General features: G+C 42.9%; 52 protein-coding genes and 2 tRNA genes (2 of these 54 only partly in view). 28 read left to right on the forward strand and 26 right to left on the reverse strand.

Annotation, left to right across the window (positions count from 1 at the left end; genetic code table 11):
- Both AAA942_RS04260 and AAA942_RS04265 read right to left on the reverse strand, forming a co-directional pair.
- Positions 1 to 2,069, reverse strand: the 5' portion of a protein-coding gene (locus AAA942_RS04260) for an alpha-amylase family glycosyl hydrolase (RefSeq protein WP_338218994.1). Its footprint begins 730 nt before the window's first position; the window shows 2,069 of its 2,799 coding nt (coding positions 1-2,069); its start codon is at positions 2,067 to 2,069; its stop codon lies off the left edge, out of view.
- A 95-nt stretch (positions 2,070 to 2,164) separates the two neighbouring features.
- Complete coding sequence (locus tag AAA942_RS04265) at positions 2,165 to 3,202, reverse strand: SusE domain-containing protein (protein WP_338218995.1); 1,038 nt, start codon at positions 3,200 to 3,202, stop codon at positions 2,165 to 2,167.
- Between the two features lie 334 nt (positions 3,203 to 3,536).
- Between AAA942_RS04265 and AAA942_RS04270 the strand changes: the two genes are divergently transcribed.
- From AAA942_RS04270 to AAA942_RS04285, 4 genes are all read left to right on the forward strand, one after another.
- A complete protein-coding gene (locus AAA942_RS04270) occupies positions 3,537 to 4,565 on the forward strand; it encodes a LacI family DNA-binding transcriptional regulator (protein WP_338218996.1) in 1,029 nt (342 codons plus the stop codon).
- Between the two features lie 183 nt (positions 4,566 to 4,748).
- Complete coding sequence (locus AAA942_RS04275; protein ID WP_338218997.1) at positions 4,749 to 7,187, forward strand: glycoside hydrolase family 31 protein; 2,439 nt, start codon at positions 4,749 to 4,751, stop codon at positions 7,185 to 7,187.
- 23 nt (positions 7,188 to 7,210) lie between these two features.
- On the forward strand, positions 7,211 to 8,536 hold the full coding sequence (locus AAA942_RS04280) for an MFS transporter (protein WP_338218998.1): 1,326 nt from the start codon (positions 7,211 to 7,213) through the stop codon (positions 8,534 to 8,536).
- Positions 8,537 to 8,602: 66 nt separating this feature from the next.
- Positions 8,603 to 9,475, forward strand: a complete 873-nt coding sequence (locus AAA942_RS04285; protein ID WP_338218999.1) for an ABC transporter substrate-binding protein — start codon at positions 8,603 to 8,605, stop codon at positions 9,473 to 9,475.
- Here the strand turns inward: AAA942_RS04285 and AAA942_RS04290 are convergent.
- The 5 genes from AAA942_RS04290 to dnaG all read right to left on the reverse strand — a co-directional run bounded on the left by AAA942_RS04290 (position 9,431) and on the right by dnaG (position 16,228).
- A complete protein-coding gene (locus AAA942_RS04290; protein ID WP_338219000.1) occupies positions 9,431 to 11,395 on the reverse strand; it encodes a tetratricopeptide repeat-containing sensor histidine kinase in 1,965 nt (654 codons plus the stop codon). The two genes, AAA942_RS04285 and AAA942_RS04290, sit on opposite strands and share 45 nt — an antisense overlap.
- Positions 11,396 to 11,484: 89 nt before the next feature.
- Entirely contained in the window at positions 11,485 to 12,264 is a 780-nt protein-coding gene (gene surE / locus AAA942_RS04295) for a 5'/3'-nucleotidase SurE (RefSeq protein WP_338219001.1), read from the reverse strand.
- Between the two features lie 4 nt (positions 12,265 to 12,268).
- Positions 12,269 to 12,904, reverse strand: coding sequence for a hypothetical protein (locus tag AAA942_RS04300; RefSeq protein ID WP_338219002.1), 636 nt, complete (start codon positions 12,902 to 12,904; stop codon positions 12,269 to 12,271).
- Positions 12,905 to 12,994: 90 nt separating this feature from the next.
- Positions 12,995 to 14,206 (reverse strand): bifunctional 3,4-dihydroxy-2-butanone-4-phosphate synthase/GTP cyclohydrolase II, encoded by a 1,212-nt coding sequence (locus AAA942_RS04305; protein ID WP_338219003.1) that lies wholly within the window; start codon positions 14,204 to 14,206, stop codon positions 12,995 to 12,997.
- Between the two features lie 81 nt (positions 14,207 to 14,287).
- Positions 14,288 to 16,228 carry a DNA primase gene (dnaG, locus tag AAA942_RS04310; protein WP_338219004.1) on the reverse strand — a complete coding sequence of 647 codons (1,941 nt, stop codon included), beginning with the start codon at positions 16,226 to 16,228 and terminating at the stop codon, positions 14,288 to 14,290.
- Between the two features lie 159 nt (positions 16,229 to 16,387).
- Here dnaG and AAA942_RS04315 point away from each other — a divergent pair, with 159 nt between their 5' ends.
- The 6 genes from AAA942_RS04315 to AAA942_RS04340 all read left to right on the forward strand — a co-directional run bounded on the left by AAA942_RS04315 (position 16,388) and on the right by AAA942_RS04340 (position 23,841).
- Positions 16,388 to 17,482, forward strand: a complete 1,095-nt coding sequence (locus tag AAA942_RS04315) for an Mrp/NBP35 family ATP-binding protein (RefSeq protein WP_338219005.1) — start codon at positions 16,388 to 16,390, stop codon at positions 17,480 to 17,482.
- Between the two features lie 6 nt (positions 17,483 to 17,488).
- A complete protein-coding gene (locus AAA942_RS04320; RefSeq protein WP_338219006.1) occupies positions 17,489 to 17,737 on the forward strand; it encodes a NifU family protein in 249 nt (82 codons plus the stop codon).
- A gap of 13 nt (positions 17,738 to 17,750) precedes the next feature.
- Entirely contained in the window at positions 17,751 to 20,825 is a 3,075-nt protein-coding gene (locus tag AAA942_RS04325; protein ID WP_338219007.1) for a M43 family zinc metalloprotease, read from the forward strand.
- Positions 20,826 to 20,956: 131 nt separating this feature from the next.
- On the forward strand, positions 20,957 to 21,700 hold the full coding sequence (locus AAA942_RS04330; RefSeq protein ID WP_338219008.1) for a PASTA domain-containing protein: 744 nt from the start codon (positions 20,957 to 20,959) through the stop codon (positions 21,698 to 21,700).
- Positions 21,701 to 21,704: 4 nt separating this feature from the next.
- Positions 21,705 to 23,543: a T9SS type A sorting domain-containing protein gene (locus tag AAA942_RS04335; protein WP_338219009.1), complete on the forward strand. Its 1,839-nt coding sequence runs from the start codon at positions 21,705 to 21,707 to the stop codon at positions 23,541 to 23,543.
- 1 nt (position 23,544) lies between these two features.
- On the forward strand, positions 23,545 to 23,841 hold the full coding sequence (locus AAA942_RS04340; protein WP_338219010.1) for a rhodanese-like domain-containing protein: 297 nt from the start codon (positions 23,545 to 23,547) through the stop codon (positions 23,839 to 23,841).
- 44 nt (positions 23,842 to 23,885) lie between these two features.
- Here AAA942_RS04340 and AAA942_RS04345 read toward each other — a convergent pair whose 3' ends face one another.
- Complete coding sequence (locus tag AAA942_RS04345) at positions 23,886 to 24,995, reverse strand: site-2 protease family protein (RefSeq protein WP_338219011.1); 1,110 nt, start codon at positions 24,993 to 24,995, stop codon at positions 23,886 to 23,888.
- Positions 24,988 to 25,617, reverse strand: coding sequence for an HAD family hydrolase (locus tag AAA942_RS04350; RefSeq protein WP_338219012.1), 630 nt, complete (start codon positions 25,615 to 25,617; stop codon positions 24,988 to 24,990). Before AAA942_RS04350 ends, AAA942_RS04345 begins: the two co-directional genes overlap by 8 nt.
- Before the next feature lie 97 nt (positions 25,618 to 25,714).
- Between AAA942_RS04350 and AAA942_RS04355 the strand changes: the two genes are divergently transcribed.
- Both AAA942_RS04355 and AAA942_RS04360 read left to right on the forward strand, forming a co-directional pair.
- Positions 25,715 to 25,788 (forward strand) — tRNA-Ile (locus AAA942_RS04355).
- A gap of 42 nt (positions 25,789 to 25,830) precedes the next feature.
- A complete protein-coding gene (locus AAA942_RS04360; protein WP_338219013.1) occupies positions 25,831 to 26,007 on the forward strand; it encodes a GIY-YIG nuclease family protein in 177 nt (58 codons plus the stop codon).
- Between the two features lie 210 nt (positions 26,008 to 26,217).
- Here AAA942_RS04360 and AAA942_RS04365 read toward each other — a convergent pair whose 3' ends face one another.
- From AAA942_RS04365 to AAA942_RS04380, 4 genes are all read right to left on the reverse strand, one after another.
- Positions 26,218 to 27,813, reverse strand: a complete 1,596-nt coding sequence (locus tag AAA942_RS04365) for a SulP family inorganic anion transporter (protein WP_338219014.1) — start codon at positions 27,811 to 27,813, stop codon at positions 26,218 to 26,220.
- Between the two features lie 34 nt (positions 27,814 to 27,847).
- Entirely contained in the window at positions 27,848 to 29,785 is a 1,938-nt protein-coding gene (locus AAA942_RS04370; RefSeq protein ID WP_338219015.1) for a proton-conducting transporter transmembrane domain-containing protein, read from the reverse strand.
- The gene (locus AAA942_RS04375) at positions 29,785 to 32,283 is read right to left on the reverse strand and encodes a YbcC family protein (RefSeq protein WP_338219016.1); all 2,499 of its coding nucleotides are present in this window, start codon (positions 32,281 to 32,283) and stop codon (positions 29,785 to 29,787) included. Before AAA942_RS04375 ends, AAA942_RS04370 begins: the two co-directional genes overlap by 1 nt.
- Before the next feature lie 92 nt (positions 32,284 to 32,375).
- Entirely contained in the window at positions 32,376 to 32,744 is a 369-nt protein-coding gene (locus AAA942_RS04380) for a hypothetical protein (protein WP_338219017.1), read from the reverse strand.
- A gap of 33 nt (positions 32,745 to 32,777) precedes the next feature.
- Here AAA942_RS04380 and AAA942_RS04385 point away from each other — a divergent pair, with 33 nt between their 5' ends.
- On the forward strand, positions 32,778 to 33,086 hold the full coding sequence (locus tag AAA942_RS04385) for a hypothetical protein (RefSeq protein WP_338219018.1): 309 nt from the start codon (positions 32,778 to 32,780) through the stop codon (positions 33,084 to 33,086).
- A 63-nt stretch (positions 33,087 to 33,149) separates the two neighbouring features.
- Here the strand turns inward: AAA942_RS04385 and AAA942_RS04390 are convergent, their stop codons facing one another.
- A complete protein-coding gene (locus AAA942_RS04390) occupies positions 33,150 to 34,091 on the reverse strand; it encodes a DUF4097 family beta strand repeat-containing protein (RefSeq protein WP_338219019.1) in 942 nt (313 codons plus the stop codon).
- A gap of 109 nt (positions 34,092 to 34,200) precedes the next feature.
- Between AAA942_RS04390 and AAA942_RS04395 the strand changes: the two genes are divergently transcribed.
- The gene (locus AAA942_RS04395; protein ID WP_338219020.1) at positions 34,201 to 34,518 is read left to right on the forward strand and encodes an antibiotic biosynthesis monooxygenase family protein; all 318 of its coding nucleotides are present in this window, start codon (positions 34,201 to 34,203) and stop codon (positions 34,516 to 34,518) included.
- Positions 34,519 to 34,524: 6 nt separating this feature from the next.
- Here AAA942_RS04395 and AAA942_RS04400 read toward each other — a convergent pair whose 3' ends face one another.
- Genes AAA942_RS04400 through AAA942_RS04410 form a run of 3 tightly spaced genes read right to left on the reverse strand, consistent with a single transcriptional unit; the run spans position 34,525 to position 37,152 of the window.
- Complete coding sequence (locus AAA942_RS04400) at positions 34,525 to 35,040, reverse strand: acyl-CoA thioesterase (protein ID WP_338219021.1); 516 nt, start codon at positions 35,038 to 35,040, stop codon at positions 34,525 to 34,527.
- 2 nt (positions 35,041 to 35,042) lie between these two features.
- Complete coding sequence (pncA, locus tag AAA942_RS04405) at positions 35,043 to 35,669, reverse strand: bifunctional nicotinamidase/pyrazinamidase (protein ID WP_338219022.1); 627 nt, start codon at positions 35,667 to 35,669, stop codon at positions 35,043 to 35,045.
- Positions 35,656 to 37,152, reverse strand: coding sequence for a nicotinate phosphoribosyltransferase (locus tag AAA942_RS04410; protein WP_338219023.1), 1,497 nt, complete (start codon positions 37,150 to 37,152; stop codon positions 35,656 to 35,658). Before AAA942_RS04410 ends, pncA begins: the two co-directional genes overlap by 14 nt.
- A gap of 164 nt (positions 37,153 to 37,316) precedes the next feature.
- Between AAA942_RS04410 and AAA942_RS04415 the strand changes: the two genes are divergently transcribed.
- The 6 genes from AAA942_RS04415 (at position 37,317) to AAA942_RS04440 (ending at position 42,752) form a co-directional block, all read left to right on the forward strand.
- Complete coding sequence (locus AAA942_RS04415) at positions 37,317 to 37,925, forward strand: RNA polymerase sigma factor (protein ID WP_338219024.1); 609 nt, start codon at positions 37,317 to 37,319, stop codon at positions 37,923 to 37,925.
- Complete coding sequence (locus tag AAA942_RS04420; RefSeq protein ID WP_338219025.1) at positions 37,918 to 38,688, forward strand: hypothetical protein; 771 nt, start codon at positions 37,918 to 37,920, stop codon at positions 38,686 to 38,688. The genes AAA942_RS04415 and AAA942_RS04420 overlap by 8 nt, the downstream gene beginning before the upstream one ends.
- Positions 38,689 to 38,807: 119 nt before the next feature.
- Positions 38,808 to 39,548 carry a hypothetical protein gene (locus tag AAA942_RS04425; protein WP_338219026.1) on the forward strand — a complete coding sequence of 247 codons (741 nt, stop codon included), beginning with the start codon at positions 38,808 to 38,810 and terminating at the stop codon, positions 39,546 to 39,548.
- 241 nt (positions 39,549 to 39,789) lie between these two features.
- Complete coding sequence (locus tag AAA942_RS04430) at positions 39,790 to 40,602, forward strand: DUF2490 domain-containing protein (RefSeq protein ID WP_338219027.1); 813 nt, start codon at positions 39,790 to 39,792, stop codon at positions 40,600 to 40,602.
- A 12-nt stretch (positions 40,603 to 40,614) separates the two neighbouring features.
- Positions 40,615 to 41,682, forward strand: coding sequence for a hypothetical protein (locus AAA942_RS04435; protein ID WP_338219028.1), 1,068 nt, complete (start codon positions 40,615 to 40,617; stop codon positions 41,680 to 41,682).
- Between the two features lie 23 nt (positions 41,683 to 41,705).
- On the forward strand, positions 41,706 to 42,752 hold the full coding sequence (locus AAA942_RS04440; RefSeq protein WP_338219029.1) for an ABC transporter transmembrane domain-containing protein: 1,047 nt from the start codon (positions 41,706 to 41,708) through the stop codon (positions 42,750 to 42,752).
- Here AAA942_RS04440 and AAA942_RS04445 read toward each other — a convergent pair.
- From AAA942_RS04445 to AAA942_RS04455, 3 genes are all read right to left on the reverse strand, one after another.
- Positions 42,709 to 45,453, reverse strand: coding sequence for a CHAT domain-containing protein (locus AAA942_RS04445; RefSeq protein ID WP_338219030.1), 2,745 nt, complete (start codon positions 45,451 to 45,453; stop codon positions 42,709 to 42,711). The two genes, AAA942_RS04440 and AAA942_RS04445, sit on opposite strands and share 44 nt — an antisense overlap.
- A gap of 27 nt (positions 45,454 to 45,480) precedes the next feature.
- Positions 45,481 to 46,380 carry a hypothetical protein gene (locus tag AAA942_RS04450; protein WP_338219031.1) on the reverse strand — a complete coding sequence of 300 codons (900 nt, stop codon included), beginning with the start codon at positions 46,378 to 46,380 and terminating at the stop codon, positions 45,481 to 45,483.
- A 61-nt stretch (positions 46,381 to 46,441) separates the two neighbouring features.
- Positions 46,442 to 47,245, reverse strand: a complete 804-nt coding sequence (locus AAA942_RS04455; protein WP_338220022.1) for a DMT family transporter — start codon at positions 47,243 to 47,245, stop codon at positions 46,442 to 46,444.
- 153 nt (positions 47,246 to 47,398) lie between these two features.
- Here AAA942_RS04455 and AAA942_RS04460 point away from each other — a divergent pair, with 153 nt between their 5' ends.
- Positions 47,399 to 47,848 (forward strand): peroxiredoxin, encoded by a 450-nt coding sequence (locus AAA942_RS04460; protein ID WP_338219032.1) that lies wholly within the window; start codon positions 47,399 to 47,401, stop codon positions 47,846 to 47,848.
- 5 nt (positions 47,849 to 47,853) lie between these two features.
- Here AAA942_RS04460 and AAA942_RS04465 read toward each other — a convergent pair whose 3' ends face one another.
- A complete protein-coding gene (locus AAA942_RS04465; RefSeq protein WP_338219033.1) occupies positions 47,854 to 48,504 on the reverse strand; it encodes an ABC transporter ATP-binding protein in 651 nt (216 codons plus the stop codon).
- 139 nt (positions 48,505 to 48,643) lie between these two features.
- Between AAA942_RS04465 and sucC the strand changes: the two genes are divergently transcribed.
- The gene (gene sucC / locus AAA942_RS04470; RefSeq protein ID WP_338219034.1) at positions 48,644 to 49,861 is read left to right on the forward strand and encodes an ADP-forming succinate--CoA ligase subunit beta; all 1,218 of its coding nucleotides are present in this window, start codon (positions 48,644 to 48,646) and stop codon (positions 49,859 to 49,861) included.
- A gap of 9 nt (positions 49,862 to 49,870) precedes the next feature.
- A tRNA-Arg gene (locus tag AAA942_RS04475) sits at positions 49,871 to 49,944 on the forward strand.
- Positions 49,945 to 50,065: 121 nt separating this feature from the next.
- On the opposite strand, the gene AAA942_RS04480 is transcribed toward AAA942_RS04475, so the two are convergent.
- From AAA942_RS04480 to AAA942_RS04495, 4 genes are all read right to left on the reverse strand, one after another.
- Positions 50,066 to 50,371 (reverse strand): type II toxin-antitoxin system RelE/ParE family toxin, encoded by a 306-nt coding sequence (locus tag AAA942_RS04480; RefSeq protein ID WP_338219035.1) that lies wholly within the window; start codon positions 50,369 to 50,371, stop codon positions 50,066 to 50,068.
- Positions 50,368 to 50,595 carry a hypothetical protein gene (locus tag AAA942_RS04485; RefSeq protein WP_338219036.1) on the reverse strand — a complete coding sequence of 76 codons (228 nt, stop codon included), beginning with the start codon at positions 50,593 to 50,595 and terminating at the stop codon, positions 50,368 to 50,370. Before AAA942_RS04485 ends, AAA942_RS04480 begins: the two co-directional genes overlap by 4 nt.
- 362 nt (positions 50,596 to 50,957) lie before the next feature.
- Positions 50,958 to 53,123, reverse strand: a complete 2,166-nt coding sequence (locus AAA942_RS04490; protein ID WP_338219037.1) for a penicillin acylase family protein — start codon at positions 53,121 to 53,123, stop codon at positions 50,958 to 50,960.
- A 62-nt stretch (positions 53,124 to 53,185) separates the two neighbouring features.
- Positions 53,186 to 54,094, reverse strand: a complete 909-nt coding sequence (locus AAA942_RS04495; protein WP_338219038.1) for an aldo/keto reductase — start codon at positions 54,092 to 54,094, stop codon at positions 53,186 to 53,188.
- A gap of 123 nt (positions 54,095 to 54,217) precedes the next feature.
- On the opposite strand from AAA942_RS04495, the gene pfkA reads away from it, so the two are divergent.
- Both pfkA and AAA942_RS04505 read left to right on the forward strand, forming a co-directional pair.
- Positions 54,218 to 55,192 (forward strand): 6-phosphofructokinase, encoded by a 975-nt coding sequence (pfkA, locus tag AAA942_RS04500; RefSeq protein WP_338219039.1) that lies wholly within the window; start codon positions 54,218 to 54,220, stop codon positions 55,190 to 55,192.
- Between the two features lies 1 nt (position 55,193).
- Positions 55,194 to 55,529: a hypothetical protein gene (locus AAA942_RS04505; protein ID WP_338219040.1), complete on the forward strand. Its 336-nt coding sequence runs from the start codon at positions 55,194 to 55,196 to the stop codon at positions 55,527 to 55,529.
- On the opposite strand, the gene miaA is transcribed toward AAA942_RS04505, so the two are convergent.
- Positions 55,487 to 56,452, reverse strand: coding sequence for a tRNA (adenosine(37)-N6)-dimethylallyltransferase MiaA (miaA, locus tag AAA942_RS04510; protein ID WP_338219041.1), 966 nt, complete (start codon positions 56,450 to 56,452; stop codon positions 55,487 to 55,489). The two genes, AAA942_RS04505 and miaA, sit on opposite strands and share 43 nt — an antisense overlap.
- A 17-nt stretch (positions 56,453 to 56,469) precedes the next feature.
- On the opposite strand from miaA, the gene AAA942_RS04515 reads away from it, so the two are divergent.
- The 3 genes in view from AAA942_RS04515 to AAA942_RS04525 are tightly spaced (at most 5 nt apart) and all read left to right on the forward strand, a layout consistent with a single transcriptional unit that may run on beyond the window.
- Positions 56,470 to 57,213, forward strand: coding sequence for a response regulator (locus tag AAA942_RS04515; RefSeq protein WP_338219042.1), 744 nt, complete (start codon positions 56,470 to 56,472; stop codon positions 57,211 to 57,213).
- Positions 57,210 to 57,587, forward strand: coding sequence for a response regulator (locus tag AAA942_RS04520; protein ID WP_338219043.1), 378 nt, complete (start codon positions 57,210 to 57,212; stop codon positions 57,585 to 57,587). Before AAA942_RS04515 ends, AAA942_RS04520 begins: the two co-directional genes overlap by 4 nt.
- Before the next feature lie 5 nt (positions 57,588 to 57,592).
- Positions 57,593 to 57,671: the 5' portion of a hypothetical protein gene (locus AAA942_RS04525; RefSeq protein ID WP_338219044.1), read on the forward strand. 200 nt of this gene lie beyond the right edge of the window; only the first 79 of its 279 coding nucleotides appear in the window; it begins with the start codon at positions 57,593 to 57,595; its stop codon lies off the right edge, out of view.

A 57,671-nucleotide genomic window follows, 5' to 3' on the forward strand; every position in this document is an offset into this window, starting at 1 on the left:
ATCGCAAAATAGAAAGCGGTCATGATCTGATTTCGGTTTACGGCATTCTCCAATACCCTGAGGTTGATCGGACTGGTGCCTCCAAAATTGAGGGTTTCCCACATGACTCGTTCTTCATCATGGGATTCCTGATACGCGATGAGATTGCTTCTGTTCCACCCTCTTCGCTTGTAGTAGGCCCATTCCATGTTGTCATTGGAGCCTTTGGCCAGATTCCGGGAGGTTCCATTCATATTTCCCCAAAACATCATTCCGTAGTTGGCCAATTCGGTTTCTTCGGAATTGTCAGCTAGGTGCTCCAGAATCACGTAAGCCTCCGGATGATTGGCTTTGATGCGGTCGTAAATATTTTTCCAAATAGCCACCCGGCTTGGGTCATACTGCGACCAGATACCCACATTACTTCCACTGTTGACTTGGGTGAAACCTTTAGACAAGTCAAATCGGAATCCATCGAATTTGTATTCGGTCAACCAATAATTATTCACTGAATCTACAAAAGCCTTGGTGTAAATACTTTCGTGGTTAAAATCATAGCCCACATTGAAGGGGTGTGTTGCTTCTCTGTTAAACCATGGATTATCAGGTGTAGGTGCGCCGTAATCGCCATCATTATAGAGTCTTACCATGGGGTTTTGACCAAAAGCATGGTTCAACACCATATCCAAAATCACAACAATACCTCTGCCATGCGCCTCATCAATGAGTCGCTTAAGGTCATTTTTGGTTCCGTAGTATTTGTCAGGAGCGAAAAAGAAAGATGGATTGTATCCCCAGGAAAGGTTTCCTTCAAACTCTCCAATTGGCATCAGTTCGATGGCATTGATTCCCAAATCCTCCAGGTAATCCAGTCGGTCAATTACGGCATTGTAGGTTCTCTTTTCATCAAAATCTCTGACCAGAAGTTCATATACCACCAACTCTTCAGGAGCGGGACGCTCGTAGTTAAGGTTTTTCCAAGCATACTTGTCCTGGGCCGTTTGAAGATAAGTAGCCTGAAACTCGGTTTTGCCTGCCGGATAAGGCATTAATCCCGGATATCTACCTTGATCAATGATTTCCTGATCGTTGAATGGATCTGATGTTTTATCAGCGTATGGATCTCCTATTCGGATACTTCCGTCTACCAGATATTGGAAAATGTATTCTTTTTTAGGTACTAAATTCTCCAGTTTCAGCCAAAAAATCTCTCCATCAGGAGTGACTTTCATTTGATACTCGTTAAGAATTTGCCAGTCATTGAAATCACCGATCACATGGACGATGTTCTTTCCTGGGGCCTGAAGGGCTAAAATGACTTCTGTATCTGAAAGATAATTGATCCCTAGACGAGCTCCAGAAGGTAAAGGAGCGGTCTCCGAAGGGGCAAAAACTACAATATTGACAGATTCCGTATCGGATTGATCTCCTTTTACTGCTTTGGCTGTCAACTGATAATTTCCAGGAGAAGTAGCTGAAAAGGTATAGGCTATCTCATCTGCGTTTTTGGCTTCAGCTACCTTGACTCCATCCAATTCAAAACTCAAATCAGCAGGTTCTGTGGATGCAGCTTTGAAATCGAAAGTTTCTCCCGCATTGAGGGAGACATTAGATGAATTGGGCGAAGTAAATGCTACGGAAAATCCCTGGGCTAAATCGACGAAAATATCCGCATTTGCACTGTTTTTTCCTTCTTTGCTCCCGTCGGCATTTCGGAACACCATTCCCAGTCGGTAAATCGTCAATCCATTGGGATTATCAAAAAATTCATTCGGAGTAAGTTCAAACGTGTAGAGATTAGGCTGCCCTTCGACCTTCTCCATTTTTGCATCCGGATTGGCTGTACCCCATTGAAATGGGACAATTGACCAAGTGGTGGAAGTAGGCCCTGCGGTCACTGCCCCAATATGGATATAGACATCGCAGTTACAGTCTATTAGTCCCGAAGTACCCTTGGTGGCATCATAGATGATTTTAACAGAGGATCCGGCATTGGGAACAGTAGGTTCTGTAGTCACCTGAGCCAAAAGGTTTCCGGTGAAAGCCAGAAGAAAAGCAAGGTTAAAAATAAAGGAATAGAAAGGTTTCATGGGAAGCGATTGGAATAAATAACCGGCTTTCAGATTTCAGAATCCAAAAGCCGGTTATAAGTTATGAGTAACTGAGGTGAATACCCAAACTCAAATTAGTTTTTGGTCAAGGTGTAGGAAGCAACGCCTTCTGGACCAAAGTATAGGGTAATGGTGTAATTACCTGCCTCAGAAATTTGAATATTATCACCACCGGCATTCAATTCACCATTTGATCCTCCATAGTTGAAATCCCAGTTGTTATTTGCTCTGAATTTGAAAGCTCCCACTTTCAGATCAGCAGTGATTTTCAGCTGATTGGTGGCCTTGTCAAATACATTCATCGGAGTGTCGGTATCCCAACCGCCTGCGGTGGCATCACCTACGATTCCCCATCTTCTTACTGGACCAATGGTGTAGGTTTTTGCAGTCAAATCCACGTTGAGCTCGTATGTTCCATCAGCGCTGACTTTGAGATTTTGACCATCCCGCTCCAAAGTACCATCGGCTCCATCATCTCCGTAGTTGATTTCCCAGCTGTTGGTTTCATTGACTTTAAATTCTCTGCTACCTCCGATGATATGAACGAATCCCTTGAATTTGTTATCAAAATTCTCTGAATATAAGACGGTCATTTCATTGGCAGGATCCCATCCCTGATAGTCTCCAGGAACATACATTACTGGGAAAGTCGTAGTCGCATCATAAGGAGTCACCGATAATGTGGTAGTCTCCCCGAAAATCGGACTCAATGGAAGGTTGATGGAAGAACGGACTCTGAATTCCACATTGGCAGCTACTTCTGCAGGCAAACCTTTAGCAAGGATGGCCTCATTGAGCTCCGCAACATTTACATCAATTAAATTGGTTTTGGATTCTCCCAAGTTGACCGGAGCGGCAAAATTTGCTCCTGGAAGATCCATCTGCAGTGTATTGGTGATTTCTCCGGAAGTACCAAAGTCTGCTGCAGAGACAGTGAAGGAAATCACTGCTTCCTCTGCGCCTTCTTTTTCAAGAACAAGTGAAGACCCTCCTGCAGGATCGGTCAACTGAGCACCTGTCTGAGGAATGACAGGTGGCATTTCGTAATTGTCACATGCCCAAAGCATGGGAATTGCTGCAACTACCCAACTTAATCGTCTAGCTACTTTCATAATTCTGAGTTTGATTGTTTTACTTTGAATAATACCATTTTGTATTTCCAAAAGTCAAATTTGAGATGAACGGTAATGCTAAATCAAACCTTATTTTTGGAATCTTAAGTAGAAATTAAAATAGGACTTGAGATGATGCAATAGGGAAAAATGAGTCTACTAAACTTTTTTTTATGCAGACGTTTGCGGTATCGTTTGCATTCATCAACTTTTTTAAAATGAATTATCCTTTTTTTTCTATTTTGAGAGAAATAGCTTTAAATCGATTGCGAAAAGCGACCTTAGTACCAGAATTCAGTCAGTAAACCCAAAACTCCAAAAAGTACAATTTTTCATGAAATTAGAACAAGCTACCATCAAAGACATAGCTAGGGAGCTCAATGTGTCCTCGTCAACTGTTTCTAGAGCTTTGAAAGATTATCCCGGTATCAGCGATGAGACCAAAAGGAAAGTCAAGGAGTTGGCAGAAAAAATGAATTATAGACCAAATGCAATCGCACTTTCGCTAAGAAAGAGCAGGTCGTTTACTATAGGAGTGATCATTCCTGAAGTGGTACATTTCTTTTTCTCTACTGTCATCAGCGGGATTGAGGAAGTAGCCTATTCAAGAGGTTACAAGGTTATCCTTACTCAAACTAATGAGATGATCGCCCGAGAAAAATCCAGTGTTCAGACGATGATGGACAATCAGATCGACGGCATTTTGGTCAGCTTTTCGAAAGAAACTACAGACTTTGACCACTTCAAAAACCTCCTGGACAAAGGATTTCCCATAGTATTTTTCGATCGCATTCCCAACCTTGACCAAACCGTAAATGTAGTAGTAGATGACTACAGCGGAGCCTATGATGCCACCAAGCACCTGATTCAGCAAGGATATAGAAAAATTGTTCATTTGGCAGGCCCTTCCAACCTTAAGATATCCCAAGAAAGACACCGGGGCTATAAGGATGCCCTGACGGACCATGGATTGGAATATAATCCTGATTGGGTGGTAGAATGCACCCATGGCACCGATGACGAGGGACAGAAGATCACAGCAGAAATCCTGAGCACATTCAAAGAAAAACCAGATGCTTTCTTCGCCAATAACGACATGGCCGCTGTCGGTGCCATGCTTGCCTGCAAAGCCGCAGGCATGAGAGTCCCGGAGGACGTTGGAATAGTCGGTTTCAGTAATTGGCAGTTTTGCTCCATGATAGACCCTACGCTCTCTTCCGTGGCTCAACCTGGATTCAAAATGGGAGCAACCGCCACTGAGATTCTCTTGGATTTGATAGAAAAGAAAAAATCAGCAGAGCAATTTCAGGATTCGGTCATGCTAGATACCGAACTTTTGATCAGAAAATCCTCAGTTCGGTAGATTAATTAAATTTTTTTTCGGGATTTTAAGGAAAAAGTTGCAAACGTTTGAATAGGCCAAATCTTTTCAATTTGGCCTTTTCCTTTGTTTAAATGGGGATTTACTGGCTAGTACTCTGATTTTTATCCTAGTTTTTCCTTTCTATTTTAGCAAGGTTTCTTTAGGTATTTTAGGCTTTTACCCATGTCCAGCACCTTGCATTCAATCAGTACATCAAGAAAATCAGTACGCAGTCAATCTTTCGGCTCTGTATTGGATTGGAATTTTGAAAATCCTCTTCTTGAGGGGAGAAATGATCGGGCTCAATTTAGACTGACATTTTTCCAACCAGGGATTGTCCGTATTCAAATCAGTCGATTTGAAGAGTTCCAATCCAACCCCTATTCGGTAATTTCCCAACCCGTAGAGACTGAACTTAGCCTCATTGAGCATGGAAATCACCTCGAAATTCACTCTTCTCTTCTCCAAGTCAAGGTAAGGCTAGATTCTTTTCAGCTAAGTTTTTTCACCTCTGAGGGTAGATTATTGAATTCGGATGATCCCTTATCTGTGTCTTGGATTGGGTCTGAAGTGACCAATTACAAACAGGTACAAAAAGGGGAAAAATTCATCGGCCTAGGAGAAAAAACCGGAAACCTCGATCGATCGGGAAAAGCCTACACCCACTGGAATACCGACTACTTTGCTTATGGAGTCGGAGATGATCCTCTCTACATGAGTATTCCTTTTTATATGGGAGTTCATGAAAATGGAGCCTATGGGATCTTTTTGGATAATACACACAAAACGGTGTTCAACTTTGGCGCTTCTACCAACCGATTCACCTATTTCAGTGCTGAGGATGGAGATTTGGACTATTATTTTATCTATCAACCAGATATCAAAGGCATCATTCAATCCTACACCGAACTGACCGGAAGGATGCAGATGCCTCCCAAGTGGGCTTTGGGATTTCAACAGTGCCGCTATTCCTACTATCCGGATTCGGAAGTATACGCAGTAGCACAGGGATTCCGGGATAAAAAAATGCCCGCAGATGTGATCTATCTGGATATTCACCACATGGAGGCTTACAAGGTATTCACCTTTGATGGAGAAAAATTCAAAGATCCGAAGGCTATGATCTCCACCCTAAAAGCCAAGGGATTCAAAGTGGTGGTGATCATGGACCCGGGAATTAAGACCGAAAAAGGATACCTCCCCTATGAGGAAGGTCAGAAGAAGGATCTTTTTGTCAAGTATCCTGACGGAAAAACCTATGAAGCTCAAGTTTGGCCGGGATGGTGCGCCTTTCCGGATTTCACTCTAGAAAAAACCAGAAAGTGGTGGGCTGAAAAGATGGCCTTTTACACCGAAGCCGGAGTAGATGGCTTCTGGACAGACATGAATGAACCCGCATCTTGGGGTCAATTCACTCCTAATTTGATCGAATTTGGCTTTGAAGGAAGAACTACCTCCCACCGTGAGGCCAGAAATGTGTACGGAATGCAGATGGCTAGAAGTGCCCAAGAGGGAAGCTTTTTTCAAAATCCCAAGAAAAGACCATTTGTCCTTACCCGTTCAGGTTTTGCAGGGATTCAGCGGTACGCAGCAGCATGGACAGGAGACAACGTGGCCTCCGAGGAGCATATGATGGCGGGTATACGTCTGGTAAATAGCTTGGGAATGAGCGGTGTATCTTTTGCGGGATATGATGTGGGTGGATTTGCAGGAGAATCTACACAATCCCTGTTTGCCCGCTGGATGAGTATCGGAGCATTTGCTCCCTTCTATAGAGCACACTCGATGATCAACAGCAACGATGCCGAGCCTTGGGCATTTGGAGAGGAAACTGAGGAAATCAGTCGAAACTACATGAGACTGAGATACAGACTTTTGCCTACCATCTATAGTAAGTTTTACTTGAGCTCAAAGACTGGTCTTCCCTTGTCCGAAAGTTTGGCGGTTCAGTTTGCCCAGGATGAAAAAGTATTCCAGTCAGCATTTCAAAATCAATATTTATTCTGCGACTCCTTCCTGGTAGCTCCGGTAGAAAGCTACAAGGAAATCACCAAAGTCCATCTTCCTAAAGGAGATTGGTACTATTTGTTTTCAGATCAGAAGCATCAAGGTCGGCAGACCATCTATCAGGATTGTCCGCTAAATTACCTTCCCGTTTATGTACGAGGCGGAAGCATCTTTGCTATGCAATCCCAAATAGAACATACTGAAGAATCTCATGACGGGACTTTGGAACTTCATGTCTACCAAGGAAATGAGGAAACCACCTATGTGCATTACGAAGATGAGGGAGAAGGATATGCTTATCAGGAAGGGACCTATTTTTCCAGAGAAATTTCCTTGGACCCTGGCAAAGGCAAACTGATATTTTCATCAGCTGAAGGTGCATACAAGAGTGATTTTGAGCGCATCCGAATCTACTTCCATGGGTTCAAAGTCTCTCAAGTAGAAATTGCAGGTCAGCGCCATTCTCTTCAAATAACAGATTATGCCTTTTTGTCAAGGCTGACTGAATTTGATCCGCTTCCGGAGCACAATCATCCTTATTTCGAGATCGATCAGCTTCCCTTTTTGGAAATAGATCATTTTTCTGAGGCCTTCGAAATCACCGGACTTTCCTAACATCAACCCTCACACCTACCCAAATGACCGATCACAAAAAACGCCTGAGTTTTTGGCAAATCTGGAACATGAGTTTTGGATTTCTGGGGATTCAGTTTGGCTTTGCCCTGCAAGGAGGCTTCATGTCCCGAATCTTCCAAACACTCGGTGCAGACAAGGACACCATTCCCTTTCTTTGGATAGCGGCGCCTTTGACCGGACTTTTGGTCCAGCCAATTGTAGGCTATTTGAGTGATCGGACTTGGCACCCGAAATTTGGAAGAAGAAAGCCTTTCTTCTTTATCGGAGCGGTATTGAGCACCATAGCATTGTTCTTTGCCCCCTACTCTTCAGCCCTTTGGATGGCAGCAGGAGCCTTGTGGATTTTGGATGCTTCCATTAATATTTCGATGGAGCCCTTCAGAGCCTTAGTGGCTGATAAGCTGCCAGACTCACAGCGTTCGTATGGCTTTGTAGTGCAAACTCTGATCATCGGGATCGGAACTTGGGTGGCTTCCAATTTACCTTGGCTGATGACCCAATTGGGCGTACCCAATACTGCCGCGGCAGGAGTAGTTCCAGATTCGGTCAAGTATGCGTTTGGAATCGGGGCTTTAGTTTTGTTTACCTCCATTCTCTACACCATTCTGACTACAGAAGAGTACCCACCTGAAGATTTAGAAGAGTTTGAAAAAGAAAAAGCAGCCAACCAAGGGTTCCTTCATGGATTCAAGGAGATCTTCAGCAATATCTCCAGCATGCCCAAGGTAATGAAGCAGCTGGGATTGGTACAATTTTTCTCATGGTTCGCCTTTTTTACCATGTGGAGCTTTGCCACTCCTGCGATTACCGAGCATGTCTTTGGAGCTACTGATACCAGTTCGGCGGCCTATAATGATGCCGCTGACAGTGTGGGAAATTACTTGGGCACCTATGGTTTGGTTTCCATGTTTTATGCCCTAATCCTCGCATTTGTTGCATCCAAAATAAAAATCAACCGAAGGCTCCTTCATTTGGTCAGTCTGATTGCAGGGGGGTGTGGATTTATTCTCATTTACTTCATCCAAGAACCATGGATGCTTCACATCTGCTTCTCTCTAGTTGGAATCGCTTGGGCTAGCATTTTGTCCATGCCCTATGCCATGCTTTCCAGCTCGGTAAATCCCAAAAAAATGGGGGTTTACATGGGGATTTTCAATATGTTCATCGTAATCCCGCAAATCGTGGCAGCATTAGGAGGAGTAAACTTCCTGTATAAACTGATTTTCGGAGAAGCAGTAATCAACACCATGCTCTTGGCGGGGACATTGCTAATTCTGGCTGGTCTGAGCAACCTTTTCATCACTGACCCGAAAGCAACACATGATTAAAGAATTTTAGCGAAATGTATTTTCCAAAAGCCAGTTTTTCGAGACTGGCTTTTTACATTTATCCCCATGAAGACATTCCGGATAGTTGGAGTACCCGAGCATTTTAATTTTCTATTTCGGCTTTTGGCCCAAAGGCAACCCCTAAAATCTGAAGGCATTCAAATAGAGTGGATAGAAGAATCCAAAGGATCCGGCCAAATGAGCAAGTATCTGAGGGAGGGAGAAGTCGAAATGGCGGTTTTGCTCACCGAGAGTTTCTTTAAAGAAGTCCAAGAGGGCAACCCCATTCTGATGGCTGGATTTCATGTGTTGAGTCCTTTGGTTTGGGGTATCCATATCAAACCAAACTCTGAAACTGAATCTATTTCCAGAATTAAAAATCCCCATTTTTTGGTAAGCCGTATGGGCTCAGGATCACACTTGATGGCCAAAGTATTGGCAGAAAATCTTCAATGGAATTTAGAAAACCTGACCTTTGAGCAAATCGGTAATTTGGAAGGAGCTAAGGAAGCATTTTCTAAGGGAAATGAGGGGATTTTTCTTTGGGAAAGATACACCACTTCTCCTGAGGTCAATAAGAAGACGATGAAGAGAATCGGTGAAGTCAAGAGTCCTTGGCCATGTTTTGTAATGGCTGTTTCCCAAAAGTGTTTGGAGCAATTTCCTGGAATTGCTCAAAAGGTCAGAAATGAGATTTATAGCGTGGTGGAGGAAGTTTTGGCAATGGAAAACCTCAATGAAGTCCTTGCAAAAGAATACCACTTGGATAAAAATGATGTAGATTCTTGGCTTGCTCAAACCCAGTGGTGTCAAAAGTCAGAAATAAGTACATCCCAAATTGAATCCATTCAGGACCAACTCATTCATTTCGGAATTTTGAATCAAAGAATACCTCTAGGCGAGTTTCTCCTTCGCGATGGAATTTTGCTCCTTAGTTGATTGGGCCAAGGGAAGTCGGATACAGACTTTTGTCCCATGTCCCAATTGGCTTTCTATGGTAATTTCACCATTGTTTCTTTTCACGAATTCTTTGACCAACTGCAGCCCCAATCCGGATCCTTTTTCTTTGAGTGTGCCCGGCTGAGACTTGGTCAAACTATAATTATCGGAAAGCAGTTTTTCGAGCTGTTTCTTTTCCATGCCTACCCCCTGATCCAAAATAAAAAGATTGACCCAGCTTTTATCTTTCTCTGTATAGATGGTAATAGCATCACCCGGGTTGGAGAACTTTATAGCATTGTTGATGATGTTTCGGATCGATACCTCCACTGATTCAGGTTCACCCAAGACTAAAATGTTTGCTCCTGTTTGATTAAAGACCACCAAGTTTTTCTTCTTGATGGAATGCTGAAGCAGAGCTAAAACATTCTCTATAATCTTAGCCAAATCAAATTGGACCGATTTGATCTCGAAGCCTTCCATCTGTGCGACTGACCACTTTAGTGTATTATTTAAAGTAAAGTCAACGGTGTCAATATCATTCTTAAGATACCCGATTAGCTCCATAAACTCTTCTTGATCCAATTGTTCTCGGATCATCAAGTCCATCACTGACTTGACTTGACCAATGGGGCCTTTTAAATCATGGCCAAGAATGGAAAAAAGCTTATTCTTGGTTTCATTTATTTCAGACAGCTCCTTGGATTTGGCTTCCAACTCCAGATTTTGAGATTCGGATTTTTGCTGCTGAACCAATAAATCAGCATGGGTCTTTTTCAGGTTTCTGTGAAGAAAAAACATCCAAATCCCCAAAACAAGAATCATAAAAGAGGCAATCCCTCCGATCAACATGTATCGGTTATTGGCTTGGATTCTATACTTCTGGCTTTCGTTTTGGGCTTTGAGAAGTTCTACTTGCTTGGTCGCCAAATCCTGGTCAAACATCCCCTGCATCAAGGCTAGCCTATCTCTACTTGCTTTACTTTGGAGAGAATCACTCAATACCTGATAAGAAGAAAGGTGGAAAAAGGCCTGATTGATATTCCCTTGGGCCTTGTAGACTTCCGCCAAATATTTATGACTCTTTGTCAATTCATCCAAAAACTGATTTTCCCTACAGAAGTCTACAGCATAAGTGAGCAATACCTGAGCCTTGCGAATTTCACCATTCAAAAAATAGGCATTGCCTAACCGATGCAAAACCCCAGCTTCAAAAGATTTGACCTGCTGTGCTCTGGCCATATCAAGTGAGGTCTCATAGATTGCAGTTGCTTTATCATATTCTCCCTTTGCAAGATATACATCCCCTATCACCCTATTTGCAAATGAAAGAAGATATGGACTTCCAGCGCTTTCGTTGATAGCTATGGATCGGTTGGCATAGTACAAGGCTGAATCTTGCCTCCCGCTTTGAGTAAAATTTAAGGCAATATTATTCAGACTTCTGATCTGAGTACTGATATCTCCAACCTGTAGGGCTAATTCAAAACCTTTGCGAAACTGCTCTATCGCCTTATCGTAATTTTGCTGCTCATAATAAAGCGCCCCTAGATTGTTCATGATTCGGGCTGCCTGTAGTTTATCTTCTGCTAATTGTGCAGACTCGTAAGCCTTTGTTGAATAATCAAAAGACTTTTGCCACTGCCCCCTACGATAGTAAATCCATCCCAAATTCTCCTGGGCTCTACTTTTGGCAGAAAAATCATCTGCCAAACTAGCCAGTGAATCCGCTTCCAAAGAATACTGAATAGCTAAATCCTGTTCGGATTCTCTTAACTGGGTGGCATTTTCATTGAGAAACTCATATCTCTGCTTGCCTTTCAACTGGGCAAGAATGGAATCCCTGTCTCCAACTTGGCCCAATACGGACACACTGAAGAGGGTCAGAATTGACAAAAAACAAAAGAAAATAAACTTCACGGGAGCGGGTTGATGCTAATGCTGACGCAAAATAGCAAGATTCATCAAAATTACAGTCCCAATGGACAAAAGGCTTGACAGCTATTAATTTAAAACTGGCTCCAATCCCAATCTTTGTTGATCTGGGAAATGGCATGATAGGCAGTCAAATCATATTGGCAGGGCACGATGGAAATGTAATTATTGGCAATGGCCCATTCGTCGTTGTCTTCTCCCTTGTCAAAATTCACAAAATTGCCAGCCATCCAGAAATACTTTCTTCCCGTTGGGTCAAATCGCTCAGAAAATTCCTCTTGCCATTTGGCATCAGCCTGTCTGCAGAGTTTGATGCCTTTGATGGCTTCATTTCTTTTGGGAGGAAAATTTACATTGAGGGCTACCCCTTTGGCAATCCCCTTTTCCAAAACCTGTCTTGCAATCTTTTCCACCCATTCTTCTACATGTGAAAAATCAGCTTTTGAAGAAAAATCACAGAGACTAAATCCAATCGATGGATAGCCTTCAAGTGCACCTTCTATGGCAGCCGACATTGTGCCTGAATAAAGTACCGAAATGGAGGTATTCGAGCCATGATTGATTCCACTCACCACCAAATCAGGACTCCGGTCTTTCAGGACATAGTGCTTGGCCAACTTCACACAGTCAGCAGGAGTACCGCTAGACTTGTAAGCCAAAACATCTTCAAAGATTTCTTCTTCATACAATCTGAGTGTTTCTCCGATAGTAATCGCATGCCCCATTCCCGACTGGGGACTGTCCGGTGCCACTACGACGACGTCACCCAGTTTTTTCATTACGGAAACTAGCACACGGATCCCTTTGGAAGTGATCCCATCGTCATTGGAGACGAGAATAAGAGGTCTTGACATGAGATTAATTCTGCAGTTCGTTGTAATACGCGGTAATTCTGAGCAAATCTCCACGCTTGTCATGCTCCAGCCGGTTTTTTCTCATAAAGAGATTGATTTCATCGTCATAGCCTGGAAGCATGGTGAACAAATCTTTCTTTTTCAGACTGTAGCGTTGGATTTTTCCGTTTTTCAAAAAATAATAATTAAAGGCTAATCGGTATCCGGTCATCATGGGAGGACCCCAAAAAGGATTCATGGTCATAGGACCCCAATTATTCATCCCTCGATTATCGGTGGCAATGTATTCTCTGCATAGTAGCGCGATATTGTCCCCTTGGGTAAGCAATTCAAAGAAGATTGGGGTTTCGTATTCTCCATTTAGGGCATAAGGAAGGCTGTAAAACTTCCTGATACCTCCGTATACCTCATCGTAAATTTCAAAATTGGAAACATTGGAGGCTGTAAACGTACTGACCGCGTCTGCTTGTAGCTGGACTACATTGTTGTCCAAATCGTATTTGATCAAACCTGAAAAACCCTGGCCATCTGCCAAAAAAACATTCCCTTTATGCCAAATTTGAGATGGAAATTGATTTTGGGAGACTGCTTCACCGGATATGATGAATAAAAGCAAAATTCCAACAAGTGCCTTTTTCATACTGTTCTTCATTTGTAATCCTAAACGTTTCCTAATGTGCTCAGGTTGTTCTGTCTTTTTTCAGACGGTAAAAGGAGAACGTCCGCTACTTCATTTTAGGATATTATGTCCCAATTTATCTCTTTTTGTCTTCAAATACTTTTCATTATGAGGATTGGGTTTGATCTCAATAGGAACCTGCTCAACGATTTCCAATCCATATCCAATCAATCCTACCCTTTTTTGTGGATTGTTAGAAATGAGCCGAATCTTGCTGATTCCCAAATCCCTCAATATCTGAGCGCCAACTCCGTAGTCGCGACTGTCCATAGGAAAACCAAGAGCCAAATTAGCCTGCACTGTATCCATTCCCTGCTCCTGAAGTTTATAAGCCTTAAGCTTATTGATCAAGCCAATGCCTCTTCCTTCCTGATTCATGTAAAGTACCACTCCCTTCCCTTCTTCTTCAACCTGCTTCATCGCTGCATGGAGCTGAGGTCCACAGTCGCATCGACAAGAACCGAAAATATCTCCTGTAGCACAGGAAGAGTGGACCCTTACCAATACCGGTTCATCTTTTTCCCATTCTCCTTTGATCAGGGCCATGTGAATTTCGTCCGTATTGGTCTGCTTAAATGCGATCAAATCAAAATTACCCCAAGTGGTAGGCATTTCTACTCCTATCTCACGCTTGATAAGAGACTCATGCTTGAGTCTGTAGGCAATAAGGTCCTTGATGGACACCAATTTCAAGTTGAATCGCTTGGCTACCTCGATCAAATCCGGAAGCCTAGCCATCGTACCATCTTCATTCATGATCTCGACCAATACTCCCGCAGGAGCACAACCTGCCAATCGGGCCAAGTCAATAGCTGCTTCTGTATGGCCCGCTCTGCGGAGGACTCCCCCTCTTTTGGCCTTTAAGGGAAAGATATGTCCAGGCTTTCCCAGCTCACTTGGATGAATAGAATCATCGATCAGAGCACGAATAGTCTTGGACCTATCAGATGCGGAAATACCAGTGGTACAGCCATGTCCGATCAGATCCACTGAAACAGTAAAAGGCGTCTCAAAAGCCGCAGTATTATTACCAACCATCAACTCAAGGCCCAATTGCTCGCATCGGTCCTCGATCAGCGGAGCACAAATCAGCCCGCGTCCATGAGTAGCCATGAAGTTGATGATTTCAGGAGTGACTTTTTCGGCAGCACAGATGAAATCACCTTCGTTTTCCCGGTCTTCGTCATCCACCACGATGATGACTTGCCCATTTTTTATGGCTTCGATGGCTTCTTCTATAGGATCGAGTTGGAAATTTTCCACTGAATTTTGGATTAAGTTTTGAATGATCAAAGGTAAAGGCTTTTCGACCTAAAAACCGAAGCCAACCAAAGAAAGTTTGGTTTAGCCGATAACAATCCCCAATTCCCGATCAATTTCAAACTGGACCTTTTTCAACTCCATGAAAACCTGTAGCAGCTCATGGATTTTTTCCATGTCCTGACCAGACTCCTCTCCTTCCTTGATTTTGCTTTTGGCTTCTTCAAGCATTTTCTTGACCAGTCTCCTTTTGAGTCGGAGTACATTTTTGAAAGCAGTGGATGCCAAATCATCTGACTCCGTAGTGATAAAAATCTGAAATCGCTCATGCCAGTGTGTACTGATTTCATGACGGGGAGTGATGAGGTCTATGACTTCCTTTTTCATCTCCTCATCCGGGTGACCGGTAAAAAATTCTATCCCCGGTACCTCTTGTTTTGCCAGAGTTTTTCTGAATTCAGCAAGGATCTTTTGGTAGAGAGGGGTTTGAAAATCGATTCCTTCAGTCTCAGAAAGCAGGTAGGCCGAAAGGTTGGTGCCTTCCTCATCCCCGAGTTTTTCTACTCCATAAAAAAGCAACAAACGAATCGTCTCTCGCTCCTGTAGGCTTAGCATGTCGTCTACCGATAGTGCTTGTTCCTTGATAGGAATCAGCTCTTCCAGTTTTTCATCTGCCTCTTTCTCCTCCTTATTTTTTTGATACAGCTCCTTTTGATGCTTGATCAAAGATTTATTGAGCTCAGCAAAAATAATCTCCTCCTCAATCTGCAAAAGCCCTGAGGCTTCTTTAGCATAAACTGACCGGATGATGGGGTCAGGTATCTTTCCGATACTCTGTACCACTTCCCGAATGACTTCTGCTTTACGGATCGGGTCTTTGGCAATTTCGTCTTTGTACAAGCCAATTTTGAAACCAATAAAATCCCGGCTGTTTTCCTTTAGGTAGTCCTGAAATTGTTGAGAACCTACCTTTCTGGAATAGCTGTCTGGATCTTCTCCTTCTGGAAATACAACGGCTTTGACATTGAGCCCTCCCTCGAGCAATAAATCTATTCCTCGAAGGGAAGCCTTAATCCCGGCAGCATCTCCATCATACAATACCGTGACATGACTGGTAAACCGACGAATCAGCTTGATCTGTCCATCAGTAAGAGATGTACCCGAGGAGGCCACTACATTCTCTATACCCGATAGATGCATGGAGATTACGTCTGTGTAACCTTCGACGAGGTAGCAGTTGTCCAGGTCCCGAATCGCCTTTTTGGCCTGAAAAATCCCATACAGCACATCACTTTTGTGATAGACTGGAGTCTCAGGGGAGTTGATGTACTTGGGTTGGTTTTTGTCTTTAGTCAGGATTCTTGCACCAAAGGCGATGGGCTTCCCACTGATGTTGCGGATGGTAAAAGTGACCCTACCCCTAAAGCGGTCATACAGCCGACTGGGATCACCTTCCTTTTGAAGCACTAATCCTGCCTTAAGTAATATCTCTTCTTGGAAGCCGGATTTTTTGGCCTCATTGAGCAGATGATCCCAGCCATTTAGTGCGTAGCCCAAATCAAACTTTTCAATAATCTGGGTAGTGAATCCTCGCTCTTTGAAGTAGCTGAGACCTAGGGATCTCCCTTCCTCTGTTTGAAGGTTTTTGACAAAAAAATCCTTGGCAAAATTCATGGCGATCAACAGACTTTCCCGCTCTGTGTGCTCCTGATTTTGCTCGGGAGTCAGCTTTTCGTCTTCCTCCACTTCAATCCCATATTTCCCTGCCAAATGACGGATAGCCTCCTGAAATCCAATCCCTTCGATGTCCATCACAAATTGGATAGGATCCCCGGCTTTTCCACATCCAAAACACTTGTAAATCTGCTTTGCGGGTGAAATGGAAAAAGAGGGGGTTTTCTCTCCATGAAAAGGACAGCAAGCCCAAAGATTCTGTCCTTTCTTTTTCAGCTGGACATAATCCCCTACCACTTCCTCGATATCGACGCGGTCTTTGACTAAATCTGTTGTGTGTTTACTGATCATTAAAAAAGGGGGATTCTGTAAAATTAACGGAATGAAAGTCATTCAGCGGGGAAATTTAAGAACTATTCCCGGCCTTAGGTAGTTTGTCAGGTAATGTTTTGTCCGGGTTTTTCAAAGCGGCTTTCTTGATTTACCTTGCGGCACCAATTTGACTATTACATGCAATTGACCGAAGAAGCAATAAAGAAAACACTCTCAAGAGTAGAAGATCCAGATCTGAAAAGAGATTTGGTCTCCTTGGGAATGATTCAGAAGATTCATATCGAAGGGAAAAAAGTAAGTTTCCATGTGGTTTTGACCACCCCGGCCTGCCCACTCAAAGAAGTGATCAAAAATAATTGCATTGAGGCTTTGGAGGAGGATTTTGGTAAGGAATGGGAATGGGACCTTTTTATGACCTCTCAAGTAACCACCGTGAGAGATGCCACCCCTATTTTACCTGAAGTAAAAAACATCATCGCCGTAGCCTCTGGAAAAGGAGGTGTGGGAAAATCCACCACAGCTGTGAATTTGGCTGTCGCCCTGGCCCAATCCGGTGCCAAAGTAGGATTGATCGATGCGGACATTTCGGGACCTTCTGTCCCTACCATGTTTAACGTAGAAGGTGAACAACCCTCTGTGAAAAAGATCGGAGAAAAGAACATTATTGTCCCTATCACGCAATACGGAGTAAAATTGATGTCCATTGGATTTCTCACCCCTACTGACAGTGCGGTAGTTTGGAGAGGTCCCATGGCAAGTTCTGCTTTAAGGCAGTTTATTTCCGATGTAGAGTGGGGTGCCTTGGATTATTTGTTGATAGATCTTCCTCCCGGCACCTCGGATATTCACCTTACCATGGTGCAAACTGTACCGGTCACCGGAGCTGTAATTGTGACCACCCCTCAAAAAGTCGCCTTAGCAGATGCCAATAAGGGAATTTCGATGTTTAAACAGCCTCAAATTAATGTTCCCGTTTTAGGTGTTATTGAAAATATGGCTTATTTTACGCCGGAGGAATTGCCTGAAAACAAATATTACCTCTTTGGAAAAGAAGGGGGAAAAAAACTGGCCGAAAAATATCAAGCTCCGTTCTTAGGTGAAATACCTATTGTTCAGAGTATTCGGGAAAGTGGAGACACAGGATACCCAGCCGTATTGAAAAAAGGACCAACTCAAACTGCATACATGGAACTGGCAGAGTCTGTCGCACGACAAATTGCCATCCGAAATGCATCAATTGAAAAAACATCCGTAGTAGAAGTAAAAGCTTGAAAATAAATGGAATCCGGACTTAGAGAAAAAATTGAATTTGCCTTAGACACTATCAGGCCCTATTTGGAGGCCGATGGCGGAAACGTTAGGATTGTCGAGCTAACCGACGATCTGGTTTTGAAAATAGAAATGACCGGAAATTGCGGTTCTTGCCCCATGTCTTCCATGACCTTAAAAGCGGGGGTCGAAGAAGCAATAAAAAGGGCAATTCCCGAAATCACTCGGGTAGAAGCCGTCAACCTCACTATTGCCTGATAATTAATCCTTAATGAGAATAGGCTTTCAGCTCCTGCGCATTTCATCATTTTTCCTGTTTGGTTTTTTGATGGCCACAACTTCCTTTAGCCAAAAATTTGAGCTTAAGGCAATTGAACCATTCCCTTCTTCTTCATCCCAGGCCCATACCCATTCCGAAAAATGCGCCCATGGCATTCTGGAAAGGCAAATGGAAAAGGATATGGGCTATTTCGGGAGCAAAGCCTTTTTGGAGCAGTGGTTTGAACAGAAAATAACCGAAAGAAGAAATGCTCCCCAATTATTCAGAATCCAGGAGGAAATCCGAAAAATTCCAGTAGTAGTCCATGTGATTCATACCGGTACGGATATTGGTGTCGGAACAAATATTTCAGACCAGCAGATTTTTGAGCAAATAAGAATTCTAAATGAGGATTTCAGAAGATTAAATGCTGATGCAAATAGAACACCAGCAGAGTTTCTACCGGTAGCTGCTGATTCAAAAATAGAGTTTGTTTTAGCGAAACAAGATCCAAACGGCTTGCCGACATCAGGAATTGTTCGTTTGCAAGGTCCCCAAACCACCTATAATCCCAACGACGCCACTCTCATCGGCCAACTCAGCCAATGGAACCCTGAAGAGTATATGAATATTTGGGTAGTACCCTTGGTTTCTCCCTTTATCGGTTATGCCTCTTTCCCTATTTCTGATCTTCCTGGACTTAATTTTCCTCCTACCTCTGCTCTGACGGATGGAGTCACCATTGATTATCGGTTTTTTGGTATAGGTGGAAGTGCCATTTCTTTCTCTAGAGGACGTACTGCTACTCATGAAGTAGGTCATTATTTAGGTTTAAGACATATTTGGGGAGATGGAGGCTGCGGAGTCGATGATTTTGTATCAGACACCCCAGAGCAGGATAATTCCAATAATATCTGTAATGATAACCCGTCACGCATTTCCTGCGGATCCAATGACATGATCCAAAACTACATGGATTATACGCCTGATGCGTGTATGAACTTGTTTACTTTGGGTCAAGTAGAACGCTTCAATGTAGTTTTAGCAAATAGTCCAAGAAGAGTCTCTCTAGTCAATAACAGAGCAACAATAGATCCGGTATTACCTGCATTGGATCTGGCAATTTTACGAGTTATTGAGCCAAATGTAGCCATCTGTGATTTGAATGTAGAGCCAAGACTGGAAATAGCCAATGCAGGGCAAAACACAATTACTTCAGCAAGAATCGAGGTTAAAAGAAATGGAATTCTGCTGGAAAGCAGGGTATTCTCTCTCAACCTTCAAACGAGTGGAATTGCGACGGTTTCTTTTAATTCTGTAACCATTCCTGCTACAGGTTCCAACCTGTTTGAATTTGAAATCAAACAGGTAAATGGACAACAGGATGGGAAAGCTGAAAATAACTTTGCAAGCACCAATCCAGTTATTCAGGGAGAAATCGATCTTCCTTATGTATATAACATTTCCTCATTTCCGGGAGATTGGATTGTCACTAACCCAGATGATTCTTTTACATGGACAAAGACCAATGTGAATCTTTCTGGCGCAAATGAGGAAGTTCTTTTTGTAAGGAATTATGAATATGACGCTACCGGACAATTGGACTATTTCACCTCCCCTACCATTGATCTAAGAAAATATCCAAATGCGCAAGTTGTTTTTGAAGTAGCTCACGCACCTTACAATCAAGCCGGATTCCAAGATGAGTTAATTGTCGCCATTTCTTCAGACTGCGGAGATAATTACGACTTAGTAAACTCCAATTACAGAAAATCAGGCGTTAGACTTCAGACTTCTACACCAACCCTGGATGAATTCACACCTACTTCTCCGAATAGCTTCCGAACAGAAATTGTAAACCTTTCCAAATACAGAGATCTGGAGAAAGTAAGGGTAGGGATCATCAATAGAAATTCATTTGGCAACAATGTCTACATCCGAAACATTCGGATTCTGCCACAGGAGGAATTTAAATACGAGGTTCAGATAATTGACTTGCTTTCACCTAGTCCTATCAACAACGGAGAAACTGAAAGTGAGGAAATCTTGGTCAAAAACACAGGGAACCTTCCCGTATCAGGCTTTATTTTCAGTAGAAGCACAAATTCGGGAGGAAGCCAGAATTTTATAGCTTCCGGGACTACTTTGATACCTGATCAGGAAATAATATTGGAGCTCAACAACTCTTCTATAGCTGGCCAGAATAGACTGCAATATCAACTCAGAGAACCGAATTTTGACCAAAATGCTCAGAATTACCCGCTTTTTGTAAGATTTAATCAGACCAATTCGGCTCGTCAGGAAGTGCCTTGGAGACAAAACTTCAACACAAGCTCAGAATTGGCGCCTTGGGTGACCATCAATCCCGAAAGAGGTAATCCCGCATGGAGAGTCAATACCAATTCAGGAGGTACCGGATCAAACAATCTGGTTATCTTGGAAAATGGGAGTAAAGAACTCAGTTACTGGTTAGGATCTCCAATATTTGATCTTTCTGTAAGTACACAAGCCAGCGTATTTTTCGATTTGGCTGCCGGTCAAGTGGATCCAAATACCAGTTTGAGTGTATTGGCAAGTGATAATGGCGGTGTGACTTACACGGAAGTTTGGAGAGAAAGTGGATCAAACTTATCCACAGTTGATGTTGGAGCGGCTAATCCTAATTCCCCCAATGATTTTCAAAGGAAGTATGTCAACCTAACAGATTTTGCGGGAAGCGGAAAGACTAATGTTCGCATTTCCTTTGTTTTGGATGTGCAGGGGGAAAATGACCCACCTGTCTACTTAGACAATGTGGAGCTCTTCCTCAGCGCAAATCCTGACCCGGTTATTCCTGGGGAGGGTAGCAGTGTCCTTTACCCAAATCCAGCAACAGACTATTTCAATATTGCATTCAATTTACCTAGAAGGGAATCAGTCCGGATCACCATCATCTCCGCAACTGGAAGTGTAGTGCAGAACATCTCCTATCCATCTACTTTAAACCAGACCTATACATTCTCAAGAGAACTATTCGCTCCTGGGCTGTATATTATCCGAATCACCTCAGATTCGATTCAGGAAATCAAACGGTTAGTCATTAATTAAAGTTAAAAGCCGAAGGAAGTTCACCTTCGGCTTATTTTTTGCTAATGCAAAATCCAAAATGAACCTAAGAAGGCAAATTTTTTGATATTCGCCTTATCTTGCAGTGAATTGAAATCACCAGAAACCCCATAATGTATTCAATCAAAAAAATCCTTTTCCACCTTTCGATAATTATTGGACTTTCAGTACTTCTGGGATTCCTTTTTTTGAAAGTTTATCTCCCCGTATATACTAATCATGGGGAAACAGTATCTGTCCCTGATCTTTCAGGATATACCTATGATGAAGCAGTGGATCTTTTGGAATCCACCGGTCTTCAATATGAAGTATCTCCTGATTCTTTGTATAGTACTGAATTACCAGCTTTAGCTGTATTAAAACAAATACCCAAGTCAAGCTCCCAGGTAAAGAGTGGAAGAAAGGTTTATCTCACCCTCAATTCGAGAAATGCCCCCATGCTCAAGATGCCCAATCTGGTAAATGGGATGCTGAGAAATGCTCAGGAAATCCTCGCAAATATGGGTTTGGAGAGAGGTGAAATCATCTATGTTCCGGATATCGGGATCAATGTGGTTCTTGAGCAACGCTACAGAGGCTTTAAAGTCCCTGAGGGATTTGAAGTGCCCAAAGGAGCCAAAATCGACTTAGTGGTGGGCGATGGAATGGGCAATCAATTCTTGCAGGTACCCAATTTGATCGGTTTGGATGAAGATGAAGCAGAATTCCTTATTTTAGGTTCTGGCTTGCGAGTTGGAAGTAAGAATTATGCACAAAACGATACTATTCCAGTTGGAAAAGTATTTATGCAGATTCCAGGTTCCGGAAGTCAAGTGAAAACAGGCGAACCGATCGAGTTTTGGATTTCTAGAAATTAAATCCTTGAAAAAGAATTCATTCAAATATTTTTTCACACTTATTTTCTTTCTTCTGCTATGGGGAAACACTCCATCTATTGCCCAGTTTGTTCAATTGGGTCCGGTGGAAAAAATCAAAATCTCCAAACCAGCCTTTCAATATGAAAAAAGGCTGCTAAATCAGAACTCCTTGCCTTTTTGGGATGATTTTTCGAAAGGCATAGACACGACCAAGTGGTCAATAAAGGGTGTCTCCTACACAGAAACTGTAGGTAATAATCCTCCTTCCTTAGGAATGATTCTTTTTAATGGCGTTGATGAAAACGGAAGGCCCTATTCACGACAAGACCGAGACCAAGGTGATAGTGACTACTTAACCAGTAAACCATTTGATTTAACCGGACTGTCAGAAAGTGAACGAAACAGTGTATATATCAGCTTTTTCTGGCAAGCAGGAGGGAAATCTGAAGCTCCAGACAGAAATGATCAACTTATTCTTCAGGTGCTTACCCCTGAAGGAAGTTGGAGGACAATCTGGAGCCAAAATGGAGGAGATGAACGTGACCGAGAAAATTTTGCCCAAGAGATCATCGCCGTGGAACCGAGTTGGCAGCATGAGTCTTTCCAATTCAGATTTTTGTCTTCCGGAAGATTAAGCGGACCATTTGATGCCTGGTTACTGGATTATATCTACTTAAACTCCGGCAGAAACTCCTCAGACCTTACCTACCCTGACCGAGCGATCACTCAGCCTAATTTTGTTCAACTAGGGGATTATCGGGCATATCCTTGGGAAATTTTGGATCGATTCCAACAAAATAATTGGAGTCTGGTATCCAATGAATTTCTAAATCTGGAAAACAGATTTAGGGCCATGGAATACACCATAGCAGCCAAAGACTCTATCGATCAGATAGTTTTGCCAATCAACTCAGATTCTCCCTTCAATCCTGTTCCCAATGCATTGGAAAGAAGGGCTTTTTCAAGCAGAGAATTTGAATCAATTCCCAATTTTGGTAAAGCTGCCGACCTCTACTTTGAGACTTTTCTGACTACTGGGGATGACCCTCTTTTCACAATTAGTGCTGGTGATACCACATTTTTTGGGCAGGTCAATTTTGCAGATAATGATACGGTTTCCAGCGTTTTTCCCCTTCGTGACTTCTTTGCCTATGATGGAGGTTCTGCTGATTATTCTGCAGGAATCAATCAGCGCTCAGGACAATTGGCTGTCCAATACCAAAGTCCTGAACCGGTGCTTTTGCATGGAATATCAATCAACTTCACCAATGCCAACCAAGCCAATCAAGCGATCGATTTGGTGATATGGGAAGATTTGAGTCTAAGGCCAATTTTCTCCTTGGAAAGAGCCATCCCCGTTAAAGAACCTGGACAGGAGTTTATTTACTTTCCTTTGGATACTGCCATTTTGGTAGGACCTGAGTTTTTTGTTGGATTTACCCAGTTTACGAATGATTTTATCCATGTGGGATTGGATAAAACCAATAATCAGGCTGATAAAATTTTCTACAATGTCGGAGGCGGATGGGTACAAAACGAGGAGGTATTAGGTTCCCTGATGATAAGACCACACGTCACTGTCAATCAGGTACTTGAGGGAGGCGAAGCCCCTCAGGAGACCTTTCTCCTCTATCCCAACCCTGTTAGAGACAGACTAACTATAAGAGGGAAATTTGCGGAAATTCAGATTTTTGATTCCTTCGGAAGGCAGATTTTATTACCTAGGGAATCCCTCGGGGAGGAGGAAATGATTAACTTTAGCGGACAAAGACCCGGAGTTTACATAGTCAATCTCATCTCCGGGTCCAAGATGGAATCATTTCGAATACAAGTCATCAAATAAAATGGAAGATATCTCTGTAAAAGAACTAAAAAGCCGACTGGACAAGGGAGAAAAATTCGTTTTCATCGATGTCCGTGAAGAATGGGAGTACGAAGAGGATAATTTAGGAGCTCAAAATATCCCCTTAGGCGAACTCCCCCACCGTTTGGATGAATTGGAAAAATACAAAGACGCTGAAATCCTTGTTCATTGTCGATCCGGAGCAAGAAGCGGTAACGCAAAAAAGTTTATGGAAGGTAAAGGCTTCACCAAAGTGCGAAATGTCTTGGGAGGAATTCTAGCCTACCGCGAACTTTAAAATAAAAAACGAAAACCCTGAAAAAATCTTTCAGGGTTTGTTTTTTAAGTGAATATGAAAGGGCGGGGAGAGAAACATAAAATAAAAACCACCACTGCTATCCAGCCAATCCATTTTCTTTTGGTATCCAAAGTGACAAAACCTGATACTTCGGGATGTCTCAACCCCATCACCCTTCCCAAAAGAAAAGCAAAAAACAACCACCCTTGGTATCCCTCCCATTCAGGTTGAATAAAACTCAATACATATTGACTTGCAGCTATGGAAAGTGCAAAGGTCCATTTGGATTGGGTAGAAAGCTCCGCTCTTGAATAGCAGATATACAAGAATCCCACATATAGTGGAATCCTGATAATCAAGTCTTCAAAAGGAATCATCGGAGAGATCATTCCCATCCCTGCATAGGACAAAAACAGGGTGAATACAACCAAAGAAATCAACTTATGATGATGTGGAAACAATCCAAAAACCACGTGCCCTCCATCCAACTGTCCAATAGGGAGAAGATTCAAAGCGGTGAAAAACAGGGCCAAATAACCTGCAAATAAGAAGGGATAATGGATGACTTCCCCCATATCCGGAATACGTACAGGATCTGCAAGCCACTCCCCCATCAGGTAAAACAGCAGATTTTGCCCTAATTCAAAATTAATTACCTCCTCCCCGTAGCCCTGAAAATCAGGGTCAGCATATTCCGGATGAATTTCATAGATGTATTCCGCAGGAGGCAAATGGGTAAAACCATAGAATAATACCCCAAAAGCGATCACAAAACCCGCCAAAGGTCCCGCAACACCGATGTCGAAAAACTTCTTTCGACTATTGACAAACCCTTTCATGCGAATAATCGCTCCAAAGGTCCCTATAGAAGGTGCCCCAATAAATCCCAACCAAGCTGGGATAAAAAACGGAAGCGTACACTTGACCCGATGATAGATTGAAGTAAAAAGGTGCCCCAATTCATGAATCAATAGGATACCGATAAATGGAATCGAAAAGGCCATAGACTTGACAAAATACTCCCAAGTCAATGCAGATTCACCTGAGGCAAGAATGGATTTGCTGTACACCCATTCTCCACCGGCAAGAGTAGTCGTGACCAGCGTCAGAGCTAACAAAAATCCGTGAATCAGATACTCTTTAGGCTTATACATCACCAAAGAAATCAAAGATAACTTGAGGACCCGTCACGTGTATAGCTTGGAGACCCACGGCTTTAGCCCCCTCTACGTTGGCTTTCAGATCATCAAAGAACAGGACACGATCCGGTGAAGTGTTTAGTTCAACAAGCATCTTTTCATAAATCTCAGCAGAGGGCTTTGCCAATCCCATCTCATGGCTGTAAAAAACCCAGTCGAAAATCGGATCAAATCTATCCAATCCATGTTCGGTTCTAAGCATTTCATGCACTGCATCAATATGGATTTCATTGGTATTGCTCAGCACACCTACTTGATACTTTTTGCGAAGCTCTCTCACCAAATCCAGTCTTTGTGGGGGAATTTTTCCCAAAAGACTGTTCCACAACATATCAATTTCCTGATCAGTCCACGGCTGGTCAAAATAATTTCTGACTTCATCTCTAAACTGAATGGAAGAAATTAGGCCTTTTTCATAGGACTTATGAAACTCCGTTTGATAAAAAATATCGACCCGATCATGAAAGGATTCCTCCAACTTGCTTTTGATCAAACTCAAAGATCGCTGATAGTCAATGTCAATGATTACGTTTCCCAAATCAAATATCAAAAAGTCAACATCCGGGCTATTTTTCATTCGAAAGTCAAGTTGTGTAATTGAACTCAAATATGTAACATTGCACTCCCAAAACCAAGATTTAAAGTGGCAAAGGCCACCATTCAAAACTCAACACGGGCCTATAGCTCATTCGGTTAGAGCAACTGACTCATAATCAGTAGGTGCCTGGTTCGATCCCAGGTGGGCCCACTAAAGGCTGGATTTATTCCAGCCTTTTGCTTTTTTTACACCATGAACTACTGTTATATTCTCTTTAGCCCTTCCCTTAGAAAATTCTATACTGGGATTACAAAGGACTCCATTGAAGCTAAAATCCAAAAACATAATGAGCATGCGTATGGGAAGCATCACTTTACTGCCAAATCATCCGACTGGGAGCTTCTAACCAATGTGTCTTTTCTTGATTGAGGAAAAGCTTGATTTCTTGGTCTCCGTGGGCCTGAAGTGAACAAACAACGGCCCAAAAGAAGATCAAGGTTAATTGAACTTTAGTAGCTAAGGATTTCATTGGATCAATAAGTATTGAAAATGACCTTCCACCTTCTCTTTGGAAGAAGAGGAGAAGGGCACATTTCAGTGAATGAAATAGGAAGTCTGATTCGTTGGAAAGCAACAAGCTCAGGCAGGCTTCAACCTTCTTGCCGCTAAATGATGGTCTGATACAGGTTGGTGAAGTTCCAAGCCGGCAAGGGTGACTTTCCCTCCATTTTCTTCATACTCATGCTGGAAATGATGCAAGTTTTCCATGACCGAGTGATCGACCATCACCGCATTTTTCAAATCGATGGTGATATGGAAGCCAGCAGGTATTTCCTCCAATTTTTTCTTGATTCCCAGAAAGTTGGAGAAAATAGCGGCCTTGTCGATTTCCACCAGGTATTCATTTCCAGAAAAAGAAATAGAGGTAGGCGCCTTAAAAAACGAACTAAGTGGAGCCCCATTGATCAGATGCAAAATCACCTTCAACAAAATACCTGCAGCAATCCCGACCAATAAATCCTCAACAAGAGTGAACACAATGGTCACCAAGAAAATGGCCAATTGCTCTTTTCCTATTTTGAAAGTATTGACAAACTCCTTAGGATGGGCCAGTTTGATCCCAACGGTAATCAGCATGGCTGCCAAAGCAGCATTGGGGATCATTTCGATCACAGGAGTGGCCACCAAGACAAAGACCAGAATGAAAAAGCCATGAAAGAAATTAGCCCAACGGGTTTTTGCCCCATTGTTTACATTGGCCGAACTTCTCGCCACTTCGGAGATCATCGGCAAGCCTCCCACCAAAGCACTGATCGTATTACCGATTCCCACCGCAATGAGGTCTTTGTCGTTATTGGATTTCCTTCGAAATGGATCACTCAAGTCTATTGCTTTGACCGTGAGGAGAGATTCCAAAGTCCCTACCAAGGCAAACATGATCACATATTTTACAAATATTCCTGTTTGGGCTATTCCGGAGAAGTCGGCATTGTATTTCACATTATCGACTAAGTTTCCAATATGAAGCAAAGCATATGCAGGCTCAGTATGGGCAAAATCCATAGCCAGCTCCGAAAGGATAGCAACCAACAAAACCATTAATGGAGCGGGGATTTTGCCCAATTTGAACTCCTTCAGGTAAGGCCAACCCAACATGATCGCCAAGCTATACACCCCGATTAGGGTAGCTCGAGGATCAAAATTGGCCAAAAACCGAGGAATGGAAGTAATCATTTGGATAATGCTCAATCCTTTGTATAGCTCAGGATTTACATCCAAGAGGACCGGTATCTGCTTTACAATAATGATAATCCCAATGGCCGCAAGCATTCCATGAATCGCAGAAAGAGGGAAAATGTCCGCCAACTTGCCCAATTTCAAAAAGCCGAAACCAATCTGTACCAAGCCGGCCACCACCATGGCACCAAGAGCTAACTTCCAGCCGGCTTCTCCCCCACCGAAATCAGCCACAGAACCCGCGACCACTACAATCAATCCTGCAGCAGGTCCCTTGATAGTAAGTCGAGAACCTGCAAAGAAACTGACCAATAAGCCTCCGATGATTGCAGTAATCAAGCCCATGATGGGAGGAAAATCAGAAGCTTTGGCAATACCCAAACTCAAGGGCATCGCTAATAGAAAGACTATAAATCCGGCAGTAGCATCTGAAAGGAAGTTTTCTTTCAGTCCTGCCAACCCCTCTTTGGGGACACTTAGTTTTGATGTGATTTTCATAGGAATATTTTTTTTATCAAAGACCCTGAAGAATTCAGGATGAAATGGATGATTTGAAGGATGAAATATTGGAGTGATTTCTCCTTTTAGTAAAGAGATGGGAACTGAAACCAAATTCCTTAGAGGCATGGTTTCTTTTAGTACCAAGGAAGAGTCTTCCGAATATCCGAATGGCTGAAATCCCCTCCATCACAAAAGTCAATGCGGCAAGTGAGGCCAAAAGGTATTGGTCCGCATGAATATGGCTAAAGAGAAGGTCTTCTCCGATGAAGGTTGGAGAAATCGGAAAGCCCATCAACCCAAGCACACTCAGAAGGAAAGCGAATGCTAACCCGGGAAATTTTCTCACGTAACCTTGGTACTCAAATAGCCCTGACTGTCCTAGATTTTTCTTCATCCAGGAGATGACTACCAATCCAGAAAATCCGAAGACCACTACCCCGCTTAGGTACACGATGATCTCCTTTGGAGAAAAATTTTCATTTTCTGCTATAGCCAAAACCATCCAGAAATGATTCATAATCAGCATCATCCAGCTCAGCCTGGCTGATTTTCGTTCTGAAAAGGATTTCAACACCATCAAAAAAGCGATGAACCCAAAAACCGAGGGAAGGACAGCGTGAAGGGAGGGAGGTAATTTAAACCCCAAAACCAGCAGTCCAAACCCAAGTAAATAGCTTGGTACAAAGTAGAATAAGACTGTCCGATAGCTTAGGAAATCCAATTTGTGCCCAAGCTTTTTCATGGGATTGAACAAAATCCGGTTGACCAATCGATCCAAATTCCACTCCTTCAGGCTCCAGACATAAAAGGAAACTTTGATCTTTTGCAGCCAAACAGACGATGAAGGTTGGCTTTTAGGCTCAAATCCGTAAAACTGCTCCCTGATCAAATAACTCACGATAGAAGGAGAAACCAACAACTGATAGGTCCTCAGAAATGCATTTCCGCAAAAGTGAATCAAGGCCAACACCTCAAATCCGGCAGCTACCTCTATGAACATAATCCCGATTTGAGAAAGGGAAGCATAGCCAATTTGAGTTTTTACAGAAGTCTGAACTCTTGCAATCAAATTGGACACTACTGCCGTAATCAATCCCACCAAACCGATAAGGATCCGGACTGCGTATTGATTTTCCCAAAAGGGATAGGTTCTAAGAAGCAAAAACACGCCAAGATGCACAGACAGAGACCCATAGAAGATCGCTGAAGAAGGTGTGGGACCCTCCATAGCTCTTGGAAGCCAAGAAGAGAATGGAAACTGAGCTGATTTTGCAGCGGCAGCCAAAAGCAGCATCATCGCTATAAAAAAGCCAATTCCGCTATTTCCTGAAAGGCTTTCTGAGACCAACTCAGCATTGGAAAGCTTGAGAAAAGTGATATTCTCATTCCACAAATGATGGCTGGCCCACATGGCCAAGATCAACCCCACATCTCCGATTCGATAGATGGAAAAGACCTTGATGGAATTACGGGTAGGGAGGAGGTTTTCCCGATAAAAGGCCACCAATAGAAAAGAGGCCAGCCCTAAAATCTCCCAACCAATAAACAGAGTCTCAAAATTTCCGGCCAGGACAGTAATGTTAAATCCTAAGTAGAAAAAGAGCACCGTGTTGAAAAACCGCTTATATCCTCTCTCCCGATGTAGGTAGTAGCGGCTGTAGAAGGTAATCAGAAAGGTCAGCATAGACCCAATGACTACATAGACAGCCCCTACCCTATCAAAGAAGAAATCCACCAAAAACTCAAAATGCGAAGTCTTGAGCAAAACAAATTCCCGAAGATTCAAAGCCTGATAACCATCCCAGGCCCAGAAAACCAGAAATAAACATACGCTGAACAAGTTCAGCCCAGCGGTGTAAAAGGCTACTTTGGAAAGAAGGTTCTCTTTTTCCTCAGGCACTAACACACTGATTACAAAGCCCACTAAAGGAATACCGATCATGAGCTGTATCCAAGCTGATAATTCCATCACAATGAGTCGATTAAGTATACAGGAAGGTTTTCTTTAGATAGAAGTAACTTGTCTTGGAGATGCTCTATATGATCTACATGGGATAGTGGCACATAGACCTCAAATCCCTCCTCTCTGAATCTCAAAAAAGAGCCATCTTCAGGATCTATGACTACCAAGTGCAACCAGGAATTCGAAATCCATTCATAAGTAGCCGGATTGGATCGGATGACCTGAAGGACCACTTCAGGATACTGCTCCACCACAAGCAATAGGCGGATGGGATCATGGATTTCTACCATTTGATAAGGCAAGCCTGTTCTGAGATCTCCGTCCGCCCCGTTGGCCACACCAATCAGGCCCATGACATTGTGAGGAAGCTTTGTCCCTGCGCCAAGATTATCCGGGTCCATTCGAGAGAAGTAGTACTCCAAATTGATTCCTCCACAGACTGGGGCAGCAGCTCCGAGGATTTTTGCCAGTGCTTTACCTTCCGGGTCTTTTCGATAATCGTAAGAATTCAAAAAGGCTCTCCGGTCAAAAAACAACCCCTTGATTGTGGACTTTCTGGACACAATACAAAGCGCATTGGTTGCGTGATTGTATTCCGGCCTAGGTTCAAAAAGAGAAAAAGCCCGCTTTTTTACTGCTTCATGAAGTCTTCCCAGAGACTTTCCCTTTTCCAGCGTATCAAACCTTCTGGATCTCTCCAACGCGTTGATTTCGAGAGCTCGGGCAAATTTCTTTTTGTTTTCTTCATGCTTGCGGAGATTCTGCGGATTTAGGAATTCTACGTCGTAGTAATCGATTTCGTCCTTGGTGGTATCATGAAGTCCCCCAACAAATTGGGTAGATTCAGGTATCCAAATCCCTCTTTGCTCAAGCAGAAGTCTGACTTCAGGATGATTGGCCATGGCCGCTGCTACCCGGGCATTGACCGAGCCAGGACGTCCACAACAGGCCCCACAATCATACCCTGCATAATGGGTATTGTTGATACTGGATGCCCCGTGACCGATCAGGTAGACAAGAGTGGAAAATCGATCCAAAAGACCAATGCTTCTTAGCAATCCTTCCACTCGGTCCGCCATTTCCTCCACCTTAAACCCTACCTGAAGCCCATTTTCCTCCAACCCTTGATATTCAATGGTAAGGCTTCCCTTGGGATCCATGTGCTTGAAAGAAGAAACCTCCAAAGCCGAACTGGAAGGTGTAAGAATATTTCCAACCAATCGAAGTGCAGACCAGAAGCCCAAGGTTTGGGCATTGACCCAACCACGGATTAGTGAGTGACTGTTTTGATTGAAATGGGCATCCTTTGCCAACTTTTTATGGTTGGCAGTCTCCTTGATCAGGTATTTGGGGGTGACAGGTGCTGGGCAGGATTTGGTGTGAAACTTGCCGAATTCGGGCTGAAAGTAAAACTCAACATTGAAGAAGCCAGGAGTTCCATAAGTAGCACAAGAAGGATCTATATACTCCAAATGCCTTCTGGTGGAACATTCCCGGTCATCGATACAAAACATCGCCTGAAAGCTTGGAACCTCCGGCGTAACCGGCTCTATTTTCACAGCAGCTATTCCCGCCAAAACCTCATCGTAATAGCTCCATTCAAAGGCCTCCTGCCAGCATTGCAAAGCCAAATCCACTTCTTCAAAAGGCGTAGTTTCAAAAAAACTTGCTGTGGATAGAGGAAATTTCAACCCGATAGGTGCCCAGTTTTCACCATACTTTTGATCCAAAGCATCGATCTCTAGAAGGCATTCAAACTTGATCATGTCTTCCAGGGAAATGCTCCTTGAATCCAAAAGGCTTTCGGGTTGATTTTCCAAAACTGCAACCATCCCAGACCAGCCCGGATGAGCAAACTGCTGATCAAACATATACCAGCCATAAGCCTCCGGTCTTTCTACCAAAATCTCAAGAAGGTCTTCCAATATTAGATCTTCCTTGTGCAAGAGAAGCTTGGCTCGCTGCGACTTCAGCAAAGAAGAGGCGCTACTTCTCTCCATCCATCGGATAGAATCCAAAAAGCCACCTGATTGGACAGGAAAGGACCAAATTGAAATCCCCTGATCCAGATAAGCAGAGAGGATTCTAAACAAAAAAGGATGGGTGATTTTATCAAGATTAAAGTGATACTCACTTTTCCAAAGTCCACGCAAACGGCCAATTTTTGGAATTCCGTTTTCCTCAAAATTTTGATCCAGTAGTTTGACCGCCCATTCTTGAGAATGAATCGGTCCGAAATGATCTTCCAAAACCTTTTTGAGGATTTCCCCTTTGATTTTTCCCTCCCGGTACATCTTCCGGTAGTCTTCGATTGGGAGATATCCCCGATATCCTAATTGGATTTTTGCCTGCTTTAGTCCCTGATTGAAAGGAAGGTTTTGGAAAGCATGCAGGGTATTATGATGGACAAAGTCCTTGAGCGGAGCCTGCGCAGGAAGAAAATGCTTCAATTCTTCCAAAAGCACACCCATTCCCAAGACTTCGCCTTGTTTGAAATGGTTCATGGTAAATTAGCTGAGTGAATAGAGTATTCCCGGTTTTCGGGAAGGATTTTGTCCAATAAGGACAGAATACAACGGTGCCTAAATGGCAAAAATCAACTCAGCGCTATCTTCCAGGAATGATAAAAATCGTATAAATGAAGGCTGCCTTTTCCAGGCCTTTCTTCAGTAAAATCGTTGGATCTCCCAGAAAGCTTTACTATCTGAAAATGAATATAAAGACCCTGAAAGTTTTCAATTGGTCCCTCCTCCTCGCTTTCTTCTTTTTCTTCTCCAGAATTTTCACAAAACCCAAATAGATTATGTAATTGGTCATTTTCCTCAAGGTATAGCTGCTCCTGATGGGACTGATCTTCTTGATGGGAAATTACTTGTGAATCAATGGCTAGTACATCTCCCAGAGGGTTTTGAAAGACCAAAACCCAACGCAGAAGAAGGAAAAATGTGGAAAGGAAGGAAACCATCAAATTCAATTCACGAGGTAAAATTAAAGAAAATTGAATCCGAAATATTTTTTATTGAATTTATTTATGTTAAAAATTAAAAAATTTTATGAAAATGAAATTTCTTATCTAGCCACCAAATGGAAAGTCAGCATTGAAAGTGAGTTAGAGGAAAATGGACCCCATTTTTTTAGAAACAAAAAAACCTCGGGAATCCGAGGTTTTGGGGGTGATTGGAACAACTTTTCTCCTTTTCTAGAAGGACTCAATCAGAACCTATTTCAGAAAGGAAAGTTTCAACAGCCAAATAAAATTTCGATTTTAAAAATCAATTTACTCGGCATGCATACAAATTTAGGGTGAAAATATGATGCAACCTACTCAGAATCGACTATTTGACATTTATCAAACCAAGTTATTTCGCAATCAATTCTTGATTTCAATATTTCCACTGGATACCTGACCAAACACGGTATATGGAGAACCATGATCTATAAGCAAAGAACCTGATGATCCTCTATTGCCCACTTCCACTTTTCCACTACCTGCTTTTAAATCAAAATTAAACGCATTCAAATCAGAAAAAGTCTGAATCCTGAAATTACCGGATGAGCCTGAAAGATAAGTCTTGGGCCCCAAGCCGACCCTTTGGGCATCTACAGTTCCTGAACTTATTTTGATAGTCTGAAGCTCCTGCACTCCATCCATATGTACCCTTCCTGAACTCATCTCAGCATTAACACTTCCTTCTATATTTGATAGGTCGATTTTTCCACTGGAAGCCACTAATTCCACATTTCCTTCCATATTTTGGATTTTCAATTCTCCCGAACAGGCAGAACCCTGAAGATTTCCTGCTATTGAATTTGCTGAAAATGATCCAGAACCAACTTCCGTGTGGATTTCTGAAGACAGAATATCAGCTAGTTCTATTTTTCCAGACCCTATAGAAACTTCCAATACCGGGTGATCAATACCCAAAACTTTGATTTCTCCGGAGCCTCCTTTGATCTGCAGCTTCATGTTTTTTGGACCTGTGAGATAGAGATAGCCCCGGTTTCTTCCTGTTCCAAAGCCGGATTTTTGATCCAGTTCGATCCTTAGTCGATCTCCTTCTGTGGTATAGTCTATTTTGAATCTATCTCCCCGAGAAGACTCCAACTGTCCGATTAGCTTAACTTCCTGCATTCCTTCGATTCCCTGATAGTTTACTTCCAGAAATCCGGATTCGATTTCAATCACTTGAATTCCTGCAAACTCCTCATCCACTCGCTGGACTACATCCATGTCTTCAAAACAAGAGGTTAATAGAAACAAAGAAGCTGCCGTCAAGGCCCAACCTGCCAAGGTTTTTACTTGTGTTTTCATTTTAGTGTGGGTAAATAATTTTTGGTTTAGTATTTTTCATCAAAAGGAATTTCATCCTCCTTTTCTCAAGACAATCCAAAAGGCATTTACCCCTACTCTTTTCGAAAAAATGATTGCAAAGACTCCTTCTCCTCCCTATTTCGCAGTGATATTTACCAGTTTAAGAACGGAGATAGATGAAAATTACCAGGAAATGGCCACTTGGATGGTTCAGCTAGCCGAGGATCAGGAGGGATATTTGGGCCACGAAAGTGCCCGGGAAGTAGTCGGTATCACGGTCAGCTATTGGAAAGATCTGGAATCGATCCGAAAGTGGAAAGCGCATTCAGACCACCTTCTCGCCCAGAAACTAGGAAGAGAAAAGTGGTACAGCGGATACAAGACCCGAATCGCGAGAGTGGAAAGAGACTATGAGTTTGAAAAGTAGATCGTTCTACTTCTTTTCGATTTCAGCCTTCAGCTGCTTGACCCGGTCTTTGATTTGAATTTCGGAGATATCCAATTGAATGGAAGTGGCTTTCAAAAAGTCATTGACCGCTCCTGAATGGTCGGTACTTTTCCCTTCAGCCAAAGTTACGTAGCGCATAGTGGACCAAAGCACGGTCTTCAACTGGGTCTTGGAGTCGTCAGTCATGTAGTACTCCACCAAAATGGTGTTGTGATTGTACCACAAAATCCGGCTCATGATCCTCACCCACTCTCCCACCATAGCGGGTCTCACATAGCTGATGTTATGGTTATACACCACCCAGGCTGCTTTATAAACGCGGATCAGATCAATAATCTCCAATCCGTATAATTTGGGAACCTGATCTTCTCTGGCGTTGAAAAAGTAATCGAAATACTTCGCGTTATTCAGATGCCGCAGGGGGTCACAATCCTGAAATCGAATGACGACCCGGCTTTCAGTTTCCTTGGGATAGTGCTTTTCTGGATTAAATACAAACATGATCAGATGTCTTGACTGTTGATGATTTTCACTCCTGCCTTTTGGAGTTCTTCTTTGGCTTTTTCCCCGTCTTCAGGCTGCAAATTCACGGGCCGGGTAGCATCTTGGATCAAAAAGGTCTCAAAACCCAGATCATTTGAATCCAAAGCGGTAAACTTCACACAATAATCCAAAGCAAGGCCACAAACATATACTTTTTGTACCCCTTTCTCTTTCAGATAGCTCCCAAGTCCGGTGTCACCTCTTCGGGCATTGTCAAAGAAACCCGAGTAAGAATCCACCAACTTGTTTTTCCCTTTTTGGAATACAGCCTCCCATTTTTCTTGAGATAAATCCGGGTGAAAATCTGCCCCATTGGTCCCCTGAACACAATGATCTGACCAAAGAACCTGGTCTAAGCCTCCCAATTTGACAATCTCTCCAGGATTCTTCCCTTCGTATTCTGAAGCAAAACTGCCATGATCTGCGGGGTGAAAATCCTGTGTGGCTATCACCCGGTCAAACTTTTCCTGAAGTCGATTGATCAGCGGCACAATTTCATCTCCCCCTGATACTTCCAAGGCACCTCCGGGAATGAAATCATTCTGCACATCTACGATCAAAAGTACTTCGTCTTTATTCTTGCTCATTCTTTTCATTTTCAAAATTCTGCGACTTCAAGACCAGTTCCATGCGGAGGTGATGGAGATTTTCCTCCAAACCAACAGGATAGAGATGAGGATTGACCAATCGCTTATGCGTTTTGTCTAGAAATTCCAGCTGATGGGCTGCCCGTTCCCTGATTTTTTCCAAACTTGGAATAGTATAAATCAACTTTCCTTCTTTGAAAATCGGCTTCAACAATACCTCTTCAGAGTAAAAAGCCGGCATAAGCCTTTTTCTGCGCGTTGGATCAATCGGATCAATGATCACCACTCCTCGGGGATTGACTTCCTGCTCCTCGAGATAGATCATATCAGCTACTGCCTTGTCTTTACTGTAGTACCTCTTGACGTTATGAAGGCCGGGGATATTGATCTTCATGGACTGCTGGGAAACTTTGACTTTGGGCACCCATTTCCCTTTTTCATCTTTAATTGCTGACAGTTTATATACTGCACCGAGCGCAGGTTGGTCGTATGCCGTCACCAGCTTGGTGCCTACTCCCCAAACATCGATGGCTGCCTCTTGGGTTTTCAGAGAAGTGATGATTTGCTCATCCAAATCATTGGAAGCCACAATTTTTGCTTCGGGGAAGCCTGCTTCATCCAGCATTTGTCTTGCCTGAATAGAGAAATAGGCCAAATCCCCAGAGTCAATCCGAATCCCCACCATTTCCTTTCCTTTTTCCCTTAGGATTTTCCCAACCTTGATGGCATTCTTGATTCCTTGAATGGTATCGTAGGTATCCACCAAAAACACGCATTTTTCGGGAAAGGCTTCTGCATAAGCCTCAAATGCCTCCAATTCTGTCTCAAAAGACATAATCCAACTGTGCGCATGCGTGCCGGAAACGGGAATTCCAAATAGCTTCCCTGCCATGACATTGCTGGTCGAAGTGCAGCCTCCTATATAAGCTGCCCGACTGGCAGCCAAGGCTCCGTCGATTCCCTGTGCTCTTCTCAGGCCAAACTCCAAAACCGGAGCACCATTAGCCGCAACATTGATTCTTGCAGCTTTTGTAGCGATCAGAGTCTGGAAATTGATGATGTTTAGAAGTGGAGTCTCCAAAAGCTGGCATTGGATCAAAGGACCTCTCACACGAATTAAAGGAGCATTGGGAAATACCACGGTTCCTTCCTCCACCGCATCGATATCGCAGGAAAATTTTAGGTTTTTCAGGTAATCCAAAAAACCCACTTCGAAAACCGGGCTTCCATCCTGATTTTTCATCTGAGCCAAATAATCCAAGTCAGTGCCGGAAAAGCGGAAGTTTTTGCAGTAATCAATCACATAATCCAAGCCTGCAGCCAAAGAAAATCCACCTTGGAAAGGATGCTTGCGGAAGAAAAGATTGAAAACCGCCTCCTGCTCACCTTTTCCTGCTTTCCAGTAGGCGTAAGCCATGGTGAGCTGGTAAAAATCGGTAAGCAATACCAGATTGCTTTGATAGAGATCCTTGGTTATTTTCATGAATTTCGAAACTTTCTTTTCAGTCTAGTGTCAGGGAATCCTTTCAAAGGTACATTCAAAGCACTTTCCCACCAAGAATGTTAAGGGAATGAAAAGATTTGAAAAATAGTTGGATATTGAGATTACATTTTTCCCATCACCATCGACCAAGTAATGATTAGCCGATGAAGCTAAACCGAAATTTAACCGATCAGGAACTCCTGGAGCAGATCAGATCCAAATCTAATCCCAATCAGGCGATCAGTCAGCTTTATGAGCAGCATTATGGAGTGCTGGAGAATTACATTCTACGAAACTCAGGCAACCAAGACGATGCTGCAGACCTGATTCAGGAGGTAATGTTGGTTTTCGTCAGACTGGTCACTCAAGGAAAATTCAGGGGAGAGGCATCCATTAAGTCCTTTCTCTACAGCATCTGCAAGAATCTTTGGATTTCGGAATTGAGAAAAAGAAAAAGCATGAGTGCCAGAAACGAACGATACGAAATGGAAAAAGATGAAATGGACTTGGACATTTCGGAGGAAATCAGCCGAAATGAAAATCTCCGCTTTGTGATGGACCTTTTTGAGAAGTTGGGAGAAAAATGCAAGCAGGTGCTCACACTCTTCTATTTCGAAGAATTGCCAATGAAAGAAATCTGTGAAAAACTGGAGTTCAGTTCGGAGCAGGTCTTGAGAAACAAAAAATACAAATGTCTCCAAAGCCTGACCGATCAGGTAAAATCCTCCCCTTCCCTACAAACCCATCTACAAAAAGCACTACGCCATGAATAACAGATACCTTATAGAAGACCTGGAAGCCTATTTGGACGGATTGATGGAAGCAGAAAAAGCTGAGCAATTAGTTGAAGACCTCAAAGTGGATTCTGCACTGAAATTGGAACTGGAAGCCTTGAAACTCGCCCGTGAAGGTGTCCAAATGGCAGCCTGGAAAGAAATGATCCGAAAATCTCAATCTGAATTCCTGAATGAGCGTAATTCTTCTGCAATTGAGTCTGAGACCCCTACCCGCTCTATCTCCCCTTTCACCTGGGTAAGTAGAATCGCCGCATCGTTGACCTTGCTTCTCGCGGGAGTTTTTGCAGTCCTGTTTTTCAGCACCTCACCAGAAAGTATCACTTCCAAGCATTTGGATTACCAAATTCCCGTAATGAGATCCGGAGAATTTGAAATCAGTAGTTTGGAAGAAGCCTATCAAAAGAAAGATTTCGAAACAATCAATAAACTGGCCTCCGAGATTGATAGCTATGATGCCAAAGCCTATTTCATCTTATCCATGGCCTATTTGGACCAAAGTCAGCCCGAATCTGCAGAAAACTTGCTCCTTGAGATTGAGGAAAGAAATAACAGCAATCAATCCAAGGAATTTGCTGATCAGATTGATTACTATCTGGTGAAAGCGTATTTGGAGCAGAAAAAAATAAGTGATGCAAAAACGAGAATGGAAAAAATTCAAAATGATCCTCAACACACCTATTTCAAAAATTTCTCTTCTTGGGATCGACTGAAAATGACGGTTCTGGAATGGAAATATTGAGCCTAATTCGCTTCAAATCCAAGAAAACTCCCCAACCTGGGAGTTTTTTTGTTTTTTTTCTGTTGTATAGGTTACATCTATTCGATTGGCTGCGACTAAGAGAAAAACCAATAGAAAACATGAAAAACTATCTTATTCTACCCGCACTGCTCCTATTTCTTGCATTCTCTTTTTCTTCCTGCTCCGAAGATAACAATCCCGATGTGCTCGGCACCGGTGAGGTGAAAATCGGAATGGGAATCAAACTTCAGAATTCAGGTAATCCAGGAGCCAGACTGACGAATGCCGGCTTGAAAATCAACTCAGGATTCATTCAAGTCAAAGAGGTAGAGCTGGAAACCGAAGGTGTAGATGAGGCCGGAAGGGAATTTGAAAAAGAATTGGAATATAGATTTCCAGAAATCAAAAAGATCACTTTCGATGAGTTTGATTCCGGAGTGGATTTTTTTATTGCCATACCTGCCGGAAACTATGAAGAAATCGAAGTCGAATTGGACTTGATTGACAACCGAAATCAGCCTTCTCTAGAATTGAACGGCACCTTTTCCAAGCAAGATGGCAGCTCTGTTCCCTTCAAGTTTCAGGTATTTGGGGATGATGATGATGATTGGGATTTTGAAGTAGAATTGGAAGCAGAGGATGACGATGACCTTTTCTTTCTGGATGCGGTCAATAATCCTCTCGCATTATTTCAGATCAATGCTGAGGGTTGGTTTTCTGGAGTCAGCACCTCTGAGTTGGAATCAGCCGAACTAACAGATGGCGTACTTCTAATCACCAAACAAATCAATGGATCTATATTTAGAAAAGTGGAGCAGAGAATCAAAGACTCCACCGAAATTGAATTGAAAATGAATTAATCCCACTTGGACATTGGGCCTCAAAGTCCTTCCTAGACTTAGAAAAGACACCTCAAAAGGGTGTCTTTTCTCTTTAAAACAAAGGATTTAAAATATTTAAAATCAACATTTTATAACCCATAATTAATTACAAATACTCTAGATAAATTTTCTCTTGAAAATTCTTAAAAAAAAATAATACGCAGGGTTACAATTCCAACTATAGGATCGACCAAAAGGCAGATTAAATCATCAACCATTTATGAAAGCCAATCGATTAATAATTCTGCTCCTCCTCCTGGTCTTCCTGATCGGAAGCCCACAACTGGCTCATGGGCAATACAAAACCCGACTATGGAGCAGCTTCAATGTGGGAGCACCGCTGACCGACAAACTGGCCGTACGGGCCTCCTACATCAAATCCTTAAGTATAGATGAACCAAATCTGGAAACTTCATTCAACTGGTATGCTGCAGCCTTGTCCTATCGGCTTAACAAGGATTGGAGAGTGGAACTCGGTTCGGCCTGGATGGGACTTCCTAGTTCTGGAAGGACCACCCACCGATGGACTCTTGAAGGAAGTCATCGCCTTAGGCTGGACCGACGGTTTACCCTTCGAAACAGCCTCCAACTTGAAGCGCACAACGACCAAGAACCGCGCTTTGACTACCGAGTCATCATGGGGTCCAGAATCGGCCTAAGGAAAAGGCTTGACTTTCTTGGTGTGGCCCCTTCACTGAGCTATGCCCTGTTTTTCAACATCGGAGGAGACCCTATCCGATACTTTTCAGAGAGTGGAGAGGAAATCACCAGAAAAGCCTCCAATGGTCTTCATCGGGGAAGGCTGATGGCCAATTTCAATTTCAAAATCTCAAAGCCCATTCGCCTTTCCCTGTATTATATCAATCAGCATGAATTCAATCTGGTCTTTTCCGAAACGAACAAAATCAATGTCCTAAATCCCAATACAGGCCGAATCCAAAGACCATTCAATAATCAACATATCATCGGATTTACCTTGTCCTATCAAATCAAACCAATCAATGGAGATGGATTTCTCCCAATTAACTTCTAAACAATTTATACCATGAACACACGAATCAAAAAGGGAATGCTTTGCAACACCATCAATCCCGCCCGACTTATCTCTCCTGAATCACTCCCTGCAAATGTGGCCTTCCAAGCAGGAGATGTCGCCGTCTTTGAGGTCCTGGAAATAGGAAAACATACTCAACTCCAGTCCGCAGGACGAAATCTAAGCATCCTTCCCGGAGATCATCTGATGTGCGCCTTTGGCACTCGCTATGCCACTAACCAATTTGAAGGATACATCCCTACCCAGATTCAGGAAGAGTATCATTTGCTTGGAGGAGGCGGTGTAGTGGGCATTTTGGAAAGCACCCACGCAAAGTTTGAAAAAGAAGGACCTACCCGGCTTAAATTGACAGGAATTGCAACAGACTTCAAGGGGCAGATCATCAATACCATCCAAGAGCGAAAGCATGCCATAAAAAAATTCACAGGGAAAGAAGCCCAAAAGACCAAAGTAATCTTGTCTCTCGGCTCTTCTATGGATAGTGGAAAAACTACCACCGCTGCCTATTTGGGCCATGGTTTGGCAAAAAAAGGAATTACTTCTGCTTACATCAAGCTCACTGGTACTGCCTACCCCAAAGACAAAAACCTGGCCTATGATCTGGGAGCCACTGTCTCAGTTGATTTCTCAAAATATGGCTACCCATCTACCTACCTCAGTTCAGAAGCCGAAATCCTTAACCTTTATGAAACCCTTTTGGCTGAGGTAAATGCTAAAAACCCTGAGTTTGTGGTCGTGGAAATTGCCGATGGCCTGTTTCAGAGAGAAACCCGAATGCTCCTTCAAAATCCTGTATTTATGAGTACGGTTCATCAGGTTGTGTTTTCAGCTGGGGATAGCCTATCTGCAGTCCATGGGATGGAAACGCTCATCAACTGGGGGATCATGCCTTCCGCTTTATCCGGACTGTTTACTGCAAGCCCGCTCCTTATCAAAGAGGTAAAGGAATACCTCTACGAAAAACAGGAACTGCTTTTCATGCCCATCCTCAATCTGGAGCAGTTGAGCCTTGGCAAATGGCCTATGATTCAGCACAGCTCCAATTTACTTCAAGCCTAACAAACCTAAATCCCAAGTTCATGATGAATTGGATCAAAAACAAAACGCTGAGGAGACTTTGGTTTCGTAAAAACCCGCTTTTGGCGCTCCTTTGGATAGCAGGCTGGATCTCCAGCCTTAGCACCTTTCTTCTAAGCCTGATGGTCGGTTCCTTTTTCGATATCAATTATCAGGAAGGAATCAGTAAAGCTTTACTTCTTGAAAAATTCGGAATCCGGATTCAGGATATCAATCTCTTTTTTGGAATTTTCTTGACCGTGATTCTAATCAAATTCTCTTTGGATTTCTTTGAACGAAAATCCATCAACTATGCCGCAGAACGCATGGTCAGTAGGCTTACCTCTGACCTTTTTTCCAAACAGATGAATTGGTCGGATCAACTATTCTCAGAAGTACCCTTCGGCAAATACCTCCTACGCTACAGCGGGGATATGCTGGCCATTCGAAATATGCTGGTCAACGGGATCTTCAGAGGAATCAGAGATACAGTTTTCCTTCTGACCGGTTTATTGGTTTTGCTTTGGCTGAATCCCACCTGGACCTTGACCGTGATGGGTATGGCTTTGCTACTGCTTCCTGCGTTTCTTTTCTTGGATCGGAAAGAAACTCCTTTGATTCTTGAAAAAAGAAACAGCAAGAGCAACCTTCTGAATATGGTGACTGAAAGCTTTGGCAGACACGCCCTTATCCGCGAAAACAACCTCATCGATCATACCATCCGAAGGTTCAAGAGAAAAAAGTCGAGAGTCTTGACCGCCAATCTTCAATACAGAAAATCCGAATCCCTAAGACAGAGTCTGATTACCATACTCAGTCCTCTGCTGATTTTCTCCCTGCTTTTGCTCATCTATTTCTCTGCCGGGACGAGTACCCCTGGAGAATTACTGGCCTTTCTGCTTGTACTTTCTGCTTTGACTCCGGCCATCAGAAATGTAATCAAAGCGCCAAACACGATCGAAAAAGGAATGCTTTCCCTCGATAAGGTGGAGATTTTACTAACAAGAAAAGAGCTAAAGAGGCGAAAATCTATTTCCGAAACAGTACTACTACCCCTGCCAAAAGAAGCATAAGCCCTAAGCTTATAACCAAAGCAATTTGCCATAAGGCCCATTCCCCATCAGATCCAGAGTCAGGAAGTCCAACCACACGGAAATTGGCCCAATAAAAAGGATGATGAAACTGGGCCATTTTGGGATCCGAGATCAAGTCCATCTTGGCCAGTCGAAGAGAATTGGAATAGCTCTCTCCTCTATCCAAGTAGCGATAAAATCGCTTAGCGATAAAGGCTGCCACCTGATCCTCACTGATCCACTGAGAAAAAACCAATTGATCCACCCCTGCAATGGATAGGCTTCGGGCCAAACTGATGATTCCTTCACTTTTACTCAATACTCCCGCCCCAGTCTCGCAAGCACTCAAATAAACCAAGCGGGTATTTTGGAGATCCTGAAAAGCCAACTCAGGTGCAAATACCCGAAACTCTTCCTCTTCGGGATAAAAGGCGATAAAGGCCTCATTGGGATCCTCCGCAGAGGCTACTGCATGGGTAGCCAAATGCAAAATCCCCGCCTGATGTGCACGACTGAGGAAAGCCTCTCTGCTCGCGTCTTTCCCGATCAGGACCTGACCTTTTCTATCCTCTACCTCAGTGTAAGACATAGGAAGTCGGGCAAAACCACTCGAATTGGTCTCTACCTCCTCCCCCAAAAATGGAGCAAATGCGAGAAAACTACTTTGCTTTTTCGCCTTTGAAGCTTCCAAAATGGCCCAGGAAGAATATTGATAGGTGACTGGAAGTACTTCCAAAAGAAGCTTTTCCCCTTCAAAAGGCATGAGTTCAAAAGGAACGGAATTTAAAATATCATGAGGAACAATGAGCAATTCATCACCTCTTTTTAAGGTCCTTTGAAAATCCCCAAAAACAAGTTCAGAAAAGGCTTTGATCTCTTCAGGGGTCCCCCATCGGGAAGAACTACCAGGATTTCTGGTTCCTTTCAGCCAAATTTCCAAATTATCAAAAGGAACTTGATCGAAAGCAATAGCTTTTGCTTCGAAAGAATTCTCTGAAATGACAAAAACAAAAAGATGAGCCTCACTCAAGAAAAAGGACATCAGCGAAAGATCTGATCCCAAACTCTCCTGAATTGCTTCCAAATCAATTTCCCGGTTTTTCTGCTCTGTAAAACCATCGATTTTTCTGAAATCCTCCCTGATTCTTGAAAGTCTGACCTGCAGGTCTGCCAACTCCGCTTCTACATCCTGAATTTGATCTTCCGAGCTGGCATTAAGTTGCTGCTGATAGGTCCGAGAGATCGCATAGAGAATATTTCTTTCCTCCTGAATCAACGATTTCGGGATTTGGGATTTGCGCTTTTTTGCTTCCTGATTTCTTCCGATTTTCAAAGCCTCCGCCTTACTTCGTTCCGAAAGAGAGAAAATCCTCTTCATCGTTATTTCCTTTTCCTGAGGTGAGGAGAGAAAAAACAGGCCATCCAAATAGGATTTGTATCCTTCCAAAACCCTATCCCCTAAAAACACCCGCGCCTCATCGTTGTCGTAATTGGCCGAGATAAAACTGGAAAGACGGAAAGCAGACTCCCAAGTATCCACTCCCAGTTCAAACCATTGCTTGTTCTTTTCTTTTCGATAAAGTTTCCATGCAGCCTCCGCCTTTTTGGTCAAAACCTCAAAGAGGGAGAGAAATGAAATCCCAAAGGGAAATTCCTTTGGACTTTCCATAAATCCCGAAGAGGAAAAAGCAGGTAAAAGCTGCTCTATGGCCTGCTGATATAAACCCAAAGCTTCTTTTTCATTTTGCCTCAATACTTCCAAGTCCCCCGAGATGGTGTAAAAGATGGCCTTTTGGAGAATTTTTCTATTTGTAAAATCATCCGTAATGAGTTTTTCAGCTGTCTCCAAAGTTTGTTCCAGTGAATCGAGCTTATTGACCTGCAGCCATGCTTTAGCTTTGAGATTCAGGTACGAAAGAGACCGATTTCCAAAACCCTCATTTACTTGTCCGAGAACTAGTAGGGCTTCCTTTCCTTGGTTTTGTTCTATATGGGTATTGGCAAGATTGAGGAGAATCTGATCCCTATTGATCCCGAAATTCAGCAAGTCCGAATAAATGGACTGAGCTTCATCAAACCTTCCAAGTCTATACAATGCAGAAGCTTTGTTGGACAAAAAACTATACCGGGCATAGAGTTGATTGGAGTCATCAACATCGACATAGGAATTGGCCTTGGTGAAGTAGGAAATACTTCGATTGAAATTTCCCGTTTCGAAGAAGTACACTCCCAGTGCATTATAAAGGCGCTCCGGCTGTTTCCCTTGATTCAATGCTGCCTGAACCTTTTCCGCCTTCTCCAAATGGTACAGGGAACTATCAAATTGATTCAGCCCAAAATAAGACTCCCCCAAGTAGAGGTGGTGTGAATAAACCAAGGTATCCGAATGCCCAAATGCACGTGCGAGTTCTATTCCTTTGGAGTACCAGTACTTGGCTTTTTCCTGCATTCTGAGAGTTAGATAGAGATTTCCCGCCCGTTCACAGGCCAGGACAAACCCTATCGACTCCTCGGGTTCAGGAGTAATAGACAAGACCTCTTCGTACAATTCCAAAGCCTTGCGATCTTGAGCTTCGGTGGGAGCATCCAAAAAATATAATTGATCTGCCAGTTCGAGTTTTTGCCTGAACGACTGAGCATGAAGGCAGGAAAAACTTCCTACTACCAAACAGAAGATAATAAATACTTTTTTAGGAGCCATTTTCGGGGATAATCATCCCCAAATCTACTACTGCAAAGTGGCCACTATCACAATGTATGGTGGTCTTGGCTTTCGGGGAGGTCGGACTGTATTTGCTATCCGCAAATTAGGATTTTTGTCTGAAGTCCTTTCGTTGATCAAATCCCTTTTTTCCTCTATATCATCCAATACTTCCTGAGGTACATCCGCTAAGGTTTCATAATAAAAGAATCGAAGTGGAATCTGATTCAATGCCAATGCACTCAAATCATTCAACTGATAGTACAATTCCACATCCAAAATAGTCCCGTTGACTGGAGTTGATCCAAAAGTCCCATTCTCTACCGTTTTTTGAAGGTCGATAAGCCCTTTGCTGGAAATTTCAAATCCCAAATCTGCCAACAACTGTCCTGTCGGATTGTCCGCATCGAATTTACAGCTACTGTCGTCATCACTATCGTCATCATCATCGCTATCATCATCATCGCTATCGTCATCATCATCACAGGGAAGCAGCAGTCCGGGGACTCCATTGTATACCGGACTGGCAACCAACTGATTTTGATCCAAAACATAAACCCCATCCAGATAATTAACCCCTCCTATGGTCACAAATGTCTCGCAGACTTGATCGCTGCCTTCCGGTTCAAAAATGACCCTGTACTTCAGCCCAGTCTCACTCGCATTTACATTAATCTCCCCTGTATCCGAATCAATATCCAATCCATCAGGAGAGGCAGAAAAAGTTCCTTCTAGAGAATTGATTGGAGAAATCAATTGACTAGAAGCACCGTTGATGAAAAATAGGGTATCGGAGTAGGCCAATCGATTGCAGTCAAACTCCTCCAAATCATCAGGGTTAGGCTCAGAATCTACCACACAGGAAAAAGCAAGGGAAGAAATTATAGAAAACAGAAGGGAGTAAATTACAAGATTCGTTTTGCGCATCACAAGTCTTTTTTTCTTTAGTCTCACTCCCATCACTTTTTGTAACCACATCAGGCAAAAATTATTTGACTCTCAAATTCAGCAATATCCCTACCAAAACCAAAGCCATACCCACATAAGACATCACCTGGAATGTTTCTCCGAAGAAAAAGAATCCGAAAATCAGCGCATAGACTATTCCCAGATAGCTCAAACTGGAAACCTTGGCTACATTGGCATTTTGATAAGCCAAAGTCATAAAATACTGGGCAGTCTGGGTACAGATACCAATCCAGAGTAACCAAATCCAATCCCAGCCCACTGGCTGAACCCAAGTAAAGAAACTGACCACACCCGCTACAGGAAGTGTCACCAGAGGAAAATAGAAGATAATGACCAATGGGTGTTCTGTATTTTTCAGCTTTCGGATCACATTGTAGGCCATTCCTGAAAACAAAGCCGAGGTAATTCCAATCCCCGCATAGAATAGATTGACCCGGGTATCGAAGCCCTGCAAAACCAATACTCCGGCGAAAGAAAGTGCGAAAAAGAGAAACTGAATGGGTTTGACCCGCTCTTTCAAAAAATAAACTCCCAAAATCGATGTGAAAATCGGAGACAAGTATTGCATGGTCACCGCACTGGCAAGAGGGATTTTTTGAAGGGTGTAAAAAAAGGAAATCAATCCAATTGACCCCACCACTCCCCGAAGGACCAGCATGGGTTTATTGTTTCCAAAAACATAAACACCCTGTTTTTTTAGCACCAAATAGCTAAAAATCAAACTGAAGATAGACCGGAAAAGGATAATCTCAATCGCAGGTATATGAGGGATAAATTTGACCGAGACATTCATCAAGGCAAAAAATATCCCTGCAAGAAGCATGGATTGGACACTGTTGATCTTCAAAACTTCATTCGGATAGGGTGACTTGCATAGACAAAGCTACGAGAAGGAAGAAAAGTTCTAGTCGCAAAATTTTATTCGGCAAAAACCAAAGATGAATGAACTGGGTTAGATTTGAAAAAAAGAAAAACCATGGCTTTGAAAAAAGGCACCACCGCCCCTGATTTTACTTTACCCGCTACCTCTGACCAAACCATCACGCTCTCCAAAGATTTGAAGGGAAAAGCTGTGGTCTTATATTTTTACCCCAAAGATTTCACTCCGGGCTGTACTGCCGAGGCTTGTGAATTCCGGGATCAGTTTGAGGGATTCAGAGATCTTGACATCCCCATTTTCGGTATCAGCCGGGACGATATTCCCACTCATGAAAAGTTCAAGAAAGCTCATCGTTTACCTTTCGATTTGCTTTCTGACAGTTCTGGAAAGGTTTGTAAAGTTTACGATGCTTTAATTCCATTGATCAAAATGCCAAAACGGGTAACTTATCTTTTGGATGAAAATCATCAGATCGCGGGAGTTTTCGAAGGATTGTTTGAAAATAAAGCTCACGCTCAGTCCATGCTGAAGCTTCTGGAAAAATAAGAAGCTCAGACAATCAGACCGTCTTTCATCTGAACTTTTCGGTCTGCCATTTCTGCCAATTCCTCATTGTGCGTCACGATTACAAAAGCCTGCTTCAATTCATCGCGGAGTTGGAAAAACAGCTGATGCAAACCTTTGGCATTGGCGGTATCCAGATTCCCACTCGGTTCGTCAGCAAAGACTACTGCTGGACTATTGATCAAGGCTCTGGCTACGGCTACCCTTTGTTGCTCGCCTCCGGAAAGCTCGGAAGGTTTATGGTCAAGCCGACCGCTGATTCCCAGGATTTCGGCCAGTTCTTTGGCTTTCTTCAGCAAATCCGATTCCTTGGCACCTAGGATAAAACCGGGGATTTGAATATTTTCCAGCGCGGTAAATTCAGGAAGCAGATTATGAAACTGAAAGATGAAACCAATCTTTTCATTTCGGAATCTTGCCAAAGAATCGCCTTTCAGCTTGAGAAGATTCTTACCTTCCATTTCCAAGCTTCCTTGGTCAGGCTGATCCAATGTCCCTATAATATGGAGAAGCGTACTTTTCCCGGCACCCGAAGAACCGACAATCGAAACAATCTCTGAGGATGAAATTTCCAGACTTACTCCTTTCAATACATGGAGGCTTCCATAGGATTTATGGATTCCTTTGGCAATCAGCATACTATTATTTTTTGGGCTTTTAAAAGTAAAACAAATCCCTCAAATCCAGTAGCTAACGGCCTTTTTTACCAAAAATTGAAAAAAGTCGGTTTGATTTATCGCAGTCATCCCCTTATCTTCGGGCAAAAATTTTCAGAGGATGAACATTCACGAATATCAGGCAAAAGAAGTACTCAAAGGATATGGAGTGAGAATTCAGGAAGGCATAGTCGCTGATAGCCCTGAAGCCGCCCACGAAGCAGCAGTCAAACTTAATGCGCAAACCGGTACTTCCTGGTACGTGATCAAGGCTCAGATCCACGCCGGAGGCCGTGGAAAAGGCAAAGTGCAGGAGACCGGCTCCAACGGAGTAGTCTTGGCCAAAAAACTCGAAGATGTAAAAGAAAAGGCAGCGGCCATTTTGGGAGGCACATTGGTGACTATCCAGACTGGTGCTGAAGGCAAAAAAGTCAATAAGGTCTTGATCGCTGAGGATGTGTATTATCCAGGTGCTTCTGAGCCAAAAGAATATTACATGTCCATCCTTTTGGACAGAGCCACAGGATCCAATGTGATCATGGCTTCTACTGAAGGCGGAATGGACATCGAAGAGGTTGCTGAAAAGCACCCTGAGAAAATCATCAAAGAATGGATCGATCCAAAAGTAGGTCTTCAAGGATTCCAGGCTAGAAAGGTTGCTTTCAAACTGGGCTTGAGTGGAACTGCTCACAAAGAAATGGTGAAGTTTATCACCTCCCTTTACAATGCCTACGTAGGAACAGACTCTTCTCAGTTTGAAATCAATCCGGTGTTGAAGACTTCCGACGACAAGATCTTGGCAGTAGATGCCAAAGTAAACTTGGACGACAATGCATTGTATCGTCAGCCTAAATTGGCTGAATTGAGAGATTTGGCAGAAGAGGATCCTTTGGAAGTGGAAGCTGGCAAGTCTGGTTTGAACTACGTGAAATTGGACGGAAACGTAGGTTGTATGGTAAACGGAGCCGGTTTGGCGATGGCGACCATGGATATGATCAAGCTTTCCGGTGGTGAACCTGCCAATTTCCTCGACGTAGGTGGAGGAGCCAACGCCACTACGGTAGAAGCTGGCTTCCGAATCATCCTTCAGGATCCAAACGTAAAAGCAATCCTGATCAACGTATTCGGTGGAATCGTAAGATGTGACAGAATTGCAAACGGAGTTGTTGAAGCTTACAAATCTATTGGCGATATTCGTGTGCCGATTATCGTAAGACTTCAGGGAACCAATGCGGAAGAAGGTGCTAAAATCATTGACGAATCCGGATTGAAAGTATTCTCCGCAATCACTTTGAAAGAAGCAGCAGAGCGTGTAAAGGCCGCTTTGGAAGCAAAATAAAGAAAGTACGCAGCCGTAGTTCAACTGGATAGAATATCGGATTTCGGCTCCGAGGGTTGAGGGTTCGAATCCTTCCGGCTGTACTTGGAAAGCTCAGATGAAAGTCTGGGCTTTCTTATTTTAAAATTGACATGAAGGCTTAAAGGCAGGAAGGATATGACATTTGGCTAAAAATTCACCTCATCCTTTTTAGAAACATTGCGATTATCCTTTCATTTTTTTAGGATTTTGGCGGGAATCAAAAAAATCAGTGATGTAGATAAATTCACCCTCTACCCTGTAAATAATCTTAAAAGTACCTTCAATTAATCTTCTATGACCTTTCTTTAGGTGTACTAAATATTCTTCATGTTGCCCCAAATCAGGATTCTTATCCAGGCTATCTGCCTTATCCAAAAGTTGATTTCTGATCTCAAATACTTTTTCAAGAGGTATTCTTTGAACATTTAATAAAAACTGCAAGGAATCCTCAAGGCTTAGTAAGGATTGTTCAGTATGGATTATCTTCATTGACCTAGCTTGGCCTCAAGGATTTTTTCTAACTCTTTTCTGGAATACAACCTGCCTGCTTGGATATCCTCTTCAGCTTTTAAAGCTCTAGAGGTAAGTAGGTCCTTAAGAACCGGATTCAAACTGGACTTTACCAACAAGGTTTTGATCGACTCTAAGAGCTGAAAATCATCCTCATTCTCAATTAATGTTTTCAATTCCTCCTTTATTCTTGGCTCTTTCATATGTTTTAAATTTTTTCAGTCAGATAAAATGCCTCTCATAATCATTCCCATGCTTGAAAAGTCTCCTCATTGGCATTTCATGTTATTTTAAAGATAGGCAATTTAAATTTTGATTCTAGCTAAATAAATAGGCTTGAAAACTTAGATTTATTCAGTCGCAAAGGTTGAAGATTCGAATCATTCCGGCTGTACTTAGAAAGCTCAGATGAAAGTCTGGGCTTTTTTTGTTCCACTTCAAAGAAACATAGAAAAAGGTGAAGAATTTGGGCCACAAAGCTCAAAGGTTGGAAGAAGTTATCGTGAAATTTATTTCTGTGAAAAAAGAAGAAAAGGACTTCAACAGTGAAGTCCCTTTTCTTGGATTACTGTCTTTTCCCCGGCTGATACCTCTCCTCCGCTCTTTTCTCCACATCTTCCCGATAGAAAGCAGCCTCTTTGAAGTTGGTATCTGCATAACGCTGGGCTTGGTCAAAGAAGTGAGGAGAATTCGGATCTGAACTTTGCCCGCCTGCCAGGATGGTTTTGGCTTTGACTTTTTCTCCAAACTCGACCACGGCTACAAAGCTGTTTCCCCGGTAGCCATAGAGTCGCTTGGTTCCTTCGAAAGCTCTCGCACCATAGGCAGCCAATGCTCCCCAGTTACCTGAGGCATAGCCTACGGGAATGTAAGGCTGGCTGTCGTCATATTTCAGGTCGATATCTCCACTTAATCTCTGGAATCGGTTGATCTCACCCCAAGGGGTATTCCAGGTTCCGAAGTCCGCATCCATCTGAGCGATGGTTTCCTCCAATACTTCCAAGATTTGTTTGGCATCCGGAGCTTTTACATTGGAAGGATTTATAAAGCGATTCATGCTTCTGAATCTCCGCTGGTAATTTTCCCCATAGAAATGAGCTAGAGACATCGGAACCGAGTTCAAACCTGCTCTGTAATCCCACGATGTCAACATATCCACTACCTCTTTCAGGTTTTCTTTTCCTTTTCCAGCAGCCAGAAGTGCACCTTGCAGTTCAGGAATCAAATATTCAAATGCAGGCAAATACGGATCGTGCGCTAAGGCCAAAAAGCTATCCAGATTCAGTTTTTCGACATTCTGAAGCACTTTGACCGCATGGATTCCCCGGAAATTTTCCTGATCGGGCGCCATGTAGTTGGGATAATTTTCCGCCTTGGGACTGAATTCACCAGCAGCAGTAAAAGGAGTGGAATTGCAATTTTGAATCCAGCCATTTTCCGGGTTGAGAATCAGAATACTTTCATCTACTGTATGCAAACCTTGCCAGTCGGTCGCCGGATCACTTCCATCTACAGGTCTGGAAAAGTCAAATTGAGAATTTCTTTTTGGGATGAAATTCCCGTGGAAGTAAGCAATGTTTCCTTCCGCATCTGCAAAAACCGTATTGTTGGAGGAATTCGTACGAATATTCATCATTTCTTTGAATTCCGCATAGTTATTCAGCTTGGTTCGGGTATAGCTTTGAATCAGGGCATTGACTGGATCCCAGTTGATTTTTGTGGCCACCCAACCATTTTCGGCTTTGTGGGTAATCGGCCCGTGATGGGTTCGGTAGATAGTGAAAGACTTACTTTTCAGCTCCTCACCTTCCTTGTACTTCAGAGTGATTTCCTGTGTCTTGATCTCTCGCTTTTCACCTCCATAGTTGTAAAAAAGCATCCCATCTTCCTCCAAAATCTCCTCTTCAAACTCATCAATGAAATCCACAAAAGTGGAGGTATGAATCCAGCCCGTTTTCTCATTGAATCCCTGATACACAAAAAACTGCCCCCAGGTCACTGCGCCATAGGCATTTAGGCCTTCTTCAGACACGACATGGACCTCTGGGCGGAAATAGAAAGAGGTATGTGGATTGATCAGCAGCATGGAATTGCCGGTCTCGGATAGAGAAGGAGCTATCGCAATTCCATTGGAACCTTGAGGTTCCTCCAAAAATCGGGAATCAAACGCTTCCTGATCCCAAGAAGCCAAGGCTTTGTCTTCTTCATAAAAAGCCTTCAATCGCTGAGTAGATATCCGCTCAATATCACCGCCTATCGAGCCTTCGAAAAAGAACAGAGGCATCCAAGGCTCATATCTGGTAATGACTTGAGGAGTGACCTCAGGGTGGGTGTGCAAATAATAATTAATCCCATCGGCAAAGGCTTTGCAGAGCGTTTTTAACCAATCCGGAGCTTTTTCATAGGCAGCTTTGGCTTCAGCCTCTGTCATGTACAGATTTGCCCGTACATCGGAGTAGATGGCCTCTTCTCCTTCCAGTTCAGCCAAACGACTAATCGCCCAAATGTAGTTTCGCTCCACTTTTCTGAAATCATCCTCACATTGGGCATACAGAAGCCCGAAAACCGCATCCGCATCTGTTTTCCCATAGATATGTGGCACACCAAAATCATCCCGGATAATTTCTACCTGTTCGGCTTGAGCTTCCCAACGGGTGATTTCAGGATTGGATTCTTGGGTTTGACAGGAAAAAAAGGCCAAAGAGGCCAAAATCAATAGTAAGTTTTTCATGGGTGATGGTTTCTAATCAAAAGACAAATAAGGCAAAAAGCCGCAATCTCAAAACGAATATCTTATCGGTGGTCTTGGTATTTATTGGGCAGAAACTTCTGCTTAAGGTTCAAAATATATTCTTCAGGAATAGACTTACTTTCCTCAAATGCCTTCAAATTTTCCTTCAATTGCTCAGGTTTGCTGGCCCCTAAGACCATCATTCCTACGGCTTTTTCATTCAGTGAATAGCTGATCAAAACAGCCTCTGGAGAAAACCCTGAAGAATGAATCTCTTTTTTTATTTCTTCGACTTTTTCCTTGGTAAGGTCCAAGAAACCTGCCGTTGGCTTATCCAGCAAAATCCCTTTGGTCATCCCTCCTCTCACTAAAACCCGAGTTTGAGCCTTTTCCAAGAGTGGAAAAATCTCCTCCTCAGGCCTACGGTCCAAGGGCGAATATTGCATCATGATTGTCGCAGGAGGATTCATTCCCATCACTTTTCGGATCACATTTGGACGGATAGAGGAAATCCCAAAAGCACGGATTTTACCCTGATTTTTCAGGATTTCAAATGCCTCCAAAGTAGTTTCCCATGGGTCTTCTATAGTTCCCCCGTGGAGCTGATAGAGGTCGATATAATCGGTTTTTAATCTTTGAAGTGATTTTTCAACAGCTTCTTGAATATAAGATTTGGAAGGATTCCAAGTCCAGGATTTTCCATCGGGATTCATTTGATTTCCCACCTTGGTAGCCAAAATCACATGATCTCTTCTCCCCTGAAGGAACTTTCCCAAATTTGACTCATTTCTTCCGGCCTGATAAAGATCTGCCGTATCAAAAAAACGAATTCCCCCTAGCCACGCTTCTTCGAGTATTTTCTCCGCCTCCGAAAAACGCTCAGGCAAAGACATACAGCCCAAACCGATCGGAAAATTGCTAAGTGAAAAAGAAATAGAATCGGATTCCATGAGCTTATTATAATCAACCATTGAAAAACAGATTTAAGTTAACCAACCTTCAAAAATCTGTCTATAAAATCCTCTTCAAATTTTCAATTTCTGGGATGATATGCTGGAAGAATGGCTATTTTTGGGGCGCTTAAAACCTATACCATGAAAAAAATTGCGGTTTTTACCTCAGGGGGAGATGCACCGGGAATGAACGCGTGCATTCGTGCTGTGGTACGCACAGGAATCTATAAAGGGCTTGAAGTCTATGGGATTAACCGGGGCTACGAAGGGATGATTGAAGGAGATATCAAGAGGCTCTATTCCCATTCGGTGAGCAATATAGTCCAAAGAGGAGGCACCATGCTCAAATCTGCCCGCTCGGAGGAATTCCGTACTCCGGAAGGCAGGAAAAAGGCCTATGAAAATCTGAGATCTTTGGGAATAGAAGGTCTTGTAGCAATCGGTGGAGACGGTACTTTTACCGGTGCAAAGCTGTTTTTTGAAGAATTTGGAATTCCTACTGTGGGTTGTCCCGGTACCATCGACAACGATATCTATGGAACCGACTACACCATCGGATTTGATACGGCAGTAAACACCGCTTTGGAAGCTATCGACAAAATCAGAGATACAGCTGCTGCCCACGACCGGATCTTTTTCATTGAAGTGATGGGACGTGATGCCGGTTTTATTGCTGTAGAGTCAGGAATCGGAGGTGGTGCCGAATTTGTCATGGTGCCTGAAACCCAAACAGATCTGAAATCTGTGGTCAAATCCCTGAAGAATCTCCGCAAAACAAAAACCTCCAGTATCATTGTTGTAGCAGAGGGTGATGACTTGGGCAATGCCGAAGAAATCATGCAAAAGGTTAAAACTGCAATAAAGGATCCTGACAAGGAATTTAAGGTAACCACTCTTGGGCATATTCAAAGAGGCGGAAAGCCAACCGCTCGTGATCGGGTCTTGGCGAGCCGCTGTGGAATGGCAGCAGTGGAAGGTTTGCTTAATGGAAAAACCAATTGCATGGCAGGAGTGATGAATCAGCAAGTCGTCTACACCTCATTTGGAGATTGCATCGGCAAACCCAAGCCTTTGATCGAGGACCATTTAAAACTAATTGATATTCTAAGCATCTGATATGGGATTTATTCCTCTTTTTCTGACGATGGGTGGAGCTTTGCTGCTTTTTTTCCTTACGGTGAAAACTACCATGCAGCGAAAGCTCAATTTACAGAACGACCTCTTTGAGCGATTGGCGGAAGCACATCCTGATCTGGGTTTGGAAAAAAATCAAATCCCTGAACCTTCCCTGATATTGGAAAAGTGGAAAAAGGCAGGATCAGATGAAAAGATTTCCGATTCCAGCCTTCAGCTCATTCGAGAGCTTAAGGTCAATCGGCATCAATACAACCAATTGATAAAAAAAGCTCCCTACAATTGGGTAGCCAAGCTGAGTGGATTTAGGCCCATCTGATCCTCAATCCAAGCAAATATTTCCGACTCTTGATCGGGATGAAACCATCGGATAGCCTCATCTCTTCTAAACCAGGTCAATTGACGCTTCGCATACCTTCTGCTGTTTCGTTTCAATAAACGGACAGCCTCTTCCCGATCATACTTGCCTTCAAAAAATCCGAAAATCTCGGAATATCCCACGGTCTGCAATGCATTCAGATTTCGGAACTCAAAAAGTGCTTCTACTTCTTCAAAAAGTCCTTCATTGATCATTTGATCCATCCGAAAATCGATCCTTTGATAGAGTTCTTTCCGGTCACGGTTTAGACCGATTTTCAGGGTTTGGAAAGGCCTTTTGACTTTTGATTTCTTTCTGAAACTGCTAAACTTCCCTCCTGTTCCTCTTATTACCTCCAGTGCTCTCATTAAGCGTTGGGGGTTTTGTCGGTCGACTATAGAAAAATATTCAGGGTCCAATCTCGAGATTTGCTCCTGCAGCCATTCTAAGCCTTTCTTTTGGTATTCCTTGATGATTTGATCCCGAATTTCAGGATCTACGGATGGAATCTCATCCATTCCCTCGGTAAGTGCATCCGCAAATAGGCCCGAACCTCCTGTAACGATGACCACATTTTTTCTCTCAAAAAGCCCCCCAAGAATCTTCAATGCATCCGTTTCAAACTTCCTGACATCATATTCCTCATGGATGGAGAGACTATCAATCAGATGATGATTTACCTCACTGAGCTCCTCTCTCGAGGGTTTTGCTGTTCCGAGATTCATCTCCCGGTAAAATTGCCTGCTGTCGCAAGAAATTATTTCGGTCTCAAATTTTTTGGCTAGTTTTATACAAAGAGCGGTTTTGCCCACAGCCGTAGGACCGACTACCAGAATAAGGAATTTTTTGTCAGACAAGTCGAGGAAAAGAAGTGATACTGGCAAAAATCCAAACTTAAGCTATGAAAAGCAAAAAGATATTAATTGTAGAGGACAACGATCTCAACAGGAAGCTTTTCGAAAACCTCATTGGTCAGCTTCACACCTATGAATCTGCAAAAAACGGACTGGAAGCCCTCGAAAAGTCCGTTCAATCTGAGTTTGACCTCATTTTGATGGACGTTCAGATGCCTCAAATGGATGGGTTTACAGCATTGAAGGAGTTGAAATCACAGGCTCATCAAAATTGTCCGATAGTAGCTGTGACCGCCTATGCAGAAGAAAGTGAGCGGGGAAGTTTTCTGGAGCAAGGCTTTGACGACCTGATTACCAAGCCTATTCGACCAAGGGAATTTTTGGAGACCATACAAATGCATCTTTCACGGGAAATCCCCAACAAAAAGCATCCATTAAAATCAGAAAGCGGGCAAATATTGGATATGGGGATCATTGAGCAGCTATTTAAATACAATTCAAAAAGCACCTTAAAGAAGGTTTTTGAAGATTTTCTCCATGAGTGTAGCCAATCCTTACAACTCCTCCAGAATCCGGCAGCAGATCCTGAGGAGGTTTTGGCGAGCCTGCATACGCTCAAAGGAAACTCCGGAACTCTGGGTGCTCAGCGCATATTCTCAGTTTGTCAAAACGGTGAGGCAGAATTGCGATCCAAATCCAACTTTCAGACAAAACAACTTAGGGAAAACCTGGAAAATGAAATGAAGGAATTCAATCGATTTTTAAATCAACAAACTATTTTTGAATCATGAGTAAAAACAAAAAAGTACTCGTAGGTGAAGACAGCTCGATCATCATCAACCTAACCAAAAATGTTCTGGCTTTTGAAAATTATGAAATGAAGTCAGCCCGAAATGGTCAATTGGTCTTGGATTTATTGGAAAAGGAGGATTTTGACCTAATTCTCCTCGATATCACGATGCCTGTAATGGACGGAGTCGAATGCATTCAAAAAATCCGAGCTTTGGATGACATCCATAAAAAGTCCCTTCCGGTGATTGCCATCAGTGGAAATGTGAACAATCTATCCCCTGAGCAGTTCCGAAAATTGGGTTTTGATGACTTCATTCAAAAGCCGCTGGATTATGATCAGGTTTTGGCAACGGTAAAAAAACACCTGAGTTAAGCTTCATGGCAGTCAAATACACCAAACACTTTTTGGACAAACTGGAAAACCTTTTTTCCTCTTCAGAATATATCCTGAGATATG

Source organism: Algoriphagus sp. oki45, from assembly GCF_036245605.1.
Lineage (GTDB): Bacteria > Bacteroidota > Bacteroidia > Cytophagales > Cyclobacteriaceae > Algoriphagus.

What these genes read in the sequence shown, in the direction of transcription:
- dnaG (WP_338219004.1), bottom strand. Translation starts at nt 16,228, where the DNA reads ATGATCAGTAAACACACAACAGATTTAGTCAAAGACCGCGTCGATATC.
- AAA942_RS04490 (WP_338219037.1), bottom strand. Translation starts at nt 53,123, where the DNA reads ATGAAAAACTTACTATTGATTTTGGCCTCTTTGGCCTTTTTTTCCTGT.
- AAA942_RS04360 (WP_338219013.1), top strand. Translation starts at nt 25,831, where the DNA reads ATGAACTACTGTTATATTCTCTTTAGCCCTTCCCTTAGAAAATTCTAT.
- AAA942_RS04415 (WP_338219024.1), top strand. Translation starts at nt 37,317, where the DNA reads ATGAAGCTAAACCGAAATTTAACCGATCAGGAACTCCTGGAGCAGATC.
- AAA942_RS04505 (WP_338219040.1), top strand. Translation starts at nt 55,194, where the DNA reads ATGGGATTTATTCCTCTTTTTCTGACGATGGGTGGAGCTTTGCTGCTT.
- AAA942_RS04275 (WP_338218997.1), top strand. Translation starts at nt 4,749, where the DNA reads ATGTCCAGCACCTTGCATTCAATCAGTACATCAAGAAAATCAGTACGC.
- AAA942_RS04370 (WP_338219015.1), bottom strand. Translation starts at nt 29,785, where the DNA reads ATGGAATTATCAGCTTGGATACAGCTCATGATCGGTATTCCTTTAGTG.
- AAA942_RS04430 (WP_338219027.1), top strand. Translation starts at nt 39,790, where the DNA reads ATGAAAGCCAATCGATTAATAATTCTGCTCCTCCTCCTGGTCTTCCTG.
- AAA942_RS04450 (WP_338219031.1), bottom strand. Translation starts at nt 46,380, where the DNA reads ATGCGCAAAACGAATCTTGTAATTTACTCCCTTCTGTTTTCTATAATT.
- AAA942_RS04270 (WP_338218996.1), top strand. Translation starts at nt 3,537, where the DNA reads ATGAAATTAGAACAAGCTACCATCAAAGACATAGCTAGGGAGCTCAAT.
- sucC (WP_338219034.1), top strand. Translation starts at nt 48,644, where the DNA reads ATGAACATTCACGAATATCAGGCAAAAGAAGTACTCAAAGGATATGGA.
- AAA942_RS04520 (WP_338219043.1), top strand. Translation starts at nt 57,210, where the DNA reads ATGAGTAAAAACAAAAAAGTACTCGTAGGTGAAGACAGCTCGATCATC.
- AAA942_RS04435 (WP_338219028.1), top strand. Translation starts at nt 40,615, where the DNA reads ATGAACACACGAATCAAAAAGGGAATGCTTTGCAACACCATCAATCCC.
- AAA942_RS04265 (WP_338218995.1), bottom strand. Translation starts at nt 3,202, where the DNA reads ATGAAAGTAGCTAGACGATTAAGTTGGGTAGTTGCAGCAATTCCCATG.
- pfkA (WP_338219039.1), top strand. Translation starts at nt 54,218, where the DNA reads ATGAAAAAAATTGCGGTTTTTACCTCAGGGGGAGATGCACCGGGAATG.
- AAA942_RS04465 (WP_338219033.1), bottom strand. Translation starts at nt 48,504, where the DNA reads ATGCTGATTGCCAAAGGAATCCATAAATCCTATGGAAGCCTCCATGTA.
- AAA942_RS04400 (WP_338219021.1), bottom strand. Translation starts at nt 35,040, where the DNA reads ATGTTTGTATTTAATCCAGAAAAGCACTATCCCAAGGAAACTGAAAGC.
- AAA942_RS04285 (WP_338218999.1), top strand. Translation starts at nt 8,603, where the DNA reads ATGAAGACATTCCGGATAGTTGGAGTACCCGAGCATTTTAATTTTCTA.
- AAA942_RS04280 (WP_338218998.1), top strand. Translation starts at nt 7,211, where the DNA reads ATGACCGATCACAAAAAACGCCTGAGTTTTTGGCAAATCTGGAACATG.
- AAA942_RS04495 (WP_338219038.1), bottom strand. Translation starts at nt 54,094, where the DNA reads ATGGTTGATTATAATAAGCTCATGGAATCCGATTCTATTTCTTTTTCA.
- AAA942_RS04325 (WP_338219007.1), top strand. Translation starts at nt 17,751, where the DNA reads ATGAGAATAGGCTTTCAGCTCCTGCGCATTTCATCATTTTTCCTGTTT.
- AAA942_RS04445 (WP_338219030.1), bottom strand. Translation starts at nt 45,453, where the DNA reads ATGGCTCCTAAAAAAGTATTTATTATCTTCTGTTTGGTAGTAGGAAGT.
- AAA942_RS04425 (WP_338219026.1), top strand. Translation starts at nt 38,808, where the DNA reads ATGAAAAACTATCTTATTCTACCCGCACTGCTCCTATTTCTTGCATTC.
- AAA942_RS04380 (WP_338219017.1), bottom strand. Translation starts at nt 32,744, where the DNA reads ATGGTTTCCTTCCTTTCCACATTTTTCCTTCTTCTGCGTTGGGTTTTG.
- AAA942_RS04340 (WP_338219010.1), top strand. Translation starts at nt 23,545, where the DNA reads ATGGAAGATATCTCTGTAAAAGAACTAAAAAGCCGACTGGACAAGGGA.
- AAA942_RS04315 (WP_338219005.1), top strand. Translation starts at nt 16,388, where the DNA reads ATGCAATTGACCGAAGAAGCAATAAAGAAAACACTCTCAAGAGTAGAA.
- AAA942_RS04345 (WP_338219011.1), bottom strand. Translation starts at nt 24,995, where the DNA reads ATGTATAAGCCTAAAGAGTATCTGATTCACGGATTTTTGTTAGCTCTG.
- AAA942_RS04395 (WP_338219020.1), top strand. Translation starts at nt 34,201, where the DNA reads ATGATTGCAAAGACTCCTTCTCCTCCCTATTTCGCAGTGATATTTACC.
- AAA942_RS04485 (WP_338219036.1), bottom strand. Translation starts at nt 50,595, where the DNA reads ATGAAAGAGCCAAGAATAAAGGAGGAATTGAAAACATTAATTGAGAAT.
- AAA942_RS04515 (WP_338219042.1), top strand. Translation starts at nt 56,470, where the DNA reads ATGAAAAGCAAAAAGATATTAATTGTAGAGGACAACGATCTCAACAGG.
- AAA942_RS04460 (WP_338219032.1), top strand. Translation starts at nt 47,399, where the DNA reads ATGGCTTTGAAAAAAGGCACCACCGCCCCTGATTTTACTTTACCCGCT.
- AAA942_RS04390 (WP_338219019.1), bottom strand. Translation starts at nt 34,091, where the DNA reads ATGAAAACACAAGTAAAAACCTTGGCAGGTTGGGCCTTGACGGCAGCT.
- AAA942_RS04350 (WP_338219012.1), bottom strand. Translation starts at nt 25,617, where the DNA reads ATGAAAAATAGCCCGGATGTTGACTTTTTGATATTTGATTTGGGAAAC.
- AAA942_RS04410 (WP_338219023.1), bottom strand. Translation starts at nt 37,152, where the DNA reads ATGAAAATAACCAAGGATCTCTATCAAAGCAATCTGGTATTGCTTACC.
- AAA942_RS04440 (WP_338219029.1), top strand. Translation starts at nt 41,706, where the DNA reads ATGAATTGGATCAAAAACAAAACGCTGAGGAGACTTTGGTTTCGTAAA.
- AAA942_RS04320 (WP_338219006.1), top strand. Translation starts at nt 17,489, where the DNA reads ATGGAATCCGGACTTAGAGAAAAAATTGAATTTGCCTTAGACACTATC.
- AAA942_RS04480 (WP_338219035.1), bottom strand. Translation starts at nt 50,371, where the DNA reads ATGAAGATAATCCATACTGAACAATCCTTACTAAGCCTTGAGGATTCC.
- AAA942_RS04375 (WP_338219016.1), bottom strand. Translation starts at nt 32,283, where the DNA reads ATGAACCATTTCAAACAAGGCGAAGTCTTGGGAATGGGTGTGCTTTTG.
- AAA942_RS04330 (WP_338219008.1), top strand. Translation starts at nt 20,957, where the DNA reads ATGTATTCAATCAAAAAAATCCTTTTCCACCTTTCGATAATTATTGGA.
- pncA (WP_338219022.1), bottom strand. Translation starts at nt 35,669, where the DNA reads ATGAGCAAGAATAAAGACGAAGTACTTTTGATCGTAGATGTGCAGAAT.
- AAA942_RS04300 (WP_338219002.1), bottom strand. Translation starts at nt 12,904, where the DNA reads ATGAAAAAGGCACTTGTTGGAATTTTGCTTTTATTCATCATATCCGGT.
- AAA942_RS04420 (WP_338219025.1), top strand. Translation starts at nt 37,918, where the DNA reads ATGAATAACAGATACCTTATAGAAGACCTGGAAGCCTATTTGGACGGA.
- AAA942_RS04365 (WP_338219014.1), bottom strand. Translation starts at nt 27,813, where the DNA reads ATGAAAATCACATCAAAACTAAGTGTCCCCAAAGAGGGGTTGGCAGGA.
- AAA942_RS04455 (WP_338220022.1), bottom strand. Translation starts at nt 47,245, where the DNA reads ATGCTTCTTGCAGGGATATTTTTTGCCTTGATGAATGTCTCGGTCAAA.
- surE (WP_338219001.1), bottom strand. Translation starts at nt 12,264, where the DNA reads ATGTCAAGACCTCTTATTCTCGTCTCCAATGACGATGGGATCACTTCC.